Source organism: Rhodoferax sp. (genome assembly GCF_028689295.1).
Classification (GTDB): Bacteria; Pseudomonadota; Gammaproteobacteria; order Burkholderiales; family Burkholderiaceae_C; genus Rhodoferax.
This window is the reverse complement of sequence record NZ_JAQTWL010000014.1, coordinates 1-56,801: the sequence shown is the minus strand read 5'-3', so window position 1 is coordinate 56,801 and position 56,801 is coordinate 1. Positions and strand designations below refer to the sequence as shown.

At 60.9% G+C, this 56,801-nt stretch carries 55 protein-coding genes (1 of these 55 running past the window's edge); 7 read left to right on the top strand and 48 right to left on the bottom strand.

All coding sequences use genetic code 11. The features are described 5' to 3' along the window. The 5 genes from PHF15_RS12310 to tyrS form a co-directional block, all read right to left on the bottom strand. On the bottom strand, positions 1–576 hold the 5' portion of the coding sequence (locus PHF15_RS12310) for a 3-deoxy-7-phosphoheptulonate synthase (protein WP_300121480.1). 567 nt of this gene lie to the left of the window's left edge; only the first 576 of its 1,143 coding nucleotides appear in the window; its start codon is at positions 574–576; its stop codon lies off the left edge, out of view. Positions 577–768: 192 nt separating this feature from the next. After that, positions 769–2,229, bottom strand: a complete 1,461-nt coding sequence (gene tldD, locus PHF15_RS12305; RefSeq protein ID WP_300121479.1) for a metalloprotease TldD — start codon at positions 2,227–2,229, stop codon at positions 769–771. Between the two features lie 170 nt (positions 2,230–2,399). After that, positions 2,400–3,554, bottom strand: coding sequence for a rod shape-determining protein RodA (gene rodA, locus PHF15_RS12300; RefSeq protein ID WP_300121477.1), 1,155 nt, complete (start codon positions 3,552–3,554; stop codon positions 2,400–2,402). A gap of 9 nt (positions 3,555–3,563) precedes the next feature. Beyond that, positions 3,564–4,040: a D-aminoacyl-tRNA deacylase gene (dtd, locus tag PHF15_RS12295; protein WP_300121476.1), complete on the bottom strand. Its 477-nt coding sequence runs from the start codon at positions 4,038–4,040 to the stop codon at positions 3,564–3,566. Positions 4,041–4,062: 22 nt separating this feature from the next. After that, positions 4,063–5,307: a tyrosine--tRNA ligase gene (gene tyrS, locus PHF15_RS12290; RefSeq protein WP_300121475.1), complete on the bottom strand. Its 1,245-nt coding sequence runs from the start codon at positions 5,305–5,307 to the stop codon at positions 4,063–4,065. A 141-nt stretch (positions 5,308–5,448) separates the two neighbouring features. Between tyrS and PHF15_RS12285 the strand changes: the two genes are divergently transcribed. Both PHF15_RS12285 and PHF15_RS12280 read left to right on the top strand, forming a co-directional pair. Next, positions 5,449–6,837 carry a M23 family metallopeptidase gene (locus PHF15_RS12285; RefSeq protein ID WP_300121544.1) on the top strand — a complete coding sequence of 463 codons (1,389 nt, stop codon included), beginning with the start codon at positions 5,449–5,451 and terminating at the stop codon, positions 6,835–6,837. A 21-nt stretch (positions 6,838–6,858) separates the two neighbouring features. Continuing rightward, entirely contained in the window at positions 6,859–7,974 is a 1,116-nt protein-coding gene (locus PHF15_RS12280) for an anhydro-N-acetylmuramic acid kinase (protein ID WP_300121474.1), read from the top strand. Positions 7,975–7,982: 8 nt separating this feature from the next. On the opposite strand, the gene erpA is transcribed toward PHF15_RS12280, so the two are convergent. The 3 genes from erpA to rplM all read right to left on the bottom strand — a co-directional run bounded on the left by erpA (position 7,983) and on the right by rplM (position 9,354). After that, positions 7,983–8,348 (bottom strand): iron-sulfur cluster insertion protein ErpA, encoded by a 366-nt coding sequence (erpA, locus tag PHF15_RS12275; RefSeq protein WP_300121473.1) that lies wholly within the window; start codon positions 8,346–8,348, stop codon positions 7,983–7,985. A 174-nt stretch (positions 8,349–8,522) separates the two neighbouring features. Further along, complete coding sequence (gene rpsI, locus PHF15_RS12270; protein ID WP_300121472.1) at positions 8,523–8,915, bottom strand: 30S ribosomal protein S9; 393 nt, start codon at positions 8,913–8,915, stop codon at positions 8,523–8,525. Between the two features lie 10 nt (positions 8,916–8,925). Then, positions 8,926–9,354 (bottom strand): 50S ribosomal protein L13, encoded by a 429-nt coding sequence (gene rplM, locus PHF15_RS12265; protein ID WP_296492998.1) that lies wholly within the window; start codon positions 9,352–9,354, stop codon positions 8,926–8,928. A 168-nt stretch (positions 9,355–9,522) separates the two neighbouring features. On the opposite strand from rplM, the gene rlmJ reads away from it, so the two are divergent. Next, positions 9,523–10,413 (top strand): 23S rRNA (adenine(2030)-N(6))-methyltransferase RlmJ, encoded by an 891-nt coding sequence (gene rlmJ, locus PHF15_RS12260; RefSeq protein ID WP_300121471.1) that lies wholly within the window; start codon positions 9,523–9,525, stop codon positions 10,411–10,413. Between the two features lie 32 nt (positions 10,414–10,445). Here rlmJ and PHF15_RS12255 read toward each other — a convergent pair whose 3' ends face one another. From PHF15_RS12255 to PHF15_RS12225, 7 genes are all read right to left on the bottom strand, one after another. Further along, positions 10,446–16,694 carry an excinuclease ABC subunit UvrA gene (locus tag PHF15_RS12255; RefSeq protein WP_300121470.1) on the bottom strand — a complete coding sequence of 2,083 codons (6,249 nt, stop codon included), beginning with the start codon at positions 16,692–16,694 and terminating at the stop codon, positions 10,446–10,448. Between the two features lie 67 nt (positions 16,695–16,761). Beyond that, complete coding sequence (locus PHF15_RS12250; protein WP_300121469.1) at positions 16,762–17,397, bottom strand: 2-hydroxychromene-2-carboxylate isomerase; 636 nt, start codon at positions 17,395–17,397, stop codon at positions 16,762–16,764. Further along, entirely contained in the window at positions 17,394–17,645 is a 252-nt protein-coding gene (locus PHF15_RS17010; protein WP_366520615.1) for a DUF1289 domain-containing protein, read from the bottom strand. Before PHF15_RS17010 ends, PHF15_RS12250 begins: the two co-directional genes overlap by 4 nt. Then, complete coding sequence (locus tag PHF15_RS12240; RefSeq protein ID WP_300121468.1) at positions 17,642–18,157, bottom strand: YbaK/EbsC family protein; 516 nt, start codon at positions 18,155–18,157, stop codon at positions 17,642–17,644. Before PHF15_RS12240 ends, PHF15_RS17010 begins: the two co-directional genes overlap by 4 nt. Further along, positions 18,157–19,065: a hydroxymethylglutaryl-CoA lyase gene (locus tag PHF15_RS12235; protein ID WP_300121466.1), complete on the bottom strand. Its 909-nt coding sequence runs from the start codon at positions 19,063–19,065 to the stop codon at positions 18,157–18,159. The genes PHF15_RS12240 and PHF15_RS12235 overlap by 1 nt, the downstream gene beginning before the upstream one ends. Positions 19,066–19,098: 33 nt before the next feature. Next, positions 19,099–19,398 (bottom strand): HigA family addiction module antitoxin, encoded by a 300-nt coding sequence (locus tag PHF15_RS12230; RefSeq protein ID WP_300121465.1) that lies wholly within the window; start codon positions 19,396–19,398, stop codon positions 19,099–19,101. A gap of 12 nt (positions 19,399–19,410) precedes the next feature. After that, positions 19,411–19,692 carry a type II toxin-antitoxin system RelE/ParE family toxin gene (locus PHF15_RS12225; protein WP_300121464.1) on the bottom strand — a complete coding sequence of 94 codons (282 nt, stop codon included), beginning with the start codon at positions 19,690–19,692 and terminating at the stop codon, positions 19,411–19,413. A 157-nt stretch (positions 19,693–19,849) separates the two neighbouring features. On the opposite strand from PHF15_RS12225, the gene PHF15_RS12220 reads away from it, so the two are divergent. Then, positions 19,850–20,992 (top strand): methyltransferase, encoded by a 1,143-nt coding sequence (locus PHF15_RS12220; RefSeq protein ID WP_300121463.1) that lies wholly within the window; start codon positions 19,850–19,852, stop codon positions 20,990–20,992. 4 nt (positions 20,993–20,996) lie between these two features. Here PHF15_RS12220 and PHF15_RS12215 read toward each other — a convergent pair whose 3' ends face one another. The 14 genes from PHF15_RS12215 to PHF15_RS12155 all read right to left on the bottom strand — a co-directional run bounded on the left by PHF15_RS12215 (position 20,997) and on the right by PHF15_RS12155 (position 34,375). Further along, the gene (locus PHF15_RS12215) at positions 20,997–21,425 is read right to left on the bottom strand and encodes a RidA family protein (RefSeq protein ID WP_300121462.1); all 429 of its coding nucleotides are present in this window, start codon (positions 21,423–21,425) and stop codon (positions 20,997–20,999) included. Then, positions 21,422–22,639 carry a pyridoxal phosphate-dependent aminotransferase gene (locus PHF15_RS12210; protein ID WP_300121461.1) on the bottom strand — a complete coding sequence of 406 codons (1,218 nt, stop codon included), beginning with the start codon at positions 22,637–22,639 and terminating at the stop codon, positions 21,422–21,424. Before PHF15_RS12210 ends, PHF15_RS12215 begins: the two co-directional genes overlap by 4 nt. A 252-nt stretch (positions 22,640–22,891) precedes the next feature. Continuing rightward, on the bottom strand, positions 22,892–23,623 hold the full coding sequence (locus PHF15_RS12205) for a TIGR02391 family protein (RefSeq protein WP_300121460.1): 732 nt from the start codon (positions 23,621–23,623) through the stop codon (positions 22,892–22,894). A 106-nt stretch (positions 23,624–23,729) separates the two neighbouring features. After that, complete coding sequence (locus PHF15_RS17005; RefSeq protein ID WP_366520614.1) at positions 23,730–24,347, bottom strand: adenylyltransferase/cytidyltransferase family protein; 618 nt, start codon at positions 24,345–24,347, stop codon at positions 23,730–23,732. After that, on the bottom strand, positions 24,320–25,252 hold the full coding sequence (locus tag PHF15_RS12200; protein ID WP_300121459.1) for a hypothetical protein: 933 nt from the start codon (positions 25,250–25,252) through the stop codon (positions 24,320–24,322). Before PHF15_RS12200 ends, PHF15_RS17005 begins: the two co-directional genes overlap by 28 nt. A 3-nt stretch (positions 25,253–25,255) precedes the next feature. Further along, positions 25,256–25,918: a hypothetical protein gene (locus PHF15_RS12195; protein ID WP_300121458.1), complete on the bottom strand. Its 663-nt coding sequence runs from the start codon at positions 25,916–25,918 to the stop codon at positions 25,256–25,258. A 174-nt stretch (positions 25,919–26,092) separates the two neighbouring features. Next, entirely contained in the window at positions 26,093–26,701 is a 609-nt protein-coding gene (locus PHF15_RS12190; protein ID WP_300121456.1) for a hypothetical protein, read from the bottom strand. A 93-nt stretch (positions 26,702–26,794) separates the two neighbouring features. Next, a complete protein-coding gene (locus PHF15_RS12185) occupies positions 26,795–27,763 on the bottom strand; it encodes a hypothetical protein (protein WP_300121455.1) in 969 nt (322 codons plus the stop codon). Positions 27,764–28,082: 319 nt separating this feature from the next. Then, a complete protein-coding gene (locus tag PHF15_RS12180) occupies positions 28,083–29,003 on the bottom strand; it encodes a glyoxylate/hydroxypyruvate reductase A (RefSeq protein WP_300121454.1) in 921 nt (306 codons plus the stop codon). A gap of 120 nt (positions 29,004–29,123) precedes the next feature. After that, on the bottom strand, positions 29,124–31,121 hold the full coding sequence (locus tag PHF15_RS12175) for an acetyl/propionyl/methylcrotonyl-CoA carboxylase subunit alpha (protein ID WP_300121452.1): 1,998 nt from the start codon (positions 31,119–31,121) through the stop codon (positions 29,124–29,126). A gap of 127 nt (positions 31,122–31,248) precedes the next feature. Next, entirely contained in the window at positions 31,249–32,034 is a 786-nt protein-coding gene (locus PHF15_RS12170) for an enoyl-CoA hydratase/isomerase family protein (protein WP_300121450.1), read from the bottom strand. Positions 32,035–32,047: 13 nt separating this feature from the next. Further along, positions 32,048–32,452, bottom strand: coding sequence for a PIN domain nuclease (locus PHF15_RS12165; RefSeq protein WP_300121449.1), 405 nt, complete (start codon positions 32,450–32,452; stop codon positions 32,048–32,050). Next, the gene (locus PHF15_RS12160) at positions 32,449–32,709 is read right to left on the bottom strand and encodes a type II toxin-antitoxin system VapB family antitoxin (RefSeq protein WP_300121448.1); all 261 of its coding nucleotides are present in this window, start codon (positions 32,707–32,709) and stop codon (positions 32,449–32,451) included. Before PHF15_RS12160 ends, PHF15_RS12165 begins: the two co-directional genes overlap by 4 nt. Before the next feature lie 43 nt (positions 32,710–32,752). Next, positions 32,753–34,375 (bottom strand): carboxyl transferase domain-containing protein, encoded by a 1,623-nt coding sequence (locus tag PHF15_RS12155; RefSeq protein ID WP_300121447.1) that lies wholly within the window; start codon positions 34,373–34,375, stop codon positions 32,753–32,755. A 132-nt stretch (positions 34,376–34,507) separates the two neighbouring features. On the opposite strand from PHF15_RS12155, the gene PHF15_RS12150 reads away from it, so the two are divergent. Further along, positions 34,508–35,527, top strand: a complete 1,020-nt coding sequence (locus PHF15_RS12150; protein ID WP_300121446.1) for an AraC family transcriptional regulator — start codon at positions 34,508–34,510, stop codon at positions 35,525–35,527. Positions 35,528–35,529: 2 nt separating this feature from the next. Here PHF15_RS12150 and PHF15_RS12145 read toward each other — a convergent pair whose 3' ends face one another. The 17 genes from PHF15_RS12145 to PHF15_RS12065 all read right to left on the bottom strand — a co-directional run bounded on the left by PHF15_RS12145 (position 35,530) and on the right by PHF15_RS12065 (position 52,699). Beyond that, positions 35,530–35,955 carry a rhodanese-like domain-containing protein gene (locus PHF15_RS12145; protein ID WP_300121445.1) on the bottom strand — a complete coding sequence of 142 codons (426 nt, stop codon included), beginning with the start codon at positions 35,953–35,955 and terminating at the stop codon, positions 35,530–35,532. A gap of 58 nt (positions 35,956–36,013) precedes the next feature. Then, positions 36,014–36,883, bottom strand: a complete 870-nt coding sequence (locus PHF15_RS12140) for a transglutaminase family protein (RefSeq protein WP_366520613.1) — start codon at positions 36,881–36,883, stop codon at positions 36,014–36,016. A 121-nt stretch (positions 36,884–37,004) separates the two neighbouring features. After that, a complete protein-coding gene (locus PHF15_RS12135; protein WP_300121444.1) occupies positions 37,005–38,132 on the bottom strand; it encodes an acyl-CoA dehydrogenase family protein in 1,128 nt (375 codons plus the stop codon). A gap of 15 nt (positions 38,133–38,147) precedes the next feature. Next, a complete protein-coding gene (locus PHF15_RS12130; protein ID WP_300121443.1) occupies positions 38,148–39,341 on the bottom strand; it encodes an acetyl-CoA C-acyltransferase in 1,194 nt (397 codons plus the stop codon). A 41-nt stretch (positions 39,342–39,382) separates the two neighbouring features. Further along, complete coding sequence (gene aceK / locus PHF15_RS12125) at positions 39,383–41,233, bottom strand: bifunctional isocitrate dehydrogenase kinase/phosphatase (RefSeq protein ID WP_300121442.1); 1,851 nt, start codon at positions 41,231–41,233, stop codon at positions 39,383–39,385. A 17-nt stretch (positions 41,234–41,250) separates the two neighbouring features. Next, complete coding sequence (gene can, locus PHF15_RS12120) at positions 41,251–41,916, bottom strand: carbonate dehydratase (protein ID WP_300121440.1); 666 nt, start codon at positions 41,914–41,916, stop codon at positions 41,251–41,253. A 30-nt stretch (positions 41,917–41,946) separates the two neighbouring features. Further along, positions 41,947–43,128, bottom strand: a complete 1,182-nt coding sequence (locus tag PHF15_RS12115) for an isovaleryl-CoA dehydrogenase (RefSeq protein WP_300121438.1) — start codon at positions 43,126–43,128, stop codon at positions 41,947–41,949. A gap of 45 nt (positions 43,129–43,173) precedes the next feature. Then, a complete protein-coding gene (locus tag PHF15_RS12110) occupies positions 43,174–43,608 on the bottom strand; it encodes a PaaI family thioesterase (RefSeq protein ID WP_300121436.1) in 435 nt (144 codons plus the stop codon). Continuing rightward, the gene (locus tag PHF15_RS12105) at positions 43,605–44,009 is read right to left on the bottom strand and encodes a MerR family DNA-binding transcriptional regulator (protein WP_300121434.1); all 405 of its coding nucleotides are present in this window, start codon (positions 44,007–44,009) and stop codon (positions 43,605–43,607) included. The genes PHF15_RS12110 and PHF15_RS12105 overlap by 4 nt, the downstream gene beginning before the upstream one ends. A 100-nt stretch (positions 44,010–44,109) precedes the next feature. Beyond that, positions 44,110–44,955: a SprT family zinc-dependent metalloprotease gene (locus tag PHF15_RS12100; protein WP_300121433.1), complete on the bottom strand. Its 846-nt coding sequence runs from the start codon at positions 44,953–44,955 to the stop codon at positions 44,110–44,112. 14 nt (positions 44,956–44,969) lie between these two features. After that, positions 44,970–45,707 (bottom strand): lysophospholipid acyltransferase family protein, encoded by a 738-nt coding sequence (locus PHF15_RS12095; RefSeq protein WP_300121538.1) that lies wholly within the window; start codon positions 45,705–45,707, stop codon positions 44,970–44,972. A gap of 7 nt (positions 45,708–45,714) precedes the next feature. After that, entirely contained in the window at positions 45,715–46,284 is a 570-nt protein-coding gene (gmhB, locus tag PHF15_RS12090; RefSeq protein WP_300121432.1) for a D-glycero-beta-D-manno-heptose 1,7-bisphosphate 7-phosphatase, read from the bottom strand. A gap of 31 nt (positions 46,285–46,315) precedes the next feature. Beyond that, complete coding sequence (gene glyS / locus PHF15_RS12085; protein WP_300121430.1) at positions 46,316–48,457, bottom strand: glycine--tRNA ligase subunit beta; 2,142 nt, start codon at positions 48,455–48,457, stop codon at positions 46,316–46,318. Positions 48,458–48,459: 2 nt separating this feature from the next. Beyond that, positions 48,460–49,380 carry a glycine--tRNA ligase subunit alpha gene (gene glyQ / locus PHF15_RS12080; protein ID WP_300121429.1) on the bottom strand — a complete coding sequence of 307 codons (921 nt, stop codon included), beginning with the start codon at positions 49,378–49,380 and terminating at the stop codon, positions 48,460–48,462. Between the two features lie 150 nt (positions 49,381–49,530). Further along, positions 49,531–51,075 (bottom strand): apolipoprotein N-acyltransferase, encoded by a 1,545-nt coding sequence (lnt, locus tag PHF15_RS12075; RefSeq protein WP_300121428.1) that lies wholly within the window; start codon positions 51,073–51,075, stop codon positions 49,531–49,533. A 49-nt stretch (positions 51,076–51,124) separates the two neighbouring features. Next, positions 51,125–51,991, bottom strand: a complete 867-nt coding sequence (locus PHF15_RS12070; protein ID WP_300121427.1) for a transporter associated domain-containing protein — start codon at positions 51,989–51,991, stop codon at positions 51,125–51,127. Positions 51,992–52,084: 93 nt separating this feature from the next. Continuing rightward, positions 52,085–52,699, bottom strand: a complete 615-nt coding sequence (locus PHF15_RS12065) for a GNAT family N-acetyltransferase (RefSeq protein ID WP_300121536.1) — start codon at positions 52,697–52,699, stop codon at positions 52,085–52,087. Positions 52,700–52,915: 216 nt separating this feature from the next. On the opposite strand from PHF15_RS12065, the gene PHF15_RS12060 reads away from it, so the two are divergent. Then, positions 52,916–53,665: a hypothetical protein gene (locus PHF15_RS12060; protein ID WP_300121426.1), complete on the top strand. Its 750-nt coding sequence runs from the start codon at positions 52,916–52,918 to the stop codon at positions 53,663–53,665. A 57-nt stretch (positions 53,666–53,722) separates the two neighbouring features. Continuing rightward, positions 53,723–54,646, top strand: a complete 924-nt coding sequence (locus PHF15_RS12055; RefSeq protein WP_300121425.1) for an MBL fold metallo-hydrolase — start codon at positions 53,723–53,725, stop codon at positions 54,644–54,646. Between the two features lie 12 nt (positions 54,647–54,658). Here PHF15_RS12055 and PHF15_RS12050 read toward each other — a convergent pair whose 3' ends face one another. Both PHF15_RS12050 and ilvA read right to left on the bottom strand, forming a co-directional pair. After that, on the bottom strand, positions 54,659–55,576 hold the full coding sequence (locus tag PHF15_RS12050; protein WP_300121424.1) for a 5'-nucleotidase: 918 nt from the start codon (positions 55,574–55,576) through the stop codon (positions 54,659–54,661). A gap of 65 nt (positions 55,577–55,641) precedes the next feature. Further along, on the bottom strand, positions 55,642–56,801 hold a 1,160-nt coding region (gene ilvA, locus PHF15_RS12045), incomplete at its 5' end, for a threonine ammonia-lyase, biosynthetic (protein ID WP_300121423.1).

Here is a 56,801-nt window from a genome sequence, read left to right as displayed (position 1 = left end):
GGTGGTGCGGGCGCCAATGGCGCCCCAGGAAATCAGATCACCCAGGTATTGAGGCGAGATCACATCCAGGAATTCGCTGCCAGCGGGCAAACCCAGCCGGTTGATCTCGATCAGCAGTTGCCGGGCAATGCGCAGGCCTTCGTCGATGCGGAACGACTCGTCCAGATACGGATCATTGATGAGGCCTTTCCAGCCGACCGTGGTGCGTGGCTTCTCAAAATACACCCGCATCACAATTTCCAGCGTGTCGGCGTATTTGTCACGCTGCTCCTTGAGGCGGCGGGCGTACTCGATGGCCGCCGCCGGATCGTGGATCGAGCACGGGCCGATAATGACGAGCAAGCGGTCGTCCTTGCCCGCGATGATCTGGTGGATGTTGTGCCGGGTAACGCTGATCATCTTCTCAACCGGAGTGCCCTGGATCGGGAAAAAACGGATCAGATGCTCTGGCGGTGGTAGCACGGTGATGTCCTTGATGCGTTGGTTATCGGTCTGACCGGTGCGGTCAGTGGCGGGGCTCAGCGCATTGGTGCCCCAGGCATCTTGAACAGCGACAACAGTGGCTTTGGCAGTCATGAAAAGCTTTCTCACAGGGTTGAAAACAAAAACGCATAAAAAAACCGCCGGGGTTGCCGGCGGTTTTTGGGAGATCAGGACGTTTGGATCAGCTACGTTCAGAACTCTCTACCGCCGGCGGCGCTTGAGAACCAAAAATAGCCAAAGAAAAAAGTAACTGACTTCATGGGTGTGGAATGTAGCACAGTTGCCTCAGGCCGTTCCGCCCACCGTCAGGCCATCAATCCGCAGCGTGGGCTGACCCACACCCACCGGCACGCTCTGGCCTTCCTTGCCACAGGTACCGACGCCGCTGTCGAGCTTCATGTCGTTGCCGATCATGCTGACGCGCTTGAGAACTTCCGGCCCGCTGCCCACCAGCGTGGCGCCTTTAACTGGGTACAGAATCCTACCGTTCTCAACCCAGTAGGCCTGGCTGGCCGAGAAGACGAATTTTCCCGAAGTGATGTCCACCTGGCCACCGCCAAAGTTGGTGGCGTACAGGCCTTTTTTGATGCTGGCCACAATTTCTTCCGGGCTCTTGTCACCGCCAAGCATATAGGTGTTGGTCATGCGCGGAATCGGCACATGAGCGTAGCTCTCGCGGCGGCCGTTACCCGTCGGATTGACCCCCATCAGGCGGGCATTCATGGCGTCCTGGATGTAGCCTTTGAGAATGCCGTCCTCGATCAGCACATTGCGGCCACTGGCATTGCCCTCGTCGTCAACATTGAGCGAGCCACGGCGGTCGCTGATGGTGCCGTCGTCCAGCACTGTGACACCCTTGGCCGCCACGCGCTGGCCGATGCGGCCGCTGAAGGCGCTCGACCCCTTGCGGTTGAAGTCACCCTCCAAACCATGGCCAATCGCTTCGTGCAACAATATGCCAGGCCAGCCAGAACCTAGCACCACCGTCATTTCACCGGCCGGGGCCGGGCGCGCTTCCAAGTTGGTGAGCGCCGCCGAAACAGCTTCATCGACATACTGGCCAATCAGCGCATCATCAAAATAGGCGAAGCCAAAACGGCCGCCGCCACCGGCCGAACCGACTTCACGGCGGCCTTTTTGTTCGGTGATCACGGTCACGCTCAAACGCACCAGCGGTCTCACGTCGGCAGCCAGGGTGCCGTCGGCACGCGCAACCAGCACCACGTCGTATTCGGCAGCCAGACCGGCCATGACCTGCGCCACGCGCGGATCCTTGGCGCGCGCCAACTGCTCCACTTTTTCCAGCAGTTTGACCTTGGCCGTGCTGTCCAGGCTGGCAATCGGGTCCAGTCCGTTGTACAGGGAGCGCGAAGATGCAATTTTTTTGGTCGCCACCTTCAAGCGCCCGGACTGGGCCACTGTCGAGATGGAGCGCACCGTGCGGGCGGCATCCAGCAACGAGGCCTCCGAGATGTCGTCGGAATAGGCAAAGGCAGTTTTTTCACCACTAACAGCGCGAACACCCACACCCTGGTCAATGGAAAACGAACCGGTTTTGACGATGCCTTCTTCCAGGCTCCAGCCCTCCGAGCGGGTGTATTGAAAGTACAGGTCAGCCTCATCCACCTTGTGCGCCTTGATCTCGGCAAGCGCCCGGGCCAGGTGCGATTCGTCCAGCCCAAAAGGGGTGAGCAGCAGGGATTTGGCAACGCTTAAGCGTTCAAGGGTGGGTTCGCGTGAAATCATCGAGCGATTTTAGGGCTTGGGGTCAAAAGAGCATGTTCAGCGTGAGACTCAACCACTTTAACCATGCGGTAACAGCCAGCATCCGAAAAAATGTTGAGGAAAAGGGAAATCTCAATCACTTGAGGACAGAGCAAATTTGCCGTGCAAATCTTGGTCTGTCCCGCAGAGTATCAGGACTGCACCAGCCGTTTGGATTTGGCGATCGACATCAATATGCCCAAGCCCAGCCCCAGCGTGACCATGGCTGTGCCGCCGTAACTGATGAAAGGCAGTGGCACGCCCACCACCGGCAAAATGCCGCTGACCATGCCCATGTTCACAAACGCGTAGCAAAAGAAAATCATCGCCATGGCGCCGGCCAGCAACCGCGTGAACATGGTGGGCGCCTCCAAGGCGATCACCAGCGCGCGCAGCACAAGAAAGAGAAAAGCAGCGATCAACAGCAGATTGCCAATCAGACCGAACTCTTCCGAAAATGCCGCAAAAATGAAGTCGGTGGTGCGCTCCGGAATGAATTCCAGATGGGTTTGCGTGCCCTGCATGAAGCCCTTGCCCCAAACCCCGCCGGAGCCGATAGCAATCATGCCCTGGATGATGTGAAAACCCTTGCCCAGCGGGTCGCGCCCGGGGTCAAGCAGCGTGCACACGCGCTGCTGCTGGTACTCGCGCAACAGGGGCCAACTGACGCCGTCGGCGCACAACTCGGGTTCGAACATCATCAGCAGCGTGATGCCAAGCAAGCCCAGAAACAGGGGTGGCGCCACCAGCTTCCAGCTCAAGCCGGCAAAAAAGATCACCGACAAGCCCGCCGCCAGCACCAGCAGCGATGTGCCCAAATCGGGCTGTTTCATGATCAGGCCCACGGGCAGCGCCAGCAACAAGCCGGCCACCAGAAAGTCAAGCGGCCGCAACTGGCCTTCGCGCTTCTGGAACCACCAGGCCAGCATCAGTGGCATGGCGATTTTGAGGATTTCACTGGGCTGAATCGTCATGCCCAGGTTGAGCCAGCGCCGGGCACCTTTTTTGGTGATGCCAAATACCGCCACTGCAATCAGCAACGTGACACCCAAGATATAGAGCGGTACCGCCAAGGCCATCAGGCGCTGCGGTGGCACCTGGGCCACCACGAACATGATAAAGCCGGCAATCAGCATGTTGCGCGCATGGTCCTCAAAGCGCGTGCCGTGGTCGTAGCCCGAGGAATACATGGTCAGCAAGCCCGCGCACACCAGCATGAACACGGCGAACGCAAGCGGTCCGTCAAACCCGGAAAACCAGGGCGAGAGGCGACGCGACAATGAAGGACGTTCAAAAACCAGCGGCATGGGGCGCGATTATGACGGAGCGCCATCGGCCGGCAGCACCCGCAAGGGGATCGTCACCGGCCCGTCGTTGACCAAGCTCACCTGCATGTCAGCGGCAAACTCGCCGGTTTGCACCAGCGGGTGCAGCAAGCGCGCCTGCGCCACAAAATAGTCATATAAACGCTTGCCTTCTTCGGGTGCAGCCGCCGCAGTAAAGCTGGGCCGGTTGCCCCCCGAGGCATCGGCCGCCAGCGAGAACTGGCTCACCACCAGCAGGCCGCCAATCTGCCCTGAACCGTCCAGGTTTTGCAGGCTGTGGTTCATCTTGCCCGCCGCATCGCTGAAGATGCGCAATTTCAGAATTTTGGCCAGCAGCTTTTCGCTTTGCGCATTGCCGTCACCGCGCTCGGCGCACAGCAGCACCAGCAAACCGGCACCGATTTCGCCGACGACCCTGCCGGCCACTTCGACACGTGCCTGGCGCACGCGCTGCAACAAAGCCATCATGCCTGGGTGGCCTGAGCGACGATCAAGCCAGCGTCACGCGGGCAAACTTGCGCTTGCCCACTTGCAACACGTAAGCTCCCGCACCGAGCTTGAGGCCCTTGTCGCTCACCACGCCTGAATCTACCCGCACGCCGCCGCCATCGATCAGCCGGTTGCCTTCGCCGCTGGAGGCCGCCAGCCCCGCCATTTTGAGCAGCGCAGCAATGCCAACAGGCCCGCCACCGTCGCCCAGCGGCAGCGTCAGCTCGGCAATTTCATCGGGCACGCCGCCCTTGCTGCGGTTGATGAAGTCTTGCTCGGCCGCTTCAGCCGCCGCCGCCGAGTGAAAGCGCGCGGTGATTTCCTTGGCCAGCGCCACCTTGGCGTCCTTGGGATTGCGCCCGGCGGCCACTTCGGCCTTCAGCGCAGCAATGGCGGCCTCCGACTTGAAACTCAGCAGCGTGTACCAGCGCCACATCAGCACATCGGAGATGCTCAGCACCTTGGCAAACATGGTGTTGGCGTCTTCAGAAATGCCGATGTAGTTGTTCTTGCTCTTGGACATTTTCTCGATGCCGTCCAGCCCTTCGAGCAGCGGCATGGTCAGGATGCACTGCGGTTCCTGGCCGTATTCGGCTTGCAGATGGCGACCCACCAGCAGGTTGAATTTCTGGTCGGTGCCGCCAAGCTCCAGGTCGCTCTTGAGCACCACGCTGTCGTAGCCCTGCATCAGCGGGTACAAGAACTCATGCACACTGATCGGGGTGCCGGCATGGAATCGGTCGTGAAAATCATTGCGCTCCATCATGCGCGCCACGGTATAGCGCGCTGCCAGTTCGATCATGCCGCGCGAACCCAGGGTGTCGCCCCACTCGCTGTTGTACCGAATCTCGGTTTTGGACGGATCCAGCACCATCGAAGCCTGGCGGTAATAGGTTTGGGCGTTGACCTCGATTTGCTCGCGGGTGAGCGGTGGTCGCGTGGTGTTGCGCCCGGACGGATCACCGATCAGGGTGGTGAAGTCGCCGATCAAAAAGATGACTGTGTGCCCCAAATCCTGCAACTGGCGCATTTTGTTGAGCACCACCGTGTGGCCGATGTGAATGTCGGGCGCGGTGGGATCCAGGCCCAGCTTGATGCGCAGCGGCGTGCCGGTGGCCTCCGAGCGCGCCAGTTTTTTCAGCCAATCATCTTGGGGAATCAGCTCTTCGCAGCCGCGCAGCGTCACGGCCAAAGCCTCTTTCACACGATTGGTCACAATAATTTCTGGCGTTTTGGCGTGTGTCATAAGGGTTTTTCTGGATGCGGCGGAAAGGGCAAGGTTTATACTCGAACCTTGCTTCATCGTGTGATTTTACGTGGGCATCCCCGCTCATATTTTCACAACCGTTGTGTCTTTCAGACAAGCCTCATCCGGGATTCTCTTTTGATCAACCAATTTATTGTCAACGGCCAGGTTTTTTCAAACGCTGCTGCCCGCTGGCTGACACAACATCACAAACGTGTAGCTGCCACCGTGGCAGCCTTGCTGCTGGGCGGTGGCGGTGGCGCTTTCGCCGTGGCATCACTGGCACCAGATGCTGCCGATTTGCCCGTGCGCGAGATGATTGAATCCGTGCAGCCACTGGTCATGACCGACTATAACCATGATGTATCCCCAGTGTTTGTGCTCTACCGCACTGACACCACCCGCACCAATGACACTGCCGACACACTGCTCAAGCGTCTGGGAGTGGATGATGCCGAGGCTGCCGCCTTCCTGCGCAGTGACAGCAATGCCCGGCAGATTTTGCTGGGCCGCAACGGCCGCCAAGTCACCGCAGAAGCCCTGGTTGACCAGCGTCTGAGCAAGCTCACTGCCCGCTGGAGCGCTGACACGGAGGGCCAATTCCAGCGGTTGGTCATTGAGCGCAACGGCAATAATTTCACCTCGCACCTGGAAACTGCGGCCTTGCGCGCCAGCAGTCAGTTGGCCAGCGGCACCATCCAAAGCACCTTGTTCGCCGCCACCGATGAAGCCAAAATCCCCGATGCCGTGGCCGTGCAATTGGCCGAGATTTTTTCTGGCGACATCGACTTCCGTCGATCGCTACGCAAGGGTGACCGCTTTTCAGTGGTCTATGAAACCCTCGAAGGCGACAGCGAGCCGCTGCGCACCGGGCGCGTGCTCAGCGCCGAATTTGTCAACGCGGGCAAGGCTTTTCAGGCCATGTGGTTCGCGGAACCGGCTGCGGGGCAAACCGCTGAGAGGCTGCAAGTGGGCCAGAGCAACAGCAAAGGCGGCTACTACACGCTCGACGGCCAAAGCATGCGCCGCGCCTTCTTGAGCTCGCCGGTTGAGTTTTCGCGTGTCAGCAGCGGATTTTCAATGCGCTTTCATCCCATCCTGAAACAAATGCGCGCCCATCTGGGAACCGACTTTGCCGCCACGACCGGCACTCCCGCGCGCACCGTCGGTGACGGCGTGGTGACATTTTCTGGCGTTCAAAACGGCTATGGCAATGTTGTTTTCATCAAGCATCGCGGCAACACCGAAACGGTTTATGCCCATTTGAGCAAATTGCTGGTGCGCCGCGGTGACACGGTGAGCCAGGGCCAGACCATTGGCCTGGTCGGTTCCACGGGCTGGGCGACCGGACCGCATCTGCACTTCGAAGTCCGCGCCAATGGCGTGCAGCACGACCCGATGAAATTTGCCCAACAGAGCGAAACCATCCCCGTGGCGGCTTCCGCCAAGCCTGTATTCGAACGCGTGGCACAGCAAACCAAAATCGCCTTGGCGGCCGCGGCCAGCCTGCGGGGCACCAGCGCGCAATAATCCTGCTGCCGGAGGCCATCTGTGGCTGAACTCTTCATCGGCCTGATGTCCGGCACCTCGCTGGACGGGGTGGATGGTGTTTTGGCAGACTTCAGCACGTCCGTGCCTGCCGTTCTCGGCCACGCCAGTGCAGCGCTCCCGCCACACCTGAAAGCGGAACTGCTGACGCTCAACCTGCCAGGAGGCAACGAACTGCATCGAGCCGCCTTGGCAGCAAACGCCTTGATGCGAATCTATGCCGGCGTGGTCGAGCAACTGCTCTCCAAAGCCTCGGTGGCGCCTTTTCATATCTCTGCCATCGGTGCGCATGGACAAACCGTGCGGCACCAGCCGCAACGATTCGATGGCAGCGGCTACACCCTGCAACTGGCGAACCCGGCACTGCTGGCCGAACTCACACAAATTGACGTGGTGGCCGATTTCCGCAGCCGCGATGTCGCCGCTGGTGGTCAGGGCGCGCCTCTGGTGCCGGTCTTTCACCAGGCCGTCTTTGGCAAAGCTGGCGAAACGATCGCCGTGCTCAACATCGGTGGCATGGCGAACCTGACCGTGCTGGGCCCCAACCTGGCCGATGATGTGCTGGGTTTTGACTGCGGCCCCGGCAATGCCTTGATGGATGCCTGGTGTCTGCGTCGGCTGGGTCAGCCCTTCGACGCCAATGGCGCCTGGGCGCAGTCGGGTCGGGTACAGCCCGACCTGTTGAGCGCCATGCTGGCAGAGCCATTTTTTGCTTTGCCCCCACCCAAAAGCACCGGGCGTGATTTGTTCAACCGGGAGTGGCTTGAGCGGCAACTTTTTGGATGTGTCAATGTGGCGCCAGCAGATGTGCAAGCAACGTTAACGGAATTGACCGCCAACACCTGTGCCACATGCGTCAAGAACTTCGGGGCAGCCAGTCAACAACTGATCGTCTGTGGTGGCGGCGCCTTCAACGCGCACTTGATGGCGCGCCTGCAAGCGCTGCTGCCCGACCTGGCTGTCAGCCCATCAGACGAACACGGCTTGCCAGCACAGCAAGTGGAGGCCGTAGCCTTCGCCTGGCTGGCCCGCAAAACCACACGGCGCGAAGCGCTGAACCTGCAAAGCATCACGGGCACCCGAGGTGCCCGTGTATTGGGTGCGATTTACCCGCGGTAAGCGGTTGATCAGGCTGAAAAGCTCGAACCGCAACCACAGGTGGTGGTGGCGTTGGGGTTCTTGATGACAAACTGCGCGCCTTGCAGGTCTTCCTTGTAATCAATCTCTGCGCCCACCAGATACTGGTAGCTCATGGCATCGATCAGCAATGACACCCCATTTTTGGTCATGGTGGTGTCGTCGTCATTGGTGATTTCATCGAACGTGAAACCATATTGAAAGCCCGAACATCCGCCGCCCTGCACGAACACGCGCAGTTTCAGGTCGGGGTTGCCTTCTTCGGCGATCAGGTCGGCCACCTTGGCGGCAGCACTGTCGGTGAACAGGATCGGGGCGGGCATGTCGGTTTGAATGTCTTCGGCAACAGCGCTCATGAATTTCTCCATTAATTTATATTTTGTGAATGCTACAGTAATTTGATCAAGTTTTGGATCATTCGTTATTTGCCGCTGGTTGCAGTGTGGGCATTTTTTCGGTTGGAGCGTCCATCAGGATGCAAAAAACCGCCAGAACTTGCATTCGGGCGGTTTTTTGATTGGCAGCGAAAATTAACGCTTGCTGAACTGTTTGCGACGGCGGGCACCGTGCAAACCGACCTTCTTGCGTTCTACCTCACGGGCATCACGGGTCACAAAACCAGCTTTGCTCAGCTCGGACTTGAGTGTTGCGTCGTAGTCGATCAGGGCGCGAGTAATGCCGTGGCGCACGGCGCCAGCCTGGCCCGACTCTCCGCCGCCTGCCACATTGACCATGATGTCAAAGGTTTCAGCGTGGTTGGTCAGCATCAGGGGCTGTTTGCAGATCATGATCGAGGTTTCGCGGCCAAAGAAGTTTTGAATGTCTTTGCCGTTCACGACGATTTGGCCGGAGCCTTTTTTCAGGAAAACACGGGCGACGCTGGATTTGCGACGGCCGGTACCATTGTTCCATTCACCAATCATTTAGAGCTCCTTAAAGTACCAACACTTTGGGTTGCTGGGCAGTGTGCGGGTGCTCTGCACCACCGTACACCTTGAGCTTCTTGATCATGGCGTAGCCAAGCGGCCCCTTGGGCAGCATGCCCTTGACGGCTTTTTCCAAAGCGCGGCCGGGGAATTTGGCTTGCATGTCACGGAAGTTGGTGGAACTGATGCCACCCGGATAACCCGAATGGCTGTAGTAAATTTTGTCCAGCGACTTGGCACCGGTCACGCGCAACTGGGCTGCGTTGGTGACGATGATGAAGTCGCCGGTATCGACGTGAGGCGTGTAAATGGCCTTGTGTTTGCCGCGCAAACGGAGAGCAACTTCGCTGGCTACTCGTCCGAGGACCTTGTCGGTCGCGTCAATCACAAACCACTCGTGCACGACCTCAGCGGGTTTTGCGCTGAAAGTTGACATGAGATTTCTCTTTATTAAAGGAGGGTTTGGCGGGCTCTTTTCTACGGTCGGCGTTCCTCTGATGGGAATCTCTTAGGTAGGGTTTCAAGCTTCGCCGCGGAGCCACAAAAGCGCTGCGAAGCCGGGCATTATACAAAGTTCCTGGCGCCTCGCGGTTAACATTGGTGCATGTTCAGTTATCGCCACGCCTTTCATGCCGGCAACCATGCCGATGTTCTCAAGCACACCACGCTGCTGGCCATCCTGCGCCACATGGCGCTCAAGGACACGGCTTTCACCGTATTCGACACCCATGCCGGCGCCGGTTTGTACCGCCTCGATGGCGACTACGCCAGCACCAGTGGCGAAGCCGGTGAAGGCTATTTGCGCCTGATCGAGAAGCTCGCCAGCATCACACCCACCCCCGCGCTGCAAGACTACCTGGAGACGGTTGCCAGCTTCAACACGCCGGGCAGCCACAAGGTGTATCCGGGCTCGCCCTTCATCATCCAGCGCCTGCTGCGCGAGCGCGACAAGCTCAAACTGTTTGAAATTCATCCCACCGATACCAAAACCCTGTCCTCCAACATCGCCCAACTCGATGTAGGGCGACAGGTGGCCGTGCTGCGCGAGGACGGGTTTGAAGGCATCAAGAAATTCCTGCCACCACCCTCGCGCCGCGCCCTGGTGCTGTGCGACCCGAGTTATGAAATCAAGAACGACTACAGCCGCGTGGTCGATATGGTGGCCGATGCGATGGTGCGGTTTTCTACCGGCACCTATGCCATCTGGTACCCGATCATCCCGCGCCCCGAAGCGCACCAGCTGCCGCGCAAGCTCAAGACGCTGGCGACCAAAGCCGGCAAACCGTGGCTCAACGCCACGCTCACGGTCAAGTCCAGCAAGCTGCTCACCAACGACGAGGGGGACGTCATCCGCCCGGGCCTGCCCGCCAGTGGCATGCTTGTCATCAACCCGCCGCACACGCTGAAAAGCGCCTTGAAGGAAACGTTGAAACAGGTGGCGCAGGTGCTGGCGCAAGACCAGAACAATGCGTTCGAGCTGGAGTCGGGCGGGTAATCCTGCCGCAACCCGGCTAACGGGCTAATGTGTTAACGCGCCAGTACGCCTTTCAATGCCACCCCGGTGTGCGTGCCCAGCGCCACCACGGCTTCGGGCGAGCCCGCTGCCACCACGCAGCCACCCGCGTTGCCGCCCTCCGGCCCGAGGTCCAGCACCCAATCCGCCTCGGCAATCACATCCAGGTCGTGCTCGATCACCACCACGCTGTGACCGCCATCGACCAGGCGGTGCAGCACCTTGATGAGCTTTTCCACATCGGCCATGTGCAGCCCCACTGTGGGCTCGTCCAGCACGTACAGCGTGTGGGGTGCCTTCTGGCCGCGCCGGGTGATGTCGTCGCGCACCTTGCTCAATTCGGTCACCAGCTTGATGCGTTGCGCCTCGCCACCACTCAAGGTGGGTGACGGCTGGCCCAGTGTCAGGTAGCCCAGGCCCACGTCTTTCAGCAATTGGAGCGGATGGGAAATGACCGGCATGGCGGCAAAAAAATCCACGGCTTCGTCGACTTCCATCTGCAGCACATCACCGATGTTTTTGCCGCGCCAGGTCACCGCCTGGGTCTCGGGGTTGAAGCGCGCGCCCTTGCAGGTTTCGCACAACACTTTCACATCAGGCAGGAAGCTCATGGCGATGGTGCGAATGCCCTGCCCTTCGCAACCCGGGCAACGGCCTTCGCCGGTGTTGAAGCTGAAACGGTTCGCGGCATAACCCCGCGCTCTGGCTTCCAGCGTGTCGGCAAAGAGCTTGCGGATGGTGTCCCAAAAACCGATGTAAGTGGCGGGACATGAACGCGGCGTTTTGCCGATGGGGGTTTGGTCGACTTCCAACACGCGGTCCACCGCCTCAAAGCCGGTGACGTCGGCGCAGCCGACCCAGGCGATGGTTTCACCCGCGGCCAACGCATCGCGGCCGGCCTTGGTGCTGCGTTTTTGCACGGCGGCGTGCACGTTGGACAGCAACACGTCGCGCGCCAGCGTGGACTTGCCCGAGCCGCTGACGCCGGTGATGGCGACCAGGCGGCTTAAAGGAATCCTGGCGGTGACGTTTTGCAGGTTGTGCAGGGTAGCACCGGTGACAGTGATCCAGCGCTGTTCTTGGTGGTCCGTGAAATTGGGGTCAGAGCCCAATTTCGATAAAGCTTTCGCCGCTCTCGATGACGGTGGGACGAAATTGGGATCCGACCCCAAATTCACTGCAACGCTGGTCGTCAAGACCATCCGTCGTGGTTTAAGTGGGTGCCGCATCGCGTGCAGCAAATAGCGGCCGGTTTGTGAGTCGGCAGCGCCCTGAATGTCCGCCACCGCGCCTTCGGCCACCAGGCGCCCGCCGCGTTTGCCGGCGCTGGGGCCAATGTCGATGATGTGGTCGGCGTGGCGGATGGTGTCCACGTCGTGCTCCACCACCACCAGCGTGTTGCCCTGGTCGCTCAAGGTCTGCAAGGCACCCAGCAGGATCTGGTTGTCGCGCGCGTGCAGGCCGATGGTGGGCTCGTCGAGCACATAACACACACCCTGCAAATTGCTGCCCAGTTGCGCCGCGAGGCGGATGCGCTGTGCCTCGCCGCCGCTCAAGGTTGGCGCGCCCCGGTCCAGCGTCAGGTAGCCCAGGCCCACCTGCTCCAGAAATTCGAGACGTCCCTTGATCTCGGGGATCAGGTCGCGCGCGATGTCGCTCTCGCGCCCGCTCAGGCGGCCCATAGTTTGCAGTGTTTCGACCCAGCCGCGCAGGTCGCTCACGCTCAGGCGCGCGAGCTCGGTGATGGCAACTCCCGCGACATTGGCCGGTTTTGGCAAGGTCATCGCGAGCGCAGCGTGGCGATCCATGGCCCCATACTGCATGGATTGCCGCGTCGCTTCGCTCCTCGCAATGACGTCACCAGCACCAAACTTCACCGCCCTTGCCGTCGCGTTGAGCCGGGTCCCCTGGCAGGTCGGGCACACGGCATCGACCAGGTCTTCCACCTCGGGCTCGGCAAAGGTCTGCTCACGGCCCTTGTTGTCGTCATCGCGCACCGAGTCGTCAAACACCTTGCGCTGCTCGCGCGTGAGCTTGACACCGGTGCCCACGCAGTCCGGGCACCAGCCGTGTTTGCTGTTGTAACTGAACAGCCGCGGATCAAGCTCGGCATAACTGGTGCTGCAGACCGGGCAGGCGCGCAGGGTGGAAAAAACACTCAACTTGCCAATGCCCGCCGTGGGCGTGCCCGCCTGCATGGCTTCGCTCAAGCCCGCCAGGTCGCTCAGCACATGCACCACACCCTTGCCATGCTGCAAGGCCCGGGCCAGCGCCTCGCGCAACTCCGCTTCCCGTTCCGGCAACACATCGAGGCTGAACACCGGCAGCTCGATGGTGTGCTCCTTGAATCGGTCCAGGCGCGGGAAGTTGGTGGTCGGCAAAAAGTTGCCATCGACCCGCAAATGGGTGAAGCCGCGCGGCCGTGCCCAATCGGCCAGTTCGGTGTAAACGCCTTTGCGGTTCATCACCAACGGTGCCAGCAGGCCGATGTGCTGGCCGCGGAAATTCTTCATCAACTGAGCCGCAATCTTCTCAGGCGTTTGCGGCGCCACCGGCGTGCCGTCATGAATGCAATGCTGGGTGCCGAGCTTGACGAACAGCAGCCGCAAGAAGTGCCAGACCTCGGTGGTGGTGCCCACCGTCGATTTGCGCCCACCCCGGCTCAGGCGCTGCTCGATCGCCACCGTGGGCGGAATGCCGTACACCGCATCGACCTCGGGCCGACCCGCCGGCTGCACGATCGACCGCGCATAGGCGTTGAGCGACTCCAGATAACGGCGCTGGCCTTCGTTGAACAGGATGTCGAACGCCAGGGTGGATTTGCCCGAACCCGAGACCCCCGTGACCACGGTGAACTTGCCGCGTGGAATGTTGACGCTCAAGGACTTGAGGTTGTGCTCGCGCGCATTGATGATCTGGATGCTGTCGGCATTCCCATGGCTGGCCGCTGGTCCGTCATTGCGAGCGAAGCGCGGCAATCCATGACTTCCTGGTTCGCCGCGTCGCTGCGCTCCTCGCGATGACGAAACAGAATCCAGGGGACTTTGACGCCAATGGTTCTCAACATCCCGCACCTCATGCACCACGCCCATTTGCGCGGCGTAGTCGCGCAGCGCCAGCGCGGTGTGCGAGCTGGCGTGCAGCATCACCTCTTCGGGCGTGCCAAACGCCACCACCTCACCCCCGGCGTCGCCGCCTTCGGGGCCCAGGTCAATCAGCCAGTCCGAGGCACGAATCACGTCCAGGTTGTGCTCGATCACCAGCAGCGAATGCCCCGCATCCTGCAGCTTGCGCAGCGCCCGCATGAGTTTGGCAATGTCGTCAAAGTGCAGCCCGGTGGTGGGCTCGTCGAACATGAACAGCACGCCGCGCCTGGCCGTGGGCTGGCGGCTGGCACTGGCGCTTTTGGCGGCTTCAGCAAGGAAACCGGCGAGCTTGAGGCGCTGCGCTTCGCCACCACTGAGCGTGGGCACCGGCTGGCCCAGTTTGACGTAGTCCAGACCGACGTCCATGATGGGTTGCAGCGCCCGCAACACGTCACGGTCGGCCTTGAACAGCGCAGCGGCTTCGCTGACGGTCAGATTGAGGACGTCGGCCACGTTGAGGTGGCGCATGGCCCGAACGGGCTCCGTCATCGCGAGCGCAGCGTGGCGATCCATGGATTGCGGTGGCATGGATTGCCGCGCTTCGCTCGCAATGACAACCGTTCGATCCTCACGCTCAATGGTAATTTCAAGAATTTCCGGCCGGTAGCGCTTGCCGTCGCAATCCGGGCAGCGCAGGTAAACATCGCTCAAGAACTGCATTTCCACATGCTCAAAGCCCGAGCCGCCGCAGGTGGGACAGCGGCCGTCGCCGTTGTTGAAGCTGAATTTGGTGGCGGTGTAGCCCCGCTGCCTGGACAGCGGCGCGTTGGCAAAAATCTCGCGGATGGCGTCCCAGGCACCGACATAACTCACCGGGTTCGAGCGTGCCGTTTTGCCGATGGGGGACTGGTCCACAAACACCACGTCGCTGATCTGCTCGGCGCCCAGCAGGCGCTCAAAGGCGCCCGGCGTCTCGGTGGCCTTGCCGAAGTGGCGCAACAGCGCCGGGGCCAGCGTGTCCTGGATCAAAGTGGACTTGCCGGAACCACTGACGCCGGTGACACAGACCAGGCGCTGCAGCGGAATTTCGACGGTGACGTTCTTCAGGTTGTGGTCACTGGCGCCTTCCAGCAACAACCGTGGCGTGCTGGCGGCCACCAGGCGCTTGAAGCCCATGCCCACGGTCTTGCGCCCGCCCAGGTACGCGCCGGTGAGGGTGTCCGCGTTGCGCAAATCGGCGGTGCTGCCATCAAACACAATCTGGCCACCACGCTCGCCAGGGCCGGGTCCCATGTCGATCATGCGGTCGGCGGCCAGCATCACGGCCGGGTCATGCTCCACCACCACCAGCGTGTTGCCGGCGTCGCGCAGGCGCTGCATGGCTTTGATGATGCGGTGCATGTCGCGCGGGTGCAGGCCGATGCTGGGCTCGTCGAGCACAAACAGGGTGTTGACCAGCGACGTGCCCAGCGCCGTGGTGAGGTTGATGCGCTGCACCTCGCCGCCACTGAGGGTGCGGCTTTGCCGGTCCAGCGTGAGGTAGCCAATGCCCACCTCGCACAGGTATTTGAGGCGGGTGCTGATTTCCTCGAACAGCAGCTTCAGCGCTTGCTGCTGGCCCCGAGGGGCATCCATTCGCGGCGAGGGCACCGCTCCTACAGGGAGTGAGATGGCCGGCAATTTGTAGGAGTCGCGCCCTCGCGACGAAGGCTGTTCCCTGTCGAACAGCCGGGCAAAGAACTGCCGCAGCTTGTCCATCGGCAACTGCATCAAATCATGCAGGCACAAGCCCGGCAGCGCTTCGAGCTGATCGCGGGTCCAGCGCACACCCTGCGGCATGAAGCGTTGTGATGGCGCCAGCACGGCATCGGCATCGACCTTGGAGCCAATGCGCCACAGCAGGCTCTCGGTTTTCAGCCTGGCGCCGCCACAATCCGGGCACTGCGTGTAGCTACGGTACTTGGACAGCAGCACCCGGATGTGCATCTTGTAGGACTTGGTTTCCAGGTATTCGAAAAAACGCTTGACGCCAAACCAGTGCTGGTTCCACTTGCCCTTCCAGTGCGGTGAACCGTGAATCACCCAGTGCTGCTGCTCGGGTGACAGCTTGTTCCACGGCGTGTCGCGCGGAATGCCCTCCGCTTCGGCATGGCGCATCAGATCGTCCTGCGCCTCTGACCAAGCCGGTGTTTGTATCGGTTTGATGGCCCCGGCGCGCAAGGTGAGCTTGTCGTTTGGAATCACCAAGCCGTAATCAACCCCGATAACCCGGCCGAAGCCGCGGCAGGTGTTGCAGGCGCCCACTGCCGAATTAAAGGAAAACATCGACGCAATTGGATCGGTGTAGCGCAGGTTGCTCTCCGGGCAATGCAGGCCGGTCGAAAACTTCCAGATGACGGGCTCCGATGCATCCGCCGGCACATCCAGCAGGTACACCGTCATGCGACCGCTACCGTGTTTGAGCGCCACTTCAATGGCCTCCAGCACACGGGCGCGCTCGGCATTATCCAGCCGGAAGCGGTCCGCCACCACGTCGAGCACTTTGCGCTTTGAGATCGGCTCGGCGGCAGTTTTGCCGGCTTTCTTTTTGTCGACTGTCGTGCTGACCTCGACTTCCACTTCGCGCTCGGCCTGCACCTTGGTGAAGCCACTCACCGACAGCCACTGTTCGACCTCGGCCGGCGTGGCATTGGCGGGCAACTCCACCGGGAACGTGATGGCCAGGCGCGCGTCGCTGTTGCCCACGCGCTGTTGCAGTTCGGCATATATGGTCTCAGGGGTGTCGTGGCGCACCGGCTGGGCCGTGACCCGGTCGAACAAGGAACCGGCGCGGGCAAACAGCAGCTTCAAATGGTCGTTGAGCTCGGTCATCGTGCCCACGGTGGAGCGGCTGGAGCGCACCGGGTTGGTCTGGTCGATGGCAATCGCGGGCGGCACACCCTCCACCTTGTCCACGGCCGGCTTGTCCATGCGGTCCAGAAACTGGCGCGCATAGGCGCTGAAGGTCTCCACGTAACGGCGCTGGCCTTCGGCGAACAGGGTGTCGAACACCAGGCTGGACTTTCCCGAGCCGCTCGGGCCGGTCACCACGGTCAGCTCACCCGTGCGAATGTCCAGATCGAGATTCTTGAGGTTGTGCTGGCGCGCACCGCGAATGCGGATGGTTCCCTGTGACATGAAGGCTTTCCGATTTGTGAGGCAAACATTCTAGGGATGTCCGCCCGCCAAACCCGCTCAAAGGGGCTTAAGCGCGAGACACCCCCGGCGCAATGGCTGCCGCCGCGTCCCACGCGCCCTCAAACCACGCATCGCCCGCCAGATAAGCTCGCAACATGGGCAAGGCATCGAGCCCCCAGAACAATTTGCCATCGACCTCGAAGGTGGGCACACCAAACACACCCTGCGCAATCGCCTCGGCAGTGTTGGCCTTGAGCCGGGTCTTGACTTCGTCGCTGTCTGGCGGGCGTGCCAGCTTCAAGTGCTCGGTAAGCGTCTGCAAGCGCACCGGGTCAGCGGCTTCCAGACCACCCTGCCAGACGTGGCGAAACAAGGTTTCACAGACATAACGGTTGGGCTGCTCTGTCGCACCGCAGGCCAGCGCCAGCCGCAACAAAGCCAGCGGGTTGAACGGGTGCGTGGCCGGCAACTGCAACTCAAGCCCGTGCTGATGCGCCAGCCACAGCACCTGGCGGTAAGTCCACTCGCGCTTGCCCGCGATTTCGGCCGGACCCAGTTGCCCGTGGTGCTTCAGCAAGGCGCCAAACAGCACCGGCTTGTAAGTCACGCTGGTGCTGTGGTCCATCAGCGCCTCGGGCAATTGCTCGAACGCCAGATAAGCGTAGGGCGAGATGAAATCCAGGTAAAAAGTGATGTGCTTCATGATTCGAACTCGGTCAGGCGCGCCTCGATTCGGGTCCAGACGACACGCTTGAATGCGTCATCGGCATTGCCCCACTGGCCAATTTCGTCCAGGGTTCGGAAGCAGCCCTGGCACAAGCCAGTGGCTTCATCCATCTGGCACACCGACAAGCAGGGCGATGGCACCGTCTGTGCAAAGCTTTGCTCGCTGGCGCGGATGTGCCTGGCGCTGGCGGCCAGAAATTTCATGGCTTTTGGGTCGGGACTCAAGGGATTTCTCCTGTCGTCACATCCACCACGGGGGCACCGGTCAGATGCACCAGGTCTGCCGGCTGCAACTTGAAGACACCATGCGGATGCCCGGCGGCCGCCCAGATTTCGTCAAAACGCAGCAGGTCGCGGTCAATCAGGGTGACAGGCGCCACCGCATGCCCCACCGGCGAAACACCGCCAATGGAAAAACCCGTGCTCGCCTTGACAAATTCCGCATCGGCACGCCCGAGCTTTTGCCCGTCCACACAGACCAGCGCCTGCACCTTGGCTTCGTCCACACGGCGGTCGCCCGAGGTGATCACCAGCACGGCTGCCGCATCGGGCTTGCGCTTGAAGATGATGCTTTTGGCAATTTGCCCCAGCGCCACACCCAGCGCATCGGCGGCCTGCTGCGCAGTGCGCGCGGCGTCGTCAAGCAGCACGGGCGGGTGCGGGTGGCCCTTGTCCTGCAAGGCGCGCGCCACCCGCTGCATGCCTTCGGGCAAGGGTTTGAGTTCAGCACCGCACATCAGGCTTGCCGCTTGGTGAACAGCGCCTTGCCCGCGCGCGAGTTGGTCGCCCGGCCCAGAAAGTCACTGATGAACTGGCCGGCATCAATCAGCAAGTCCAGGTCGATGCCGGTCTCAATGCCCATGCCGTGCAGCAGGTACACCACGTCCTCAGTCGCCACGTTGCCGGTGGCGCCCTTGGCATAGGGGCAGCCGCCCAGCCCGGCCACCGAGGTGTCGAACTGCCAGACGCCCATTTGCAGGCAGATCAACGTGTTGGCCAGCGCCTGCCCGTAGGTGTCGTGAAAGTGGCCCGAAATGTCGTTGAGGTCGAAGTGCTTGAGCGTGGCTTCCACCGCGCGCTGCACCTTGAGCGGCCTGCCCACGCCAATGGTGTCGGCCACCCCCACATGCTGCACGCCGATGCCCTTCATCAGCCCGGCCAGGTAGCCCACCCGCTCGGGCGCAATGTCGCCCTCGTACGGACAACCCACCGTGCAGCTCATGGCACCACGCACGTAAATACCCGCGTCGCGCGCAGCCGCCACCACCGGGGCAAAGCGATCAATGCTCTCGGCGATGCTGCAGTTGATGTTTTTCTGGCTGAAGGCCTCGCTGGCGGCAGCAAACACCACGATTTCGTCGGGCTTTGAAGCCAGTGCGGCCTGAAAACCCTTGAGGTTGGGCGTCAGCACCGAATAGCGCACACCGGGCAGTCGGTTGATGCCTGCCATCACCTCGGCGTTGTCCGCCATCTGCGGCACCCACTTGGGGCTGACAAAACTGGTGACCTCGATCTCTGTCAGGCCAGCGGCTTGCAGCCGGTGCACCAGCTCGATCTTGACGGCGGCCGGCACCAGGCTCTTCTCGTTTTGCAGGCCGTCACGGGGGCCGACTTCGACTAATTTGACTCGTTGAGGAATGAACATAAAGAACTCACTGACGTAAATTGACCGGGCGACTCAGGCAGCCAGCAACTGGCAACGGGAAATATGGGAAAGGGCTTCACCCATGGCCTCGCGCGCGACCGCTGTATCGTAGTTGGCTTGGCCGCGAAGCCACCAGCCATCGCTGAGCCCAAAGTACCGACACAAGCGCAGGTCAGTGTCAGCGGTAATCGCGCGTTTGCCCGCCACAATGTCACCAATGCGCTGTGGCGGCACCCCAATGTCTTTGGCCAGGCGGTACTTGGTGAGGCCCAGCGGCTTCAAAAACTCTTCATCCAGCATTTCACCGGGGGAAACAGGGGGAACAGTTCGCATAGTCAATCTCCTTCAGTGGTAGTCCACAATCTCAACGTTTTTCGGGCCATCTTCAGTCCAGACGAAGCACACACGCCATTGATCGTTCACACGAATGCTGTGCTGCCCGGCGCGATTTCCCCTCAATGCTTCCAAGTGATTGCCGGGGGGAATCCGCAAATCCTCCAAAACCGAAGACCAGTCAAGTTGCTCCAATTTGCGCAAAGCCGATCGCTCGACATGGACCCACCGCCGGACACGCTGCCCCAGAAAAAGTGCCTGCGTGTCTTTGCATTGAAAACTTTTGATCGCCATGCCTGAATGTTAACGCCAGACGTTGATAACGCGTGATGTTAATAAAATATCCACAGGCGGTGCTTGGCTTTTATTCTCGCCATTTGCTGCATAGGCGGCATAAGATTGCTGGAGCGCGAATGCTCGCGAAGCGCTTGATCCAACAGGAGTGATACAGATGCAGCTGCAGAAAAACGCCGGTGCCGTTGGCCGCTTTGCCAAGCTCATGAAGTTCAATGCCTGGTTGCAGGCCCTGCCCAACAAACTCACGCCGCCACCTTTTCGGCTGATGCAGATCGGCTCAATGTTCTGGCAATCGCGGGTGCTCCATGTGGCTGCGCGGCTCGATATTGCCACCGTGCTCGGCGATGAAACACTCGATGCCAAAATCATCGCAGCACGCATTGCCACCGCTGCCGATGCCACGGCAAGGTTGCTGCGCATGCTGGCCGCCATGGGCGTCTTCGAGGAGACTGCGCCACAGGTTTATCGCAATAACAAGCTCTCTAATTTCCTGCGAACCGACAAGCCGAAGAACGTGCGCGCCATGATCCTCATGCACAACTCCGAGACCATGAGCCGACCCTGGTTCGAGCAGTTGGAGCGCGGTGTGCGCGAAGGCGTGCCTCCCTTTCGCCTGTGCCATGGCGATGAGTTGTTTGACTACATGGACCACCACGCCGATTTTGACAAGCTGTTTTCCGAAGCCATGGACAGCGTGGAGGCCCTGACGGGCGATAGCTTTGCCACCGATTTCGACTGGGGCCGGTTTGGGCGGATTATTGACATCGGTGGTTCCCGCGGCACGAAGTCGCTGGCCATATTGAAGCTCCATCCCCATATGACAGCACTGGTGGTTGACCGTGCCCAAGTGATCGCTGAAGCGCAGAGCTATTGGTCCGCCCACCATGCCACTGGCGCAGAACGGTTGTGCTTTCAGACGGGTGATTTGCTGTCATCCATTCCCCCGGCGCGCAACGGAAGCGACATCTACCTGCTCTGCGCCGTGCTGCACGGCTTCGACGATGAAACCTGCATCAAGGCCCTGGCCAATCTGGCCCGTGCCAGTGGCGGCAGCGGTGCGCGAATCGCGGTCATGGAGATGGTGCTCCCGGAGGTAGGCGCCGATCTCGCCAGCGCTTCGTTTGACATGCAAATGTTCATGGGTACGCGGGGCCGGGAACGGACGCTGGCGCAATGGAAATCGCTGCTTGAGCGCAGCGGCATGGCGCTCGAAGAGGTTGTTGGTTTGCAGTCGTTCGGAAGCATCCTGGTCATGCGGCCGAAAAACCTGGATCGAGCGGCTGGACTCGGCAACTGACGGGTTATGCCTGCTTCGCAATGATGGCGACAAGCTGAGTCTCGACGGGCGCATTGCCCGGCAGGCTCGCCACCCCGATGGCGGCCCGGCAGCCGATGCCGTCGTCACCCATTTCACGCTGCAGAAAGGCCGAAGCGAAATCGGCCAAACGTGCATGTGCGGTGAATTCCGGTTCAGCCGCGATATAGACCGTCAGGCTGAGAACCCCCGCGACCCTTTCGTGCGGGCCAGCCAGCAGGCGAGCGGCAGTCAAAGCATTCTTCGTCGCGAGCTCGACCGCCGCTTGATAGGTTTCCAGCGGGGCGCCTGGGCTGACCGCGCCCTTGAACATCAATACCCCGTTGTCCCGGGGTGTCATGCCGGAGGTATGGACCAGGTTGCCATGCCGCTTGGCGGCGACATAGTTCCCTTGCGAAACCGGCGGGCGCGTCATCGCCGATACCGCTCGATCAGGGCACAGGTGCGCTCGACCGCCGCAATCGCCGCCTCACGGTCTTGCGAAAAGTTAAAGCGGATGCTGTCAATGGAGTGGGGGCCAAATTCCGCCCCGGGGGTGACCGTCACGCCGGCCTGATGGCGCAAGATGGTGACAAAGGTCTGGGTCGGCACGGCCAGTTCCGGCAGGCGCGGGAACAGATAGCTGCCCGCTTGCGGGGTGCGGGCAACCAGCCCATCCACCGCGCGGAGCCTGGCCAGCAACGCGTCACGGATCACCTGATGCAGGGCGATGCGTTCCTGCAGCCAGCCGGCGGGTTCCGCAAACCATGTCCGCAGCACCGATTGGCTGTAGCCCCCGGCCCGCAAGGAGACGATGGCCTGAAGCTTTTCCATCCGGTCAATCAGCGCCGCCGAGCCAAAGGCCACGCCCACGCGGTAACCGCTGAGCGATTCGGTCTTGGACGGGCCGATGATGGTGATCACGTTGTCGGGGGCGTGCGGGTTGGCCCGCAAATGCGTGTAGCGGCTGCCCGGATACAGCAGCCGGGAATAGAGCTGGTCAACGATCACGGTGGCGCCGTACGCCTGTGCCAGGCGCGCGATGGCGTTGATTTCACTGTCAGAGTAAATCACGCCCGCCGGGTTGTTCGGATTGGAGAAAACAAACACCCTGGCCCCGGCTTTGAAAGCCTCCTCGAGCTGCCCCAAATCGAGGCCCGCATGGTCGCTTGCGGCAAGGTAGTTCAGCTTGACGGGCGCGATCTCGGCGCCGAAAAATTGAACCAGCTTGCGGTTGGCGAAATAGTCGGGTTGCACAATCGCGACCTTGTCGCCTGCTGACACAGTGGATGCGATGGCCAGGAAAAGCGCGCCCTGGGTGCCCGGGGTGATGATCAGCCCATCGTCAGCCGAGACCGGTGCGCCGGTGAAATCGGCAAGTTTGGCGGCCAGATGATCACGGATGCTTTTCTTGCCGCGGTATTCGGTATAGGCTTGGTCGGCACCGGATTCGACACCCGCGACAAAGGTCTCAAATGCGCCAGGGGTGGGTTCGAACGCATTGACATCGCCATGCGAAAAATCAACGGGCCTGCCCTCAAGCGGGTCGCCGCGCAGCAAAGAACCCAAATCGGCCGCCTTCTGGCGCCCCTCTTGCCCCGGTGCGTTGTCGGTTGCAAGCATGGCGAATTTGTCTTGGATCTTGCCCATTTCGTCCTGTCGTCTGGTTGATTGGCGATGCTAACATTCTCAAGGAGGATGCTGCGTGATGTCATCTTGCGATGTCACTAAGCGAAAGGCGTGGGTGTCAATTAATGTGTGGCCGATTGAGGCCGTAGAAGACCCTTAGCCGACAGCCAAATGTCACTCAAGTGTGCATGAATCGCCCACTGCGGACCCGCACGAGGGTAGGTGTGGGGGCGATTGTTAAAAGCCGTTGCCTACCCGATTCGGCGTCATTGGTTACCGTCTGCTATCAACGATACGAAGTAGATGACTGGCCAGAACGACCATTTCTTGTGCTTCCGTTGCGTCATTGATGGTGACGGTGCGATGGGAATGAGGGTTCTTGTATGAACCAATTGCCCCAGCGAACAAATGGGCCAATGCTTCCCGCTCGGCATCGGGTTGATTTTGATCGGAAAGTGGTCCGGTTGCTTTGTCGAACGCCTTTCGCATAAGTGGCACACCAATATCTGTATCGGCGAAGTGACCAACCTCGCGCACGGCAATTTCAACGGCCCGAAACGACTTGAACACTGCGGTCTCTATATGTCCGCGAACAATATCAAGCCATACCTCATCAGCAATTGATGGGTGAAGCAGGGTCTTGGGAAATTCAACGCTGCGTGCATAAGTCTTGAACGAGTTATTAGCCAATACTGCCCTTGCGCGCCTGCTGAATAACATCCATCCATTGTTTCCGTTCGGTCCAGGCTCTGGAATCAGAAGGCCTTGTATCAATAGCCAATTCCATGCTTCGGCTAGAACCGCCTCGGCATCATTTTTACGGTTTTGTGGATATCCGTTGTCGGCACCGGGAGTACCGTGAATGTGGGACGCAATTGCCTGCATATGAGCTTTATTGTTCTGCTTGTGTTCGTGAGCCAACTGCAGGACGATCTCAGCGAGCTCTTCCGGTGCGAGCGCTAAAAGGACGTTGATATCTGGAATTAACGATGTCAGAGTTGCCATGATTGATGGATGAGAAAGTTTGACGCCGAACGTTCGAGCTAACCGGACCGCTACGGCAGGCGCCGTAGCCCGGGTTGAGATGATGCACCATGTGCCTCAGCCCGGGCTACGGCGCCTGCCGTAGCGGGTCCGGTTGAACGAGAGGTTGTACGTCATCCTCCGCAGCCAACAGCACGCGTATGCGGTCAGCAAGTTGCCAATCATCTAGCATTTGACCAACCCGAGGCGTGACCATCTCGGTCCATGAGTTGTCGCTATTTACCATCAGCGATCGGATGCGACTTCCATTGAACGGCACCTTCTTACAGTTGTCAAGAACGACGGCCGAGTAGCCTTCGTTAGTTAGGCGACGAATCTTCTCGTCATTCCAAGCGTAAAGCCTGGTCGTTGCGCAAACAACTGTCTTTGGTATAAAGAAATTAAGTAGCGACGGCTCATCAATTGGGAATGGGGAGAACTCAATCCGCCGATCCTCAATGCCAAGCTCGCGGCAGCATTCCCTTATTAGAATCGTTCGCTCTAGGTAGGTCAGAGGGTTGGCTGAAGGTCTATTTCTGTGCTCGACACCCGGAAAGCTGAGCGGAACAGGCGTTGGAGCGGCAATTCCAACAACTACGGCATCCCACCGCTCAAGGCAAGCCTTAAGGTAATCCACATGTCCTAGGTGGAACGGTTGAAAGCGCCCATGAACACAGGCTAGTTCAGAAAGCGATCGAAATCCCATTCTTCCCCCTTTGCAGATTCCCACTGTTCTTCAAAGAATATTTCCAGGGCACCATAGAGCTGCTGATCGGGTGCCTTTGCCTTTGGCTTCCCAAGTGCCAAGCTTGAGTTGCTTTGTTCTGCATACTCATTCTGCCCCGGAATTGCGGCGGACTCGGTGTAGTGGCCAAGCCAGCATAGTGCTTGGTTCGCGAACATCAACCGAAACACAGGACGCGACGAATAGAAACGCACTAGGATCTGCCCACTAAATTCCTTCTTCACGCGTGCGATTCGCTGGAGCGACTGAATTTCCCTATCGGAGAAGGACGAGCGACCTAGGCCGCGACGCACTGCCCCGTGCTTTAGCCAATGTGCTTCTGGCGATATAAGCAGGAGGCGGACAGGGTTGGCCGGTGTCCCGCATCTTGAGACCATTGACTGAAAGGCTTCAAAGTCGCGGGTGAGTTTCTCGGCGCCAACGCCTTGAAAGGCAAATGCACTGTGGGCCCGAACCAGAAAGCTGCGATAGGCTTCGATGTCAGGATTGACAACTACGTCTTCAATACCAATTGCGCTAAAGCGAGTCAACTTCGAGGTAAGCGCCTCGACCACTTGCTTTTGACGTATGTATTCTCTTGCCGCGACTAATGCAAGTGGAATAGCGCTTACCAAGATAGTTGCGGCTAAAACTATACCAACGTCTCTCCTCACCAATGCCAAGGCGAAAACGAGGATTGGCGGCATCACTAATCCCGCCCATCCAAGGGCGGTAATAAGTTTTGACGCGGGCTGTTCTCTCCGAATCCACTTCAGTAGTTTCCAGGCCCCAAGTAGCAAAGTCTGCAAGACCAGGAGGACTATGCCTGCGTAGATGCTCTGACTAATTGGATCTGTCCAATTATCGGGAGTGAACGGGTAAGTCACGGGCTAGCCCTCAACGGTCAACGCTTCGGTAAGAAGGTTTGACTGGAGAAGCAGACGGGACCAAGAGGTATATGCGTCAACGGAACGTGATATCTCGGGAAGCGTTGAAAACTGCGCTTCTCCGATTAAACCAGGCTCTAGAACCCTGAACTCAGCCTCAGCCGGGACAATGTAGATCAGACCTAAATGTTGTTTACCAAAGTCGTCGATAGGTTCCCAAATGAAACCGCGCAGCGTGATCGGATGTTTCGAAGACACGCGAACGGCGACTTCTTCCGCCAGTTCGCGGTTCGCGTATCCAGTATGCTCACCCGCATGGAACAGGTCGCGGGTAAGCAGCGTCTGTAAATCCGATGTGGTCATATGGCCGCTTAGACCAATTGCCCTTACGGCGGTAAGGCGTTTCTCTGGCTGACGACGCGTTCGCCGATGGGTTAGAAGGCGTGACTCATTGACGACGATGTAGTACGCCACAAGTTGCGTGACGGCTGTGGTCATTTCCGCCTGATCGCGCCGCATGATTCCTGGTTTTGCGACTAGGTCAAGCAACTTGTCGCGCACTGGCCAGACCCCAACGGTTGGAAGAAGCTCGCTAAGTGATGCGTATTGAACGACAAGAACCTGTTCGTTTGCATACTTCTTCGGGAGTCTTGTGCTGATGTTCATTCGGCGGGCGTCGGTGGCAGTGGTGGGCTTGGTGACGTAGAACGTTTGAATCAGGGGCGATGCGCGGCTTTATCGGGCAGCGTCCCTTGGAATGATGGGTTAGGCATTGATGATCTTACGTATCTGCGTCTTTTTAACGAGACAAATATGGAGTTGTACAAGATTCATTGGTTGTCAGTTTGCCTTTGCTTCAGCCCAAGCCTTTTCTAGCATCTCTTCAGCATTTTCGTTCCGGTCAATACGAGAACCAAACGAAATTCCTGTTACTGCGATTTTCGGCTCCGACTTCGGATCGTTAGGGACTTGAAACTCAAAATTCAGCGTATAGATGCTACGGTCACGATGGCCTTGCCCCTTCACAGTTGAAAACGACTCGACTAGAAATGGCATACGCGCATTTTCTCCGATCGTCGCTTTACCCGATTCGTCTCGATAGCGAATTGCAAGTTCCTTTTTGAAATAGTCTATCTCTCTATTCAAGGACAACACGTAGTTGGGAGGACTCACAAATTTACGTTTTGTGCCGATCTCAGAAGGAAACTGATAGTACACCTCTTGAAGCAAGAAAGAAGGATCATGCGGTGTGACCTTTATGTCTGCACTGGTGCCCTGAACTTCTCCCTTTAGAACCAATGATCTATTGCTGTTGTACTCGAGAACCGATACCTCAAGTGCCTTCTCGCTAATTTGGCAACTCTTTATTGACGAAAGAAGTGCAACTACTGAGATGCCTATTGCACAGGCAGATAAGAAATCACTAATTGATAGATTGTTCAGTTTCATATTGGCACCAATGCCTAGCGTGGAGGTGACCGGCGCTGCGCGGCTTCATCGCGTAGCGTCCAGTGACCGAAGGGAGCGAGGTCGACCGCTGGGTTAGCCCGCATCGCCCGGCCTCTCATCCGGTTCAGTTGTTGACTGAACTGACTTTGGTGCGGTACGGATATGGTCACCAATCACTTGCTCAACCTGCTCTCGCAGGTCCCGAGAAGACCTGTGACTCGTGTCCTTCAACGCTGCCAGCGCCTGAAGCGAGTTGGACATTTCAACGATCTTATGCTTCTGAAATGGGGCGAAACCCGAGTAGAAGTGAGTTCTAATTCTGGTGATTCTAGGGTTTGGCAGTCGTGCAAGCGGGAAACGCCACTCCACCAGGCGCCACAAGAAAGCAAGGATTTCCCCGTCCTCATAAATGCGAAAGATATGGAGACCTTGGGAGTTTGCCCTTCTCTCAGTTTCGGTAGCTGTCTCAAACCAGCCAGTCACGAAGGTAGGGTTGAAGGCGAGAACTTCGTCAAATCCTCCAGTCGCGTAAGCTGCCTGTTGCGCCAGCCCCCCACCGAGCGAGTGACCCACTGCAATAAGACGGAAGCTCGGACCATGGCGGCTTCGCAGCCACTCAATGAGGCTGCGCGTGTTCGCGCGAACCTGACGGAACTTGTCGTCGAGAGCGGGAACATGCCTTGTAACCCAGCGCAGGGCGGCCCACCAGTCCGCCCAATTGCGCAAATCCATGCCTGGGAATGCAAGGACTACCTCCTCTGGATGACGCTGAGACGAGCGAAAGACTCGACAGGTGACGCGGCCAACACCGACGCGGTGTGTATGCGAGAGCAACTCAGTCGGGGCATCTTCAATCTCATGCCATCCAGCAATCTCGGGTAATGGGCTCGTGCCGGCGATCTTTCGATCAAGCTGCTCCTGCGGGTATGCCTTGGCCGAAAGTACAGCGTAGTCAAGCAGCATCGGTGCAAAGTTTACGGCCGGGTGCGCAATCGGCCATCGCTGTTGCGTCAACAGTTCGAGCGTTGAGTCACGAACTAGAAGATTCTGGAAGCCGCTCATCGTTGTACTGTGAATGCGGGCTAACGTAATGTAGCCGAGCGTCTATCCTGGCCGAGCCATGCTAAACGACGAAAGAAACTGGAAAACCACTCGTTGGCACGGAAGCACCTCAAGCGGAAAGGCACATGCCGCCTGGGTTTGCGGTAAATTTCGCTAAAAATTGAAATCATTTCCATCCCGGTGAACCCTGTCGCCTATCCTGGCGAAATATGGCGAACGTCGAGTTCGCTTTCTACGTTTGCTTCGGTTCAAACTATAACCCAGCGAACGTCGCACCTGAAGGTCGGCTTCCACTGAACACCGGCCGTCTAAGCCCTGCTCAATACCCACGCCCAACATCAACCAGCCCAGCCACCAATTCGCCCCGCTGCAAAGCCATGAGTTTGCCGGCAATTTGCGCGATGCTGGTCTCGCGCAGGGTGCGCGCCGAAGTGTGTGGCGTGATGGTGATCTTGGGGTGCCGCCAAAACGGGTGCGCGGTCGGCAAAGGTTCGGTGCGAAACACGTCCAGCGTGGCACCAGCCAGATGGCCGCTGTCGAGCAGCGCCAGCAAATCCTCGTCCACCAGATGCGCACCGCGCGCGACGTTGATGACGTAGCCGCCCGGTTGCAAGCGGCTCAAGGTGTTGCGATTCAGGATGTCCTGGGTCTCAATGGTGAGCGGCAGCAGGTTGACCAGAATGCGGCTGGCCGCCAGAAACGCATCGAGCTGCTGCGCACCCGAAAAGCCACGGACACCGTCCAGGTTTTTGGCCGTTCGGCTCCAGCCATTCACCGGAAACTCAAAGTGCGTCAGGGCTTGTGCCACGCGCTGCCCCAGCACGCCCAGGCCCAAGACACCGATGGGGAAGTCAGCACGGTTGCGCGACGGGTGCACGGTCCAGCGGCCCTGACTGATGTCTGCGGCATAGAGATCAAGTTCCCGAAAGTGGCGAATCACCGCATGGCACACGTACTCGGCCATCTGCACCGCCATGCCGGCATCGTCCAGGCGCACGAAGCTGGCGCCGGCTGGCAGGCGCAGTTTCAGCAGGGCATCCACGCCGGCGCCGATGGCAAACACGGCCTTGAGCTGCGGCTGCTCGTCAAAGAACTGTTGCGGTGGCGCCCACACCACGGCGTAGTCTGCCGGGCCTGCGCCGGGTTGCCAGAGTTCAACCTGGGCCTGCGGCAAGGCGGCACGCAGGCCAGCCAGCCAGGGTTCCGGCTCGGTGCCGGTGCAGCAAAAAGTAATTTTCATGGAGATCATCAAACCTTATGGATTACCGCGCTTCGAGTTTCGTGAACCAAACGCAATCGCGGCGAGGGCGCCGCTCCCACAGCGGGACCCGGCATTCAGCGGGCGCGCAATGACGAGCAGTCATTCCTGTACGACCAATTTAAGCAGTTCTGCCCCTTCCACCACCTGGTCGCCGGCGGCATAGAGCAACTCCTCGACCACGCCGTCGATGGGCGCGGCAATGGTGTGCTCCATTTTCATGGCATCCATCACCGCCAGCGCCTGGCCGCGTTTGACAATGTCGCCGGCCTTGACGGCGAACGACACCACCTTGCCTGGCATGGGCGCCGTCAGACGACCGACCTCGGCGGGCGCTTCGCCGGCGTGCAGCAGCAGGTCGATGGCAATGATCTGCGTCGCGCCTTGCGCCGTGTGGATGTGCCCCACCTCGCCCTTGCGATACACGTTGACCAGCGCCCGCTGGCCCGCAAAGTGCAGATCGATACCGGCTGGCGTGGCGGAAAATTCCAGCACACCAGCGGTCTCCCCCACTGACAAAGACAGCGCGCCATCGTGCAGATAAGTCAGCCCCGCCTGCACCTGCTCGCCGGCAAATTCAAACGCAAATCGGCGCGTGAAGACGCCATGGCTGCGCCAGCCGTCCGTCTTGCTGAAGGGGTCTGTATCTTCGGCAGTGCGCTCGTCGAGCAGGGTTTGCGCCACATCCGCGGCTGCAGCCATTGACAGGCCCACGCGCTCCTGGTTGAACAGGACAGCGGCCTCGCGCGGTATCAGGCCGGTGTCCAGATTGGCCTGGGCAAACGAGGGCGACTGCAGCACATGGCGCAAAAACTGCACATTGGTGGTCAGGCCGATGATGTGGGTCTGCGCCAACGCGTCGTCCAGCCGCGCCAGCGCCTGTTCACGCGTGTCGCCATGCACGATGAGCTTGGCCACCATGGAGTCGTAAAACGGGCTGATGCTGTCGCCCTGGCGCACACCATCGTCAAAACGCACCGCGCTGATGGCAAAACTGCTGCAGTCTGGCTTGCGGTAGACATCGAGTCTGCCGGTGGCGGGCAGGAAGTTGTTGTCGGGGTTCTCGGCGCAAATGCGTGCCTCGATGGCGTGGCCGGTGATCTTGAGCTGGTCCTGGCTACACGGCAGCGCTTCACCACTGGCCACACGCAGTTGCCACTCCACCAGATCCTGGCCAGTGATGGCTTCAGTCACCGGATGCTCGACCTGCAAACGGGTGTTCATTTCCATGAAGAAGAAATTCATCGACCCGTCCGCGCGTTGCTCGACGATGAATTCCACGGTGCCGGCACCGACGTAATTCACCGCGCGGGCTGCGGCCACAGCTGCTTCACCCATGCGCGCACGCAGTTCGGGCGTCATGCCCGGCGCAGGCGCTTCTTCGAGCACTTTCTGGTGGCGGCGCTGGACCGAGCAGTCGCGCTCGAACAGGTAAACGTAGTTGCCAAAACTGTCGCCAAACACCTGGATTTCGATATGGCGCGGTCGCTGCACATATTTCTCGACCAGCACCGCATCGCTGCCAAAGCTGTTGATGGCTTCGCGCTTGCAGCTGGTCAGGGCATCGGCAAAGTCTTGCGAACGTTCCACCGCCCGCATGCCCTTGCCGCCCCCGCCGGCGCTGGCCTTGATGAGCACGGGGTAGCCGATTTCATCGGCCTTGAGTTGCAGCAGTGCCGGGTCCTGGTCCGAACCGTGGTAGCCCGGCACCAGCGGCACACCGGCGCGTTCCATCAACTGCTTGGACTCGGCCTTGAGGCCCATGGCCTGGATGGCCGAAGCGGGCGGGCCGATGAACACCAGACCGGCGGCCACGCAGGCCTTGGCAAAGTCTTCGTTTTCGCTCAGAAATCCATAACCCGGGTGCACCGCTTGGGCGCCCGTGGCTTGGGCGGCTTCGATGATCCTTTCCCAGCGCAGGTAACTGTCTTTGGGCGCGCTGCCGCCGATGTGCACCGATTCGTCACAGGCGGCGACGTGTTTGGCTTGGGCATCGGCATCGGAATACACCGCCACCGTTTTGATGCCCATGCGACGCGCGGTAGCCGCGACTCGACAGGCAATTTCACCGCGGTTGGCGATCAGGATTTTTGTGAACATGGTGTTTCTCGCTAATTAGGTTTGCTGAGGCCCGTCATCGCGAGCGAAGCGTGGCGATCCATGGAGCTGGGGTCATGGATTGCCGCGCTTCGCTCGCAATGACGATACCGGTTCATGGCCATGCCTGTTAAACCAGCCAGTCGGGTTTGCGCTTTTGCAGGAAGGACTGCACGCCCTCCTTGCCCTCGGCGCTGGCGCGGATGCTGGCGATGCCTTGCACGGTGTGGGCGATCAGGGCCGCGTCGATGTCCTTGCCGGCGACGTCGTGAAGGAGGGCTTTGCATTCCTTGACGGCGTTGGGGCTGGCATTGACCAGCGCCTTGGTGATGTCCGCCACCCGTTCGTCGAGTTGCGCGGAGGGCACCACCGAATGCACAAATCCGATGCGCAGCGCCTCCGCCGCATCGAATCGCTCGGCGGTCAAAAAGTAGCGATGCGCGGCGCGCGCGCCCATGGCGCGAATCACGTAGGGGCTGATGGTGGCGGGGTACAGGCCGAGCTTGACCTCGCTCAGGCAATAGTTGGCACTGTCCACGCTCACCGCCATGTCGCAGGCCGCCACCAGGCCCATGCCACCGGCGTAAACATCGCCCTGGATGCGCGCCACGGTGGGTTTGGGGCAGGTGTAAATGACGCGCAGCATTTCGGCCAGTTGCGCGGCGTCGGCCAGGTTTTCGGCATGGGTGTAATCGGCCATGCGGCGCATCCAGTTGAGGTCGGCGCCAGCGCAGAAAGCAGTGCCTTCTGCGGCCAGCACTATGGCGCGCACGGTGTCGTTTTGGCCTAGCTGGGTGAATGCCTGCGTCAGTTCGGCAATCACCTCGTCGTTGAAGGCGTTGCGCACCTCGGGGCGATTCAGGGTGACGGTGGCCACGCCGGCTCGATGCGCGATGCGCGATGAAGATGTTGTCATGAAAATCTCACCCCTAAAACCCGGTCCAGACGCTCAAACCCCGATGCTCTGCCATGCCGACAAAATCGCGGTCACTGTGCAGCAACGCCACTTCATTGGCAATGCACCAAGCCCCCACCATCAAATCAACGGCACCGCGAACGGTGATGCCAACCCGGCGCAACGCCCGGAAATGTTCAGCGGCTTCAAGCGCCAGCGCGTGCCCACCGGCATCCATCACCGGCATGCACGCCAAAATGCGCTGCGCCGTGGCGAGTTCACGGTCATACCGAAAACCGCGCGTGACTTCCATCAGCACCAGGTCAAGCAGCACCAGTTCATGACTGCTTTTGTCCAGCAATTCATCCAGCAAATCAGTTTGCGGTGTTGTCAGTCCATTGAAATAGTCAATCCAGACGCTGGAATCCACTGTGATCATTTGGTCTGACCTGTGTAATTGGCAGCAGCCTCTTGAACCTTGGGTTGACCACCTGAACCGGGCACGTCCACGCTCCAGTCAGCCGTGTCGTCCCCACTCCAGTGCAATTTGCCACGCCACCGACGAATCTCCTGATACGCCGCGCGCCGGGCGATCAGCCGCAGACCTTCTTCCACGGCATCACGTTTGGTTTTAAAACCCCCGGCAGCCATTGCAGCCGCCATCAAACCATCGTCAATCACAATGTTGGTTCGCATCATTTGTCCTTTTAATGTGTACTAAAAATGCTAATCATACACATCACATGCGAAAAAGTCCAAATTTGGTGTCGTCAATCGGTGCATTTCGGGTTGCTGACAGCCCCAGCGCCAGCACGCGGCGAGTGTCGGCCGGGTCGATGATGCCGTCGTCCCAAAGCCTGGCGGTGGCGTAGTAGGGGTGTCCCTGCACTTCGTACTGGCTGCGGATCGGGGCCTTGAAGGCTTCTTCTTCGGCAGCGCTCCACTGCCCTCCCTTGAGTTCGATGCCGTCGCGGCGCACCGTGGCCAGCACGCTGGCGGCCTGCTCGCCGCCCATCACCGAAATGCGCGCGTTGGGCCACATCCACAAAAAGCGCGGGCCAAAGGCGCGGCCGCACATGCCGTAGTTGCCGGCGCCAAAACTGCCGCCGATGATGATGGTGAATTTGGGCACCGCCGCAGTCGCCACCGCCGTCACCATCTTGGCGCCGTTGCGCGCAATGCCTTCGTTCTCGTATTTGCGCCCGACCATGAAGCCGGTGATGTTCTGCAAAAACACCAGCGGGATCTTGCGCTGGCAGCAGAGCTCGATGAAATGCGTGCCTTTAAGGGCAGATTCGCTGAACAGAATGCCGTTGTTGGCGATGATGCCGACCGGCATGCCTTCGATACGGGCAAAGCCGCAGATCAGCGTGGTGCCAAAACGCGACTTGAATTCGTCAAAGTCGGAGTCATCGACGATGCGGGCAATGATCTCGCGTACGTCGAAGGGCTTGCGGGTGTCCACCGGGATCACGCCATACAGTTCCTGCGCCGCATATTTGGGCGTAGCGGGTGCATGGTCGGTGGCAACCGTCGGCTTGCCCTTGTTCAGGTTTTTGACGGCAGTGCGGGCCAGCGCCAGCGCGTGCATGTCGTTTTGCGCCAGATGGTCGGCCACGCCGCTGAGGCGAGTGTGCACGTCGCCACCGCCGAGGTCTTCGGCGGTCACCACTTCGCCGGTCGCGGCTTTCACCAGCGGCGGCCCCCCCAGAAAAATGGTGCCCTGGTTCTTGACGATGATGGCCTCGTCGCTCATGGCCGGCACATAGGCGCCGCCGGCGGTGCAACTGCCCATGACCACCGCAATTTGCGCCAGGCCCTGCGCGCTCATGGTCGCCTGGTTGAAAAAGATGCGGCCAAAATGGTCCCGGTCCGGGAACACCTCGTCCTGGTTGGGCAGGTTGGCACCGCCCGAGTCCACCAGATAGATGCAGGGCAAGCGGTTTTGCTGGGCCACCTCCTGCGCGCGCAGGTGCTTTTTGACCGTCATCGGGTAATAGGTGCCGCCTTTGACGGTGGCATCGTTGCAGACAATCATGCAGTCAACCCCGCTCACCCGGCCAATGCCGGCAATCAAGCCTGCGCCAGGCGCGCTGTCGGTGCCATCGCGGTCCGGGTACATGCCCAAAGCGGCCAAGGGCGACAGTTCCAGGAACGGCGTACCGGGATCGAGCAGCATCTGCACCCGGTCGCGTGGCAGCAACTTGCCGCGCGCCGTGTGTTTGGCGCGGGCAGCATCGCCACCGCCCATCTCGACCTGGGTGACCTTGGCATTGAGGTCATCCACCAGGGTGCGCATGGCAGCGGCATTGGCAGAGAAATCCGCAGAGCGGGCGTTGAGTTTTGTCTCCAGAACGGACATGGCATTCTTTCTGTGTGTCGGGGTTGGCGTTCAAGCTGGCGCCATGGTGATGGCCTGAGCATAAAACCAAAAGCACGCCAGTAGCTGTCATGCAGGTTGCATATTGTGCCAATCGAAAAGATACTTCGAACCATGCAAAACTCATCAAACACCGCCGCAGCTACCCCGGTTGCATTTGTCAATGCCATCGTGAATGCCTACGCAAAGTATGGCAAAAGTCCTGTTCACGCGCTTGAATCGGCACAAATTGCGCCAGAACTTCTTGAAAATCCCACCGCACGCATCACCGCCGCGCAAATGGAGCGCATTTCAGACGCAGCGATGCAGGAGCTGGACGACGAAGCGCTTGGCTGGTTCAGCCGCCGCCTGCCCTGGGGCAGTTACGGCATGCTGGCGCGCGCCTCCATCAGCGCCCCGAACCTCGGCGTGGCGCTCAAGCGCTGGTGCCGCCACCATGGCCTGCTGACCGATGACATCACACTAAAGGTTCAAACCACCAAAGACATCACCACGATCAGCATCACCGAACACCGCGATTTGGGCGCGGTGCGGGAGTTTTGCCTGGTCTCGGTGTTGCGCAACCTCCATGGCGTGGCCTGCTGGCTGATTGACTCACGCATCCCGCTGCAGGGTGCCCAGTTTCCATTTGCGGCACCCGCGCACCACAACGTGTATGCCGTGTTGTTTTCGGGTGCCACCACGTTTGAGCAGGCGCAGGCGCACATCCAGATGGACGCACGCTACCTCGATCTGCCGTTGCGCCGCAATGAGGCCGCGCTGCAGCAGATGCTGCAACACGCCCTGCCGCTGACCGTGCTGCAGTACCGGCGTGACCGCCTGCTGGTGCAGCGGGTGCGGCAAACACTGGCCGCGCACCCCGAGCAAACCCGCAGCGCCCATGATTTGGCCGACCTGCTCTACGTCTCGCCGCGCACCTTGCATCGACAACTCAAGGACGAGGGGGCATCGCTGCAGGCGCTCAAAGACGAGGTGCGCCAAAGCCACGCGAGCGAGCTGCTGCTGCGCACCCAGCGCCCGATCAAACAGGTGGCGCAGGCGGCAGGGTTCCGAAACGAAAAAAGTTTCATGCGCGCCTTCCGGGGCTGGACCGGACAATCGCCGGCAGAATTCCGGCGTCAGGGCGGCGGCTGAGCTTATGCCTTGGCGTGGCGGCGCGCCTTGTGCTGCTCGTAAGTTTCCAGCGGCGCACCCTGCTTGACCCAGTCGGCAAAGCCGCCGTCGATGTGGGCCACGTTGGTCATGCCCATGTCTTGCAGCGCCTTGGCGGCCAGCGCGCTACGCCAGCCGGCACCGCAAAACAGGATGAACTCTTTGGATTCGTCGCCAAATACCGGCTTGTAATAGGGCGAGGCCGGGTCCACCCAAAATTCGAGCATGCCGCGCGGTGCGTTAAAACAACCCGGCACCGTGCCTTCGCGCTCCAATTCACGCACGTCGCGGATGTCAACCACTTGCACTTTCGGGTCACTCAGACGCGCCCGGACTTCGCCAACCGTATAGGTCTTGACTTGGGCCGTGGCCTCGGCCACGAGTTGTTGACAGCTTTTGGTGATCGGCATGAGGGGTCTCCTGTTATAAAAAAACAAGTGTCAACTTTACTTGCGTTTGCTTTGCCCCTCAACCCATGGCCACTTCATCCGCCCAGACCGTAAAGCGCTGCAGCGTGTTGAGGCCAAAAGTGCTGGTCAGCGCCACGTCGCAGGCGTCGCGGCCACGGGCCATGAGCACGCGGCCAATGCGCGGCGTGTTGTTGCGCGCATCGAAGGTGTACCAGCGGTCGCCCAGATAGGCCTCGAACCAGCCGGCAAAGTCCATCGGGCCTGGAATCGGCGCAATGCGAATGTCGCCCAGGTAACCGGTGCAATAACGCGCCGGGATGTTCATGCAGCGGCACAGGGCAATCGCCAGGTGGGCGTAATCACGGCACACGCCCCGCCCTTCGTTGAATGCCTCCCAGGCCGTGCGCGTGCGCCGGGCGTGGTGGTAGCCGAACTCGATGCGCTGGTGCACAAAATCGCAGATCGCCTGCACCCGTGCCCAGCCGGTGGGGCCGGCGCCAAACTGCTGCCAGGCGATGTTGGAGAGCAGGTCGGTCTCGCAATAGCGGCTGCCCAGCAAATACACCAGCGCCGATTCTGGCAGGTACTCCACCGGTGTCTGCTCGACCCAGGGCGCCACCACATCGGGCAGGCCGCTGTCATTGACCAGCGCATCGGTGCGTAACACCAGCCTTCCCGCAGGCGCGACGATGCGGCTGCACCAGTTGCCGAACAGGTCGCGGTAGGCACTGATCGGGATCGCCGGACTGGTCACCAGAATGTCCGGACGCACCAGGTCGGACGCACGCGAATGGTGGATGTTGAGCGACAAGAGCATCGGCGTCGGGTTGGGGCACTCGTATTCGATCTCGAAGCCGACGCGCATGCGCAGCCTGGTGTCAGGCGTTCGATGCGGGTTATCACCGGGAGTGTTGTTCAGGTTGGTCAAGAGGTGCTCCAAATGAGAGGCGAATGGGCCGGGCAACAGCCCAATTCATGCGAGCATAGGCTGCAATGCAGCCAAAAGACTGTTCGGCAACACACCCACGCAATAAGCGTTCCAGCTGAACTTACAGATTTCTCTGAATAATGATTTTCTGCACGTCGGAGGTGCCTTCGTAGATCTGGCAGACGCGCACGTCGCGATAAATGCGCTCCACCGGGAAGTCGCTCACCACGCCGTAGCCGCCCAGGGTCTGGATGGCGGCGCTGCACACTTTTTCGGCCATTTCGCTGGCAAAGAGCTTGGCCATGGCGGCTTCTTTCAGGCAAGGTTTGCCAGCGTCGCGCAAGGACGCAGCGTGCCAGATCAGTTGACGTGCGGCCTCCAGTTGGGTCGCGCATTCGGCCAACCGAAAGCCCACTGCCTGGTGGTTGAAGATGGCGGTGCCGAAGCTCTGGCGCTCTTTGGCGTATTGCACGGCAAATTCGAAGGCGCTGCGCGCCATGCCGACGCTTTGCGCGGCGATGCCGATGCGCCCGCCCTCGAGGCCGCCCAAGGCAATGCCGTAGCCCTGGCCCTCGGCGCCAATCAGGTTCTCTGCGGGAATGCGGCAGTTGTCAAAATTGATCTGCGCGGTGTCGCTCGAATGCTGGCCAATCTTGTCCTCAAGCCGCGCCACCGCGTAGCCAGGTGTCTTGGTCGGCACCAAAAAGGCGCTCATCCCGCGCTTGCCGGCGCCCTTGTCGGTGACCGCAATGACGATGGCCACGTCGCCATTTTGGCCACTGGTAATGAACTGCTTGACGCCGTTGATCACATAGTCATCGCCATCCTTGACCGCCGTGGTGCGCAAGCCCGATGCGTCACTGCCCACATGCGGCTCGGTCAGGCAAAAGGCGCCCAGCATCCGGCCCTGCGCCAGGGGCGTCAGCCACTGCATTTTCTGCGCCGGATTGCCATAACGCATCAGGATGGCATTGACCGGACAATTGGTCACGCTGATCACCGTGCTGGTGCCGCCGTCGCCAGCGGCAATTTCCTCCAGCACCAGCGCCAGCGTCAGATAGTCCAGGCCCGCGCCGCCCAGTTCTTCCGGCACGCAAATGCCATAGGCGCCCAGCGCCGCCAAGCCCTGGTGCGCCGCCTTGGGAAAGTGGTGTTCCTTGTCCCACTTGGCAGCATTGGGCCAGAGCTCGGCCTGGGCAAAATCGCGCACCGCGTCGCGGATCATTTCCTGGTCTTGGGTCAGCAACATGAGGCAGGCTTTCGTTCAGAGCATTTCCAGCGCCACGGCGGTCGCTTCACCACCACCGATGCACAGAGAAGCCACGCCTTTTTTCAGGCCGCGTGCCTGCAGTGCGTACAACAGCGTGACGATGATGCGCGCGCCGCTGCAGCCGATTGGGTGGCCCAGCGCGCAGGCGCCGCCGTTGACGTTCATGATCTCATGGCTGACCTTGAGGTCGTGCATGAGCGCCATCGGCACCACGGCAAAGGCCTCGTTGACTTCCCACAGGTCCACGTCGTTCACCGCCCAGCCGGCCTTGGCCAGCACCTTCTGGCTGGCACCGACAGGGGCGGTCGAGAACCATTCGGGTTCCTGCGCGTGCACGGCATGGCTGACGATGCGCGCCAGCGGCTGGCAGCCGAGCTTGGCGGCTGTGGAGGCGCGCATCAGCACCAGCGCGGCGGCGCCGTCGTTGATGCTGGAACTGCTGGCGGCGGTGATGGTGCCGTCTTTCTTGAACGCGGGTTTGAGCGATGTGATCTTGTCGAGCTTGACCTTGCCCGGACCCTGATCAATGGAAATCACGGTGTCGCCGGCGCGGCCCTTGAGCATGACCGGCGCGATTTCTGTCGCAAACGCACCCGAGGCGGTGGCGTTTTGGGCGCGCTGCACGCTGGTGGTGGCAAAGGCGTCCTGCTGCGCTCGGGTAAAGCCGTATTTGGCGGCGCAGTCCTCGCCAAAGGTGCCCATGGATCGGCCGGCTTCATAGGCGTCTTCCAGGCCGTCGAGCATCATGTGGTCAAAAATGCGGTCGTGGCCGATGCGGTAGCCGCCGCGTGCTTTTTGCAGCAAATACGGTGCGTTGGTCATGCTTTCCATGCCACCGGCCATCAGCACGTCGGCCGAGCCGGCGAGCAACATGTCGTTGGCAAACATGGTGGCGCGCATGGCCGAACCGCACATCTTGCTCATGGTGACAGCACCGGTGCTCTTGGGCAAACCGCCCTTGAAACCGGCCTGTCGCGCCGGCGCCTGGCCCTGGCCGGCCATCAGGCAATTGCCGAAGATCAGCTCATCGACCATCTCGGGGGTCAGTTTTGAATTGCGGCTGGCGCGCTCCAGCGCGGCCTTGATGGCGACGCCGCCCAGGTCGTGCGCAGCCAGTCCGGCAAAGTCGCCCTGAAAGCTGCCCAGGGGAGTGCGTGCAGCACCCACGATCACGATTGAATCCGTCATGTCAAACTCCTTTGAAAAAAATTAATCTACCCTGTCACCGACTAAATCGACTCCGGCACCTGTGCATTGGCGCGTTCGGGGTGGAAGCGCTTGTGCTGGTCATACGGAAACACGTCATACACGTAGCCTTGCTGAATGCGCTCTTTGTGGCTTTGCCAGAAACTGGCATCGAGCAGGTCGGCGTGGTGCTTCATGAACACTTCCTTGACGGCTGCATTGCCCAGCAGGAACGGTCCGAAGGTCTCGGGGAAAACGTCTTTGGGACCGACTTTGTACCAGACCTCGCCCGACATTTCCTCTTCTTCGTTGCGTGCCTGGGGCACCCGGCGAAAGACGCAGTCTGTGATGTATTCGATCTCGTCGTAGTCGTAGAACACCACCTTGCCATGGCGCGTGATGCCAAAGTTTTTCCACAGCATGTCGCCGGGAAAGATGTTGGCGGCAATCAGGTCTTTCAGGGCGTTACCGTATTCGATGACTCCGTGCCTCAACTGCTCCCTGGCCCGCTGCGCGGCAGGCGTGGTGTTGCCGGGGTCGGCAGCGCCTGCGTCGAACGCTTCCTGCAGGTAGATGTTGAGCGGGATCATGCGCCGCTCGATATAGACGTGTTTCAGCACCACTTCCAGCTGGCCGTTGCCATCGCGGTCGCTGATCTCCATCTGGCTGGGGGCGAATTTTTCTATTTCGGCAATCAGCTCGTCGGTAAAGCGGGCGCGCGGGAAGCCCACCTCGCTGTACTCCAGCGTGTCGGCCATGCGCCCCACCCGGTCATGCTGCTTGACCAGCAAATACTTGCCCTTGATCTGTTCTCGACTGGTGTCTTTGGGTGGCGGGTAAAAGTCCTTGATGACCTTGAACACATAGGGAAAACTCGGCAGGTCGAACACCAGCATGACCATGCCCTTGATGCCCGGCGCAATGCGAAACTTGTCGGTGGAATGGCGCTGGTGGTAGATCAGGTCGCGGTAAAACAGCGTCTTGCCCTGCTTGGCCAGGCCCAGCGCGTTGTACAGCTCATTGCGCGGTTTGAGCGGCATCATGCTGCGCAAAAACTGCACGTAGGCGCTGGGGATTTCCATGTCCACCATGAAGTAGGCACGGGCGTAGGAGAACAGCATCAGCAGGTCGTCCTGGCCAGACAAAATGGCATCGATGGCCAGTCTGGTTTCACCGGCGATGTACAAAACGGGCAGCGCAAACGGAAACTCGTTGTAGCCGTTGATCACCTTGCCCACGATATAAGCGCCCTTGTTGCGGAAAAACAGGCTGGAAAGCACCTGAATCTGGTAGTTGGCGCGCAGCTTGGCGTCGCCCAGCAAGCCCTGCATGGCTAGCGCCACCATCGCCACGTCACCGGGCAGGTCCAGGAACTCACGGCGCAGGTCGAAGTCATGCACCATCTGTATCAGCACCTCGGGCAAATTGTTGGCCGCGGGATAGTAGGAGCGATAGGTCGGCCGCTTCTCGGTTTCATCGTTCTCGATGTACTCGGTGCTGACCGCCGGGCGAATGAAAATGAAGTCGTTCTGGAAGTAGCTGCGGTGCAGGATTTTGGTGGTGACCGAGTTGAAAAAGGTCTCGGCCAGCTCGGGCTGATGGTGGTCCACCAGCAAGCCGATGTAGTGGAGCTTGACCTGGTGCCAGATGTCCATGGGCTGCTCGCCGGCTTTGAATTCGCGTTCCAGTCGCATCGAGGCCTCGCGCACGCGCAGGTCGTAAAACTCGATGCGCTCGCGCTGGGCGCGCTGCTGGCCGTGCCAGTCGGCCGTCTCAAAACGGTGCTTGGCGCGGGCCGACTCGGTTCGGAACAGGCGGTAGTGGCGGTTAAAGCCGTCCATCATGGCTTTGGCAATGTCGTAGGCCAGGGTGGAATCTAGGCGCGTGGGAAACATGAATCAACCTTATCGAATCAATTGAGTGGGGGGAGCATCGGCCGAGGATAACGCTTGAAGGCCTTGCGAAACACGTTCACCACCTCGTGTTGCCCCTGCATGCTGACCCCCAAATCTTTCACCAAACCGTCCTTGAGGCCATAACACCAGCCGTGCACCGCCACATTTTGACCGCGCGCCCAAGCGTCCTGCAGCACGTTGCTCAGCGCCACGTTGCCCACCTGCTCGATGACATTCATTTCGCACAGCGTGTCTTCCTGCTCTACCACGCTCAGATGGTCCAGGCGACGGCGGTGGCGCAGCTTGACGTCATGCACATGGCGCAGCCAGTTGTCGGCCAGACCCACGCGCGTGCCACGCAGCGCCGCCAGCACGCCGCCGCAGCCGTAGTGCCCGACCACCATGATGTGCTCGACCTTGAGATGATCCACCGCGAACTGGATGACGGAGAGTGCGTTCAGGTCCGAGTGCACCACCACGTTGGCGATGTTGCGATGCACGAACACCTCGCCGGGGTCGAGCCCGGTGATCTCGTTGGCCGGCACGCGGCTGTCCGAGCAGCCGATCCACAGGTATTTGGGCGTCTGCTGCTGCGCCAACTGGCTGAAAAAACCGGGTCGCTGCGCTTCCATGCGCACCGCCCAGGCGCGGTTGTTGTCGAGCAGGTTTTGGAGAGGTGTCATGCGCCGATGTTACCGGGGTGCCGTGCCGCTTCAGCAAGTCTCCGCAAACAGCTCGCGCCCAATCAGCATACGCCGAATCTCCGAGGTGCCGGCACCAATTTCATACAGCTTGGCATCGCGCCACAGGCGCCCCAGCGGGTATTCGTTGATGTAGCCGTTGCCACCAAAAATCTGCACCCCCTCACCGGCCATCCAGGTGGCTTTTTCAGCCGTCCACAAAATGACCGAGGCGCAGTCCTTGCGCACCTGACGCACGTGCTCCGCGCCCAGCAGGTCGAGGTTCTTGGCCACCGTGTAGGCAAATGAGCGCCCGGCTTGCAGCACGGTGTACATGTCGGCCACCTTGCCCTGGATCAGCTGAAACTCGCCAATGCTCTGGCCGAACTGCTTGCGGTCGTGGATGTACGGAATCACGTTGTCCATCACGCTCTGCATGATGCCCAGCGGCCCACCGGTCAACACCGCGCGCTCGTAGTCGAGACCGCTCATCAGCACCTTGGCGCCCATGTTCAGCCCGCCCAGAATATTGGCTTCGGGCACTTCGACGTTGTTGAACACCAGCTCGCCGGTGTGGCTGCCGCGCATGCCGATCTTGTCGAGCTTTTGCGCGATGCTGAAACCCTTCATGCCCTTTTCGATCAAAAAGGCCGTGACGCCGCGCGCGCCCAACTCGGGTTCGCTCTTGGCATAAACCACCAGGGTGTCGGCGTCGGGGCCGTTGGTGATCCACATCTTGTTGCCATTGAGCAGAAAGTAGCCACCTTTGTCTTCAGCCTTGAGCTTCATCGACAGCACGTCGCTGCCGGCGCCCGGCTCACTCATGGCGAGTGCGCCGACATGCTCGCCGCTGATGAGCTTGGGCAGGTATTTCTGGCGTTGTTCCGGCGTGCCGTTGCGCCTGATCTGGTTCACGCACAGGTTGCTGTGCGCGCCATAGCTCAGGCCCACGCTGGCGCTGGCGCGGCTGATTTCCTCCATCGCGATCATGTGCGCCAGGTAGCCCATGTTGGCGCCGCCGTATTCCTCGCCGACGGTGATGCCGAGCACGCCCAGGCTCCCCATCTTTTCCCAAAGGTCCATCGGAAACTGGTCGCTGCGGTCGATCTCAAACGCACGCGGGGCGATCTCGGCCTGGGCAAAGTCGCGCACCGCGTCACGCAGCGCGTCGATGTCTTCACCGAGTTGAAAGTTGAGTCCGGGCAGGTTGTTCATGGGGCTTGTCTCCTGAGTCTGGTGTTGTTGGCTGAAATTGAAAATTCAATAGGTTTTGGGCACGGCCATGAGGGTTTGCTGCAAGACCGCACAGACCGTCTCCCGGCCATCATCGGCCACATGCATCACCTCGGCGCTGGTCACGATCACACGTTTGCCGGCCTTGATGACGCGCCCGGTGGCGCGCAACTCGCCGCCCTGGCAGGACGCAAGAAAGTTGATCTTGTATTCCACGCTTACCACTTCCATGCCCGCCGGCGCCCGGGTCAGACCGGCATAACCGGCCGCAATGTCCGCCAGCGCCCCCATGGCGCCGCCGTGAAAGCCCGCCTGTTGTTGCGTCACCTTGTCCGAATACGGCAAGCGCAGTTCGCACACGCCGTGCTCAACACGGCACACCTGCGCACCCCAATGGCGCATCAGGCCCTGGCGCTCGAAACTGGCTTGCACTCGCTGCAGCGGCGGCTCGGTGTGGCTCATGGTCTGGCTTTCTTTGATTGGGATTTGGCGAGCAGGGCGCGGGCCTCGCGCTGGTGCACCTTGAGCTCGTCCAGATTGGCTTGCAGGTCGGTCATCTGGGCTTCGAGTTGCTGCTGGTGATGACTGAGCACCTGCAGGAATTTTTCCAGTTGCACCGAGGTGTCGCGCGGGCTGTCGTACAGGTCGATGATCTCCTTGGCATCGACCAGGCTCAGGCCCAGCCGTTTGGCGCGCAGCGTGAGTTTGAGCCGCGTGCGGTCGCGGCTGCTATACACACGGTTGCGGCCAGCGGGACCGGTGCGCTCGGGCTGCAGCAGGCCCATGTCCTCGTAGAAGCGCATGGCGCGCGTGGTCAGGTCGAATTCCCTGGCCAGGTCACTGATGCTGTAGGTGTGTGCCATGAGGAATGCGTGCGGTGGATTGACGTTAACGTAAACGTCAATTATGAAGCAAATCAGGCGCCATTTTGCGGACCAGCCCACAAAGGCGGTCCAGTCGGCATCACGCCCAACGCGGCGCGGGCTCGTCTTTGAGCTGGCGGCGCAGCGCCGCATAGTCGGGCACCACCGACTGCACGGTGTCCCAAAAGCGCGGGCCGTGGTTCATCTCGCGCAAGTGGCTGAGCTCGTGCGCCACCACGTAATCGATCACCGCCATGCTGAAATGAACCAACCGCCAGTTCAAGCGGATCGAGCCATCGACGCGCGCACTGCCCCAGCGGGTGCCGGCGTTGCTCAGCGTCATTTTTGTCCACTGCACTCCCAGCAGCGGGGCAAAGTGGTCGAGCCGCTCCTGAAAAACGCGTTTTGACTGGCGCATCAGCCAGGCTTGCACCACATCGCGGATTTGCCCGGGACTGGCGCTGTTGGGCAAACTCAGGCGCAGCGTCATGGTCGCAGCGCCGGCATCGGCTGCCATCAGCTCGGCGCCGGCGGCGGCAAAGCCATGCTCCGGGTCCAGTTTGAGCACGACGGCCCGCCCCAAAAACGGCAGCCTGGCGCCGTCACGCCAGGCGATGGTATGTTCGGCCAGGAGCGCATGGCGTTCGCGGCTTTCCTGCAGTTTTCGCAAAATCCAGGCGGACTTTTCCTGCAGCGCAGCCTCCACCTCATGCAGCGGTACCCATTTGGGCGCGCGCACCGCCAAGCCGTGCGGCCCGACACTGAAACCGATGCTGCGCCGCTGACCGCGCTTGAATTCATAGGCCACCAGCGCATCGCCCAGGCGCACTTCGCGGCTGGCCTGCGGGTGGCGAAAATGTTCAACATCCCTTGTCGACTGCACGACCGGCGTCAAACCCGGGTCGGGACCAAACAAATCCAGGGTAAAGCGCAGCAGAGGGTGCATGTGTGATGCAGCGCTTAAACCAGTGGATAAGCCTCGGAGTCGATACGGCGCATCTCGGTCTCGATCCAGGCCTCGGCGTCACGCATCAGGCCCTTGGGGTCGCGCCCTGCGCTGGGCAGGGCCGGCCCGATCGACACCGTCACCACGCCGGCGTGTTTGACAAAACCCTCGCGCGGCCAGCAGCGCGCGGTGGCCACCGCAATCGGGACAACCGGCGCGCCAGACTGCACGGCAAGCCGCGTGCCAGCGGTCTGGTAGGTGCCTTTTTGGCCGCGCGGCATGCGCGTGCCCTCGGGAAACATGATGACCCAAGTGCCTTTGGCGAGCAGGCGGCAACCCCGCTCGATGACGTGTTTCATGGCCTCGGTGCGCGATTCCCGGTTGATGTGGATCATGTCCAGGCGCGCCATCGACCAGCCGAAAAATGGCACCTTGAGCAGTTCGCGCTTGAAAACAAAAGCCAGCGGATGCGGCATCAGGGTAGGCAGCAGCAGGGTTTCCAGCGCAGACTGGTGCTTGGACAACAGCACCGCCGCGCTATTCTTGCCGAGTGGCAGGTTGTCAAAGCCCAGCACCTTGAACTGCACGCCCAAAATCACCCGCGTGCCCCACATCACCACACTGAACCAGTTGACAGCCGTCCACCAGGCAGCCCGCCGCGAGAACAACGACACCAGCAGCACGGCACAGGTCCAGGGGATCACGGTGATCACCATCCAGGCCATGTGCAGCATCGAGCGGATCAGGGCCAGCATGGTCTCAGGTCTGTTGCTCTTCACGACTGAGCAAAGCGTCAACGAAAGCCGACAGGTTTTCATGGACCTGGGTGTGCGGCGGAAATGCATCGGACAAGGCCCTGCCCCTGTAAACGGCGCCCTTGCCCGTCAGCACCAGATGCGGCTCGCAACCCGCCGCCACGCCAGCTACAAGATCGCGGGCCGAATCGCCAACCACCGGCACGCTCTTGAGGTCCAGACCGTAACGATCGGCAATTTGCTCAAACAGGCCCGCGGCGGGCTTGCGACATTGGCAGGCCTCATCCGGCGTATGCGGACAGTAAAACACGGCATCGATGCGGCCTCCCACCGCTGCCAGCAGCTGATGCATCTTGGCGTGAATGGCATTCAAATCAGCCACCTCGAAAAGCCCGCGCCCCAAACCCGACTGGTTGCTCACCACCACCGTGTGCCAGCCCGCATGGTTGAGCCGGGCGACGGCTTCCAGCGCGCCGGGCAACGGCTTCCATTCGTCGGGCGACTTGATGAAGTCATCGCTGTCTTCGTTGATGGTGCCGTCACGGTCCAGAATCACCAGCTTGATGGGAGTCATGATGTGCCTTTGTCCGCGTTTCGGCAGCCGATCACGCCGCCAGGCGCGACAAATCGGCCACCTGATTCATGGCGTTGTGCAGGGTTTTGAGCAGGCCAAGGCGGTTCAGGCGCAAATCAAGCGCCTCTGCGTTGACCATCACGCCGTCAAAAAACGCATCGACCGGCGCGCGCAAGGCCGCCAGGGTTTGCAGCGCGGCGGTGTAGTCGCCGGCGTCAAACTGCACCTGGGAGCGCGGTGCGATGTTTTGCATGGCCGCGTACAGCGCTTTTTCGGCCGGCTCCTGGAGCAGCAGTTCACTGACGTGGGCATCGACCATAGCATCGGCATCTGCTTTTTTCAGAATGTTGCCGATGCGCTTGTTGGCCGCAGCCAGCGCCGGCGCTTCGGCCAGGGCGACAAAGGCGCGCACCGCCGCCAAGCGGCGCGGCACGTCGCCCAAGCGCTGCGGGCGCAGCGCCAGCACGGCATCCACCTCGAGCGCGCTGTAGCCCTGCTCGCGCAGCGAACCGGCAAACCGTTCATAGACAAAATCGAGCAAGGCGGCGGCAGGATTCACAATGCGTTCACCAAATGCGGGAACAGCGACGGCCACCAGCGCATGCACGTCCAGCGGCAAGTCTTTCTCGACCAGCATGCGGATCACACCCAGCGCGTGGCGGCGCAAGGCAAAGGGGTCTTTGTCACCGGTGGGCAGGTTGCCGGTGCCGAACATGCCCACCAGCGTTTCCAGCTTGTCGGCCAGCGCCACCACCACGCCCGTCATGTTGCGCGGCAATGCGTCGCCGGCAAAACGCGGCTTGTAGTGGTCTTCGATGGCATCGGCAACGTCTGCACCCAAACCGTCGTGGCGCGCGTAATAGCCGCCCATGATGCCTTGCAGTTCCGGGAATTCGCCCACCATGTCGGTCAGCAGGTCGGTCTTGGCCAGGCGCGCGGCCAACACCGCTTTTTCGGCCATCGCTTCGCCACCGAGTTGCAGCGCCAGCGCACGGGCAATGGCGCAGACGCGCGCCATGCGCGCGCCTTGGGTGCCGAGCTTGTTGTGATAGACCACCTTGTCGAGCCCGGCCACGCGGGATTCGAGCGTTTTCTTGCAGTCCTGGTCAAAGAAGAACTTGGCATCACTCAGGCGCGGGCGCACCACGCGCTCGTTGCCGCCCATGACCAGGCTGGTGTCAACCGGGCTGATGTTGCTCACCACCAAAAACTTGGCTGTCAGCTTGCCCCGGGTGTCCACCAGCGGAAAGTACTTCTGGTTGGCTTTCATGGTCAGGATCAGGCACTCCTGCGGCACGTCCAGGAATTGCGTCTCAAAGTCGCAAGTCAAGACATTGGGGCGCTCGACCAGCGCCGTCACCTCGTCGAGCAGGGCGTCGTCCATCAGCACCTCGTAGCCCGGCCCCAGACGCTCGGCGGCCTGCGCGAGTTGCTGCACGATGGCAAAGCGCCGGTCGCTGAAACTGGCGATCACGGCACCGTCACGCAACAGCGTGGCAGCGTAGTCATCGGCATGCGCCACCGCCACAGGCGACACCAAGGCCTCGAAACGATGGCCATGCGTGACCTTGCCCGAGCTCAGGCCCAGCAGTTTCACCGGCACCACGGTACCGCCATGCAGCGCCAGCAAGCCGTGCGCCGGGCGCACAAAGTTCACGCTGCTCCAGCCCGGCAATTCGCAGTCGGTCTCGAGCTGGTAGCTCATCATCTTGGGGATCGGCAGCTGCGCCAGCGTGGCCAGCAGCGCCTGCTGCAAACCGACGTCGAGCGTGGCGCCGCTCACCAGGCGGTCGTAAAACAGCGCCTCGACCTTGCCGTCCTGCGCCTTGCGCAAAGCGGCCACGGCAAACACCGGGTCGGACACATCGGCGCCCAGCGCCTGCAGTTTCTTGAGCAAGGCGGGCGTGGCCAGGCCTTGGGCATCGAGCCCCACGCTCACCGGCATCAGCTTTTGCTGCACTGCCTTGTCAGCCGCCTTGGCCGCCACATGGGTGATATGCGCCGCCAATCGGCGTGGCGAGGCAAAGGGCGTGGCGACAGAGTCGCTTGCTGCCAGGCCCAGCGTGCGCAGTTGCGCGCACAGCTGGCTGGCAAACACCTCGCCCAGTTTCTTCAGCGCCTTGGGCGGCAGCTCTTCGACGAACAATTCAACAAGAAGGTTTTGGTGGGTCATGATTAGGCTGCTTTCTTGGCCATCTGTTCAACCCAGGCGCGCGGCGCCAGCGGGAAGCCCAGGCGCTCACGGGAGTCGAAGTAGCTTTGCGCCACGCCGCGCGCCAGGTTGCGGATGCGGCCAATGTAGGCGGCGCGCTCGGTCACGCTGATGGCGCCGCGGGCATCGAGCAAATTGAAGCTGTGCGCGCACTTGAGCACCTGCTCATACGCCGGCAGCGCCAGTTGCGCTTCCATCAGATGTTTGGCCTGCTTTTCGTGCGCGGTGAAAGCGGTGAACAAAAAGTCGGCGTCGCTGTGCTCAAAGTTGTAGGCCGACTGCTCTTTTTCGTTTTGCAGATAGACGTCGCCGTAGCTGAGTTTGGTGCCGTCGGGCGACTCGGTCCAGGTCAGGTTATAGACGTTATCGACGCCTTGCAGGTACATGGCCAGGCGCTCCAGTCCGTAGGTGATCTCGCCGGTGATGGGCCGGCAGTCGATGCCGCCCACCTGCTGGAAATAGGTGAACTGCGTCACCTCCATGCCGTTCAACCACACTTCCCAACCCAGGCCCCAGGCGCCCAGGGTGGGGTTTTCCCAGTCGTCCTCGACAAAGCGGATGTCGTTCTTTTTGAGATCGAAGCCGAGCGCTTCAAGCGAGCCCAGGTACAGCTCCAGAATATTGCTGGGCGCGGGCTTGAGCACCACCTGGTACTGGTAGTAGTGCTGCAGGCGATTCGGGTTTTCGCCATAACGACCGTCTTTCGGACGGCGGCTAGGCTGCACATAGGCCGCTTTCCACGGCTCGGGGCCGAGCGCCCGCAAAAATGTCGCCGTGTGCGAGGTGCCCGCGCCGACCTCCATGTCGTAGGGTTGCAACAGCGCGCAGCCCTGGGCATCCCAATACGACTGCAGTTTCAAAATGATTTGCTGGAAAGTCAACATAGATTTTTGCCGCGGAGCAATGCACCGCCAGGAAGTAAACGTGTTCACGCAGACACTTGCGCGGAAGATGGCGATTTTACGGGCTTGACCTCTGCGTTCGCTCAGGCGCCGGGGCGTTTGCCGAAATACCAGGGCCTTGTTGCGCCCCATTCACCTCTTGCGTACCGTCCAGGCCCAAGCCAGCACCAGTAAAGCCAGCACTGCCATCGGCCACTGGCCCCAGCGGGCCAACCACCAGGCGTAGGGCGTGATGCCGGTGCGCCCTTCTACCGTGCCGTTCAGCGCCACCGCCGTGTGCGGCGTGGCCGCATGGGTCACGCGGCCGCGATGGTCCACGATGGCGGTGCGCCCGGTGTTGGTCGCCAGCAAAAATGGGCGGTCGAACTCCAGCGTGCGCAAACGGGCGATCTGCAAATGCTGGTCCATCGCCAGGCGGTCGCCAAACCAGCCCAGGTTGCTCACGTTGACCAGCATCGTGGGGGCTTTGGCATCCATCAGAAACTGGCGGGCCAGCTCTTCGCTGAACAGGTTCTCGTAACAAATGGTGGCAGCCAGGCGCTGCCCCTGCCAGTCGAAAGTAGGCTGTGGCAAGGCGCCACGGGTGAAGTCGCCCAGTGGAATGGCCATCAAATCTGTAAACCAGCGAAACAAGGGCGGAATGAACTCGCCAAAGGGCACCAGATGGTGTTTGTCATAGCGCCAGGGGCTGCTCTGCGCCGGCTTGAATCCGACCACCGAATTGGTGTAACCCTCGGCATAGCTGCCCAGCGGCACGCCAACCAGCGCCGCCTGATCGCCCTTGGCAAAGCGCTGCTGCAAGGCCTGCCAATACCCCGGCGGCAGTTGCCCGGGCAACAGCGGCAGCGCCGTCTCGGGCGTGATCACCAGCGGGCTCGTGCTTTGCCGCAATTGGGCGCCGTACCACTGCAAGGCCTTGAGCACGCCGGTCTGGCTGTCGAATTTTTCGTTCTGGGGAATATTGCCTTGCAACAGGGTCACGTCCAGGGTGCCGGCCGAGCCGCCTTGTGGCTGGGGCAGCATTGGCGGCATCAGCATCAGGAGCAGCAGAACCGCGCCTGCGTCGAGGGCGTTGCGCCAGCGACCGGCCAACACAGCCAGCAGCCCCAGCGCCAGAACGGCTGCCAGCCAGGCCGCGACAAAACTGACGCCATACAGTCCCGCCCAGGGAATCAATCCCGCCAGCGGACCCACCAAGTGCGCATAACCAATGGCGCCCCAGCCAAAGCCGGTCAGCAACATGCCCCGGGCCATCTCGGCGAGCAGCCACGGGGCGGCAAAAGCCAGTGCGGCCCAAACCGGATGCTTGAGCGTCAAATGCCTGAAAACGCCACAAGCCGCCGCGTAGTAAAGGGCAAGCAAGCCGGCCAGCGCCAGCACCGCCAGCACCGCCAGCGGGGTCGCCAGGCCGCCGTAGGTGTGCATCGAGGTGAACAGCCAGCCAAAGGTGCAGGCCAGCCAGCTCGTGGCAAAGATCCAGCCGCGCAACGCTGCCAGCCGCCAACAGGCAGCGCTGCGCAACGATCCAGCCAAGGTCGCCAGCGCCAGCCCTTGCCCCCACCAAAGCGGCTCTCCCTGCACCCAGCCGGCCCACGCCAGAGCCTGAGGCATGGCCACGGGCCAGGCCAGGCTGGCCGCCTGCAGGGCACCTGCCAGCAGCAGCACCAGCCAGCTCATCAAGGTTGTGCTTCGGGATTCCCGCGCAGACAAGCCAAAGCCCTGCGGGTCAGGTGGGCGCATTCGGCACCGGCGACACCTTGAACCACTTGACCGCGCCCCCTTTGGTGTGCATCACCGCAAAGTCCAGTCCCGATTTCACATGGTGTTCGCCGCGCCGGGGCACATGGCCCATCTCATGGGCGATCAGGCCGCCGATGGTGTCAAAGTCTTCGTCGGCGTCATCGCCGTCGAGCTTGACGCCAAAGGCCGACTCGACTCGCTCAACGGTGGTGTCCCCGCTGACGCGGTAGCTGCGATCGGGCAGGCCGAAGATGTCGCCTTCGTCCTCGGCAATGTCGAATTCGTCCTCGATCTCACCGACGATTTCTTCCAGCACGTCCTCGATCGTCACCAGTCCCGCCACGCGGCCGAACTCGTCGATGACGATGGCCAAATGGTTATGGTTGCTTTGAAAGTCGCGCAGCAAATCGTTCAGCCCCTTGCTCTCGGGCACGAACACGGCCGGGCGCAGCAGGGCGCGAATGTTGAGTTCCGGCGCGCGTTGCAGCTTGAGCAGGTCCTTGGCCATCAAGATGCCGATGATGTTTTCGCGCTCACCATCAAACACCGGAAAACGCGAGTGCGCCGTGTCGATCACCCCGTGCATCATGATGTCATAGGGGTCATCGATGTTGACCAGTTCCATGCGGGTGGTAGGCACCATGACGTCGCCGGCGCTCATGTCGGCCATGCGGATCACGCCTTCGAGCATCTTGCGCGAATCGGCGCCGATGAGCTGGTTGTGCTCGGCCTCGGCCAGGGTTTCAATCAGTTCGTCGGTCGAATCCGGACCGGGGTGGATGAACTCGGCAATTTTTTGCAGAAAAGTACGGTTGTCTTCCCGGTCGGGGCGCGTAGGGTAAGGGTCGGACACAGCCAATCTAGCAGGACATGCATTTGTTGAACAAGCCTCTAGGATAGCGGATAACGCAGGGGCAGCGCTGACGGGCGCGGCGCGTTGCGGCCATCAGTCGGCTTTTTCAACCCCGTCGCTGCCACGCCAGACGCTTTGCAGACTGGCCAGCGTGTGGCGGAATTGCTGCGCCTGCAGCTTGATCCGGTAGTTGGCCTGGGCCAGCTGCTCTTCAACCATTTCGGTCAGGTGCGTGTTCAAGGTAGCGGGCGGCAGCACCAAATGCCCTTCGGCCTCGGCGCCATCGCGCTCAAAAGTGGCGCCGGCGTGACTGGCAATTCTGAGCATGGCCGTGTTTTCGCTGAGAACATGCACATACAGCTTGCGCACCCCCACGTTGCGGGCGTGCATCACGGCGCGCTCGAACAGGCGGGTTCCGTAGTGGCGGCCACGCGCCTGCGGCAGCACCGAGACGCCAAACTCGGCACTCTGATCTGCCCCCGTGTCAGGCGCGTAGGCCAGATGCGCCATCGCAATCAGCACCAGATTCCGGTTGTAAATGCCAAAGATCTCATCGCGCTCAAAATTCAGGCCATCCACATAGCGGGCGATCTGCTCATCATTTGCGTTAAAACCAAAACGGTAGTAGCGATCATGGGCATCGAGCGCCTTGAGGTGCCTGGCGATGCGCGCGCGGTGGTTTTCGCCCAACGAACGGATCGGCACCATGACATCGGGTTTTCTGGCTGCTTTGGCTGGCGCCACGCCTTGCGGCGACAAGGCAGGCGCAGCAACAGCAGGTGCGGCAGAAAACAGGAAACTGGGCAGGATGTCGGTCATAGGACTCAAATATAAGGGTTTTCCCTAGGCATTCATCTCTAGATAGCATAACTCCCCCGGAGTTGTTGGGTTTACCACAGCTTGTCTGGATAAACTTGGGCCACGATGCATGCTTCTAACCAGATCAGGGAGTCCATAGCGCGGGTGGTGGCCCTGCGCCAAGAGGTCGCCGATCAACCTGACTTGGCGCTGGCGCTGCACACCGTCAAACATGTGCAGGCGCAGCGTTTTGCCGGCACTTACCAGGACTTGTTTCGCTCCGCCAGCTACGCGGCTTGCGCCAATTTCTTTCTCGAAGAGCTTTACAGCGCCAAAAACTTCGCCGAGCGCGATGCGCAATTTGCCCGCATAGCAGGCGCCCTGCAACGCACCTTTCCGCAGCAGGTGGTGGCCACGGCCGTGGCGCTGGCCGAGCTGCACCAGCTGACCGAAGAACTCGACCTGGCCATGGCACTGAACTGGCCACTGCAACCCGGCTTGCCCGGGGAGCAAGCTTATGTGCGGGCCTGGCGCGCTGTCGGTCGCCGCGAGGACAGGCTATGGCAACTCGACACCGTGCTGCACATAGGCCAGGAACTCGGCCAGCTGACGCGCAAACCGGGTCTGCTGCTGATGCTCAAAATGATGCGTAAACCCGCGCAATTGGCAGGTCTGGGCTCGCTACAGAATTTCCTCGAATCAGGCTTTAACACTTTTTCCGGCCTGGCCCGCAACAACGGCACGGTCGACAGTTTTCTGGACACCGTCAAAACACGCGAATCAGCCTGGATTGCGCGCCTGTTCGACGCCCAGCCTGTCGCTTGCATGACTGAATTGAACCAGACCCTGGGCCTGGCTCCGGCTGAAAACAGCTAAAGTCGGTAGCGCCATCAGCTACGCCGTTTCAGCCCGCCCCCTCCAGTAAAGGTACTTGTGCAACTTCCCCACGGCATCACCCTGTTCGAGCGCGGCTGGCTGTCCTCCAACAACATCCTGCTCCGTGGCCAGCATGGCTGCGCGTTGATCGACAGCGGCTATGCCACGCATGCCAGCCAGACGGTGACACTGGTGGCCAGCGCCCTGCAGAGCCAGTCGCTCGACCTGCTGCTCAACACCCATCTGCACAGCGACCACTGCGGCGGCAACGCTGCCTTGCAAGCGCACTACCCCTCGTTGCAAACCCTGATACCGCCCGGACACGCGCGCTTCGTGCAGCCGTGGGATCCCGTCGCCTTGTCCTACGCGCCCACCGGGCAAATCTGCCCGCCTTTCACGTACAGCGCCACGCTGCAGCCCAACACCGAGATCGCCTTGGGCGACCAACTTTGGCAAATTCACGCCGCGCCGGGGCACGACCCTCATTCGGTGATCCTGTTCGAGCCGCAAAGCCGCCTGCTGATTTCTGCCGATGCGCTGTGGGAAAACGGTTTTGGCGTGGTGTTTCCCGAGCTCGATGGCGCCGACGCCTTTACCGAGGTGGCGCAAACCCTCGATGTGATCGAGGCGCTGGCCCCGACCACGGTCATTCCCGGCCATGGCGCTGCGTTTACCGATGTGGCCGAGGCCCTGGCGCGGGCGCGCCGACGACTCGACAGCTTTGCCCAGGCGCCACAAAAGCACCGCCGTTATGCCGCCAAAGTGCTGCTCAAATTCAAATTGCTCGAAGTCCAGCGCATCGCGCAAGCCGAGCTGCTGCACTGGGCACAGGCGACCCCGCTGCTCGCTCAGATTTACCTGTCGAGCGAAGCGGCTGGGCAGCCACTCAAAGCCTGGGTGCTTGCCTTGCTGGATGAACTGGTGCGCAGTGGCGCCGCCAGCCGCGACCAGCAAACCCTGTACAACGACAACCCCGCCTAAAGTTGCAGGCGCTTAAGGCTGGCCATTGCGCACACCGCTGGCCACATGGCCTGACGGCACATGCTGGGCGGCCGACTCGATGTGGCCGGTCTGGTCGTCAAAGAAAAAATCGGGCTCGAACTCGCGCAGAAACTCTCCCTTGTCCAGGCCGCCCAAAAACATTGCCTCATCGACCTCGATGTTCCAGTTCATCAGGGTGCGAATGGCACGCTCATGTGCCGGTGCGCTGCGCGCAGTGACCAGCGCCGTGCGGATGCGCATGGTCGGGGTGCCCGCCCGCTGCAGCCGCTGCAAGGCAAACAGCAGGGGCTTGAAAGGGCCATCTGGCAGCGGCAGCGCCGCCTTTTCAATCTCGTGCTGCTGAAAGGCCTGCAGGCCCTGCGTTTGATACACCCGCTCAGCCTCGTCGCTGAACAACACCGCATCTCCGTCGAAGGCAATCCGCACCTCGAACGGGTGCGCATCGCTGGCGTGAACCGAGCGAGGGTACACCTGCGCCGCCGGCACACCCGCAGCCAGCGCGGCGCGCACATCACTCAGGTGGGCGCTCAAAAACAGGTTGGCGCGCAGCGGCTTGAGGTAGCGCCAGGGTGCCTCGCCGCGGGTGAAGCTGCCGCGCTCAATGGCCAGTCCGTAATGCTGCGCCGAGCGGAACACCCGCATGCCCGACACCGGGTCGTTGCGCGACAGCACCACCACCTCGACCGGTCTGGCATCTTGTGGTTCATTCGGGGAAGGGTTGAACGCCAGCAACTTTTGCACCAGCGAAAACGCCACGCCAGGCTTGGCGGGAATGTCGAGCCGCTCGAGTTGCAGCGCCATGTAGGCCCGGTCGTCGCCCTGCTCGAAAACCTCGTTCTCATCCTCGAAATCGAACAGGGCGCGGCTGGAGATCGCCACCACCAGTTTGCCATCGAGTGTCAGGGCCATGGATTCATTCCTAATCAGTTGGGGTCAGAGCACGTCGCTTCGCGAGTGGTCTGACCCGCAAAGTATCACGCCTGCAAAAACATCTGGTACACCGGGTTGGCGGTTTCTTCCACACAGGGGTAGCCCAGCGTGGCCAGGAACTTGTCGAACGCCTTGCTGTCCTTGGGCGGCACCTGCAAGCCCACCAGAATGCGGCCGTAATCAGCCCCCTGGTTGCGGTAATGGAACAGGCTGATGTTCCAGCCCGGGCGCATCAGACTCAGGAATTTCAGCAACGCGCCGGGACGCTCCGGGAAAACAAAGCGCAGCAGGCGCTCCTCCTGGGCCAGGCTTGAGTGCCCGCCGACCATGTGCCGGATGTGTTCCTTGGCCAACTCGTCGTGGGTCAGGTCGAGCGCGCCAAAGCCGTGCCTGGTGAGGTGCGCGGCTATCTTGCCGGACTCGCCCTTGGCGGCGGTGGTCAGGCCGACGAACACATGGGCTTTGTTGGCATCGCTGATACGGTAGTTGAATTCGGTGACGTTCCTGGCCGTTTTCGCCCCGCCAAAGCTGGGCAGGTCGCCAATCAACTCGCAAAAGCGCCGGAAGCTGCCACGCTCCTCGGGGATGGTGACGGCAAACAGCGCCTCGCGCTCCTCACCCACCTCGGCGCGCTCGGCGACAAACCGCAGGCGGTCGAAGTTCATGTTGGCGCCGCACAAAATGGCGGCGTAGGTCTCGCCCTTTTTCTTGTGCGTGGCCACGTACTGCTTGACCGCCGCCACCGCCAGCGCGCCGGCAGGCTCGACGATGCTGCGGGTGTCGGCAAACACGTCCTTGATGGCGGCGCACACCGCGTCGGTATCGACCAGCATGTAGTCGTCCACCAGATTGCCGGCGATACGGAACGTCTCCTCGCCCACCAGTTTTACCGCCGTGCCGTCCGAGAACAGGCCGACATCGGCCAGCGTCACGCGCTCCCTGGCGGCCACCGATTGCGTCATGGCGTCCGAGTCGTTCATCTGCACGCCGATCACCTTGATCTCGGGTCGCAGCGCCTTGATGTAGTTGGCCACGCCACTGATGAGGCCGCCGCCGCCAATGGCCACAAACACAGCGTCGAGGCGACCCTGGTGCTGGCGCAGCATTTCCATGGCAATGGTGCCCTGGCCGGCAATCACATCGGGGTCGTCAAATGGATGGACAAAGGTCAGGCCCTCTTTTTTCTCCAGCGCCACCGCGTGGC

Excerpts from the sequence above, each read along its gene's own strand:
- tldD (WP_300121479.1), bottom strand. The coding sequence starts at position 2,229 with ATGATTTCACGCGAACCCACCCTTGAACGCTTAAGCGTTGCCAAATCC.
- rodA (WP_300121477.1), bottom strand. The coding sequence starts at position 3,554 with ATGCCGCTGGTTTTTGAACGTCCTTCATTGTCGCGTCGCCTCTCGCCC.
- dtd (WP_300121476.1), bottom strand. The coding sequence starts at position 4,040 with ATGATGGCTTTGTTGCAGCGCGTGCGCCAGGCACGTGTCGAAGTGGCC.
- tyrS (WP_300121475.1), bottom strand. The coding sequence starts at position 5,307 with ATGACACACGCCAAAACGCCAGAAATTATTGTGACCAATCGTGTGAAA.
- erpA (WP_300121473.1), bottom strand. The coding sequence starts at position 8,348 with ATGAGCGCTGTTGCCGAAGACATTCAAACCGACATGCCCGCCCCGATC.
- rpsI (WP_300121472.1), bottom strand. The coding sequence starts at position 8,915 with ATGATTGGTGAATGGAACAATGGTACCGGCCGTCGCAAATCCAGCGTC.
- rplM (WP_296492998.1), bottom strand. The coding sequence starts at position 9,354 with ATGTCAACTTTCAGCGCAAAACCCGCTGAGGTCGTGCACGAGTGGTTT.
- rlmJ (WP_300121471.1), top strand. The coding sequence starts at position 9,523 with ATGTTCAGTTATCGCCACGCCTTTCATGCCGGCAACCATGCCGATGTT.
- PHF15_RS12255 (WP_300121470.1), bottom strand. The coding sequence starts at position 16,694 with ATGTCACAGGGAACCATCCGCATTCGCGGTGCGCGCCAGCACAACCTC.
- PHF15_RS12250 (WP_300121469.1), bottom strand. The coding sequence starts at position 17,397 with ATGAAGCACATCACTTTTTACCTGGATTTCATCTCGCCCTACGCTTAT.
- PHF15_RS12240 (WP_300121468.1), bottom strand. The coding sequence starts at position 18,157 with ATGTGCGGTGCTGAACTCAAACCCTTGCCCGAAGGCATGCAGCGGGTG.
- PHF15_RS12235 (WP_300121466.1), bottom strand. The coding sequence starts at position 19,065 with ATGTTCATTCCTCAACGAGTCAAATTAGTCGAAGTCGGCCCCCGTGAC.
- PHF15_RS12230 (WP_300121465.1), bottom strand. The coding sequence starts at position 19,398 with ATGCGAACTGTTCCCCCTGTTTCCCCCGGTGAAATGCTGGATGAAGAG.
- PHF15_RS12225 (WP_300121464.1), bottom strand. The coding sequence starts at position 19,692 with ATGGCGATCAAAAGTTTTCAATGCAAAGACACGCAGGCACTTTTTCTG.
- PHF15_RS12220 (WP_300121463.1), top strand. The coding sequence starts at position 19,850 with ATGCAGCTGCAGAAAAACGCCGGTGCCGTTGGCCGCTTTGCCAAGCTC.
- PHF15_RS12215 (WP_300121462.1), bottom strand. The coding sequence starts at position 21,425 with ATGACGCGCCCGCCGGTTTCGCAAGGGAACTATGTCGCCGCCAAGCGG.
- PHF15_RS12210 (WP_300121461.1), bottom strand. The coding sequence starts at position 22,639 with ATGGGCAAGATCCAAGACAAATTCGCCATGCTTGCAACCGACAACGCA.
- PHF15_RS12205 (WP_300121460.1), bottom strand. The coding sequence starts at position 23,623 with ATGGCAACTCTGACATCGTTAATTCCAGATATCAACGTCCTTTTAGCG.
- PHF15_RS17005 (WP_366520614.1), bottom strand. The coding sequence starts at position 24,347 with ATGGGATTTCGATCGCTTTCTGAACTAGCCTGTGTTCATGGGCGCTTT.
- PHF15_RS12195 (WP_300121458.1), bottom strand. The coding sequence starts at position 25,918 with ATGAACATCAGCACAAGACTCCCGAAGAAGTATGCAAACGAACAGGTT.
- PHF15_RS12190 (WP_300121456.1), bottom strand. The coding sequence starts at position 26,701 with ATGAAACTGAACAATCTATCAATTAGTGATTTCTTATCTGCCTGTGCA.
- PHF15_RS12185 (WP_300121455.1), bottom strand. The coding sequence starts at position 27,763 with ATGAGCGGCTTCCAGAATCTTCTAGTTCGTGACTCAACGCTCGAACTG.
- PHF15_RS12180 (WP_300121454.1), bottom strand. The coding sequence starts at position 29,003 with ATGAAAATTACTTTTTGCTGCACCGGCACCGAGCCGGAACCCTGGCTG.
- PHF15_RS12175 (WP_300121452.1), bottom strand. The coding sequence starts at position 31,121 with ATGTTCACAAAAATCCTGATCGCCAACCGCGGTGAAATTGCCTGTCGA.
- PHF15_RS12170 (WP_300121450.1), bottom strand. The coding sequence starts at position 32,034 with ATGACAACATCTTCATCGCGCATCGCGCATCGAGCCGGCGTGGCCACC.
- PHF15_RS12165 (WP_300121449.1), bottom strand. The coding sequence starts at position 32,452 with ATGATCACAGTGGATTCCAGCGTCTGGATTGACTATTTCAATGGACTG.
- PHF15_RS12160 (WP_300121448.1), bottom strand. The coding sequence starts at position 32,709 with ATGCGAACCAACATTGTGATTGACGATGGTTTGATGGCGGCTGCAATG.
- PHF15_RS12155 (WP_300121447.1), bottom strand. The coding sequence starts at position 34,375 with ATGTCCGTTCTGGAGACAAAACTCAACGCCCGCTCTGCGGATTTCTCT.
- PHF15_RS12150 (WP_300121446.1), top strand. The coding sequence starts at position 34,508 with ATGCAAAACTCATCAAACACCGCCGCAGCTACCCCGGTTGCATTTGTC.
- PHF15_RS12145 (WP_300121445.1), bottom strand. The coding sequence starts at position 35,955 with ATGCCGATCACCAAAAGCTGTCAACAACTCGTGGCCGAGGCCACGGCC.
- PHF15_RS12135 (WP_300121444.1), bottom strand. The coding sequence starts at position 38,132 with ATGTTGCTGACCCAAGACCAGGAAATGATCCGCGACGCGGTGCGCGAT.
- PHF15_RS12130 (WP_300121443.1), bottom strand. The coding sequence starts at position 39,341 with ATGACGGATTCAATCGTGATCGTGGGTGCTGCACGCACTCCCCTGGGC.
- aceK (WP_300121442.1), bottom strand. The coding sequence starts at position 41,233 with ATGTTTCCCACGCGCCTAGATTCCACCCTGGCCTACGACATTGCCAAA.
- can (WP_300121440.1), bottom strand. The coding sequence starts at position 41,916 with ATGACACCTCTCCAAAACCTGCTCGACAACAACCGCGCCTGGGCGGTG.
- PHF15_RS12115 (WP_300121438.1), bottom strand. The coding sequence starts at position 43,128 with ATGAACAACCTGCCCGGACTCAACTTTCAACTCGGTGAAGACATCGAC.
- PHF15_RS12110 (WP_300121436.1), bottom strand. The coding sequence starts at position 43,608 with ATGAGCCACACCGAGCCGCCGCTGCAGCGAGTGCAAGCCAGTTTCGAG.
- PHF15_RS12105 (WP_300121434.1), bottom strand. The coding sequence starts at position 44,009 with ATGGCACACACCTACAGCATCAGTGACCTGGCCAGGGAATTCGACCTG.
- PHF15_RS12100 (WP_300121433.1), bottom strand. The coding sequence starts at position 44,955 with ATGCACCCTCTGCTGCGCTTTACCCTGGATTTGTTTGGTCCCGACCCG.
- gmhB (WP_300121432.1), bottom strand. The coding sequence starts at position 46,284 with ATGACTCCCATCAAGCTGGTGATTCTGGACCGTGACGGCACCATCAAC.
- glyS (WP_300121430.1), bottom strand. The coding sequence starts at position 48,457 with ATGACCCACCAAAACCTTCTTGTTGAATTGTTCGTCGAAGAGCTGCCG.
- glyQ (WP_300121429.1), bottom strand. The coding sequence starts at position 49,380 with ATGTTGACTTTCCAGCAAATCATTTTGAAACTGCAGTCGTATTGGGAT.
- lnt (WP_300121428.1), bottom strand. The coding sequence starts at position 51,075 with ATGAGCTGGCTGGTGCTGCTGCTGGCAGGTGCCCTGCAGGCGGCCAGC.
- PHF15_RS12065 (WP_300121536.1), bottom strand. The coding sequence starts at position 52,699 with ATGGTGCCGATCCGTTCGTTGGGCGAAAACCACCGCGCGCGCATCGCC.
- PHF15_RS12060 (WP_300121426.1), top strand. The coding sequence starts at position 52,916 with ATGCATGCTTCTAACCAGATCAGGGAGTCCATAGCGCGGGTGGTGGCC.
- PHF15_RS12050 (WP_300121424.1), bottom strand. The coding sequence starts at position 55,576 with ATGGCCCTGACACTCGATGGCAAACTGGTGGTGGCGATCTCCAGCCGC.